Source organism: Janthinobacterium aquaticum, from assembly GCF_009208565.1.
Taxonomy (GTDB): Bacteria; Pseudomonadota; Gammaproteobacteria; order Burkholderiales; family Burkholderiaceae_D; genus Janthinobacterium.
In genome coordinates, this window is the sequence record NZ_WFLK01000020.1 from 1 (window position 1) to 57286 (window position 57286).

A 57286-nucleotide genomic window follows, 5' to 3' on the forward strand; every position below is an offset into this window, starting at 1 on the left:
CGTGGTGGCTGCGGCGGTTGCGGCAGCATCGGCGCCGATGTCCGCGCCTTCTGCGCCTGCTGCACCCGTTGCGCCGGAGCCTGCCGCCGCGCCGTCCGGCGCACCGCTCAGTTCGGCGCGCGCCGCCATTAACGCCGCGTTGCAAGCTGCGCGCGCCGCCTCGAAAGGCCGACCGGGCAGTGCCCCGTCGGCACCCGCTGCAGCACCGAAGCCCGAGCCGGTCGTTGCGGCTGCACCCGTTGCGCAGAGTGCACCGGCAGCACCGTCGAGGCCGCCGGTCGCTAGTGCCTCGCCCGCACCGTGGGACGATGCGCCAGCCGCGGCCGTCAGCGACACACCTGTGCCTGCCCAGCGCGCCCAGCCGGCAGCCCCCGTGCGCCAGGCTGCGCCGGTCGATGACGACTTGCCGCCCTGGGTGACCGAATTTTCCGACGACAGCGCCATCGCTGCCCACGCATCGGCGCCCGCTGCTGCATTGGCGTCGCCCAGCGCAGGTGCCAGTACCACTGCTGCCAGCGCGCCGTCCGAGCCGCCGGCCGTGGTGATGCCGCAGCGCGCCGCCAAACAGGCTGCGCCCGACGCGCCGTATGTGATCACGCCTGTGCCCGCCATTGGTTGGGACGGCAACTGGCCGGCGCTGGCTGCCAGCCTGCCGCTGCGCGGCGTGGCCCAGCAACTGGCGGTGCAGGCCGAACTGATTGAGTGCCTGCATGACGGCCACAGCACCACCTTCCGCGTGCGCGTGCCGATCGACACCTGGCGCTCGCCGGCCAATGTCGACAAGCTCGCCGCCGCCCTGTCCGAACGCTTCGATCGCAAGATCGCCGTCGATACCGAACTGGGCGCTGTCTGGTACACCGCCAGCGCCGAAGCGCAGGCGCATCGCGAAGCGTGCCAGCGCCAGGCTGAAGAAACCATTGAAACCGACGCCTTTGTGCTCGATATGAAGCGTGAATTCGACGCCTTCGTGGTGCCGGGGACGATTTCGCCTGCACCGGCCGGCACTGCGCCGACCCTGCATTAATTTATTTTTGAACCGCTGTTTGAATTGATACGGAGCTTTACCCATGATGAAAAACCAACTGGCTGGCCTGATGAAACAGGCGCAAGCAATGCAGGACAATATGAAAAAGGCCCAGGATCAACTGGCGCTGATCGAAGTTGAAGGCCAGTCCGGCGCCGGCCTGGTCAAGGTCGTCATGAGCTGCAAGAATGACGTCAAGCGCGTCTCGATCGACCCGTCGCTGCTGGCTGACGACAAGGACATGCTGGAAGACCTGGTGGCCGCCGCCTTCAACGACGCCGTGCGCAAGGCCGAAGCGACTGCCGCTGAAAAAATGGCAGGCCTGACCGGCGGCATGAATTTGCCAGCCGGCTTCAAGATGCCATTCTGATGATCTGCCGCATGCGCCTCTTTACCATGCCTAGCGTGGCTTGATCCATGTCCAAGTCGCTGGAATTTCTGACCGAGGCGTTGCGGCGCCTGCCTGGCGTGGGGCCCAAGTCGGCCCAGCGCATGGCATTTCATCTGCTGCAGCATGACCGCGAAGGCGCGGCCATGCTGTCGCGCGCGCTGTTCCAGGCCGTCGATGCCGTGCATCACTGCGCCCTGTGCAATACCTTTACCGAACACGAAATTTGCGAGAACTGCCTCGACGACGAGCGCGACAAGCGCCTGCTGTGCGTGGTGGAAACGCCTGCCGACCAGTTGATGATCGAGCAGACGCTGACCTACAAGGGCCTGTATTTCGTGCTGATGGGACGTTTGTCGCCATTGGACGGTATCGGCCCGAAAGATATCCACCTGGAAAAGTTGCTCAACCGCGCCAACGACGGCGTGGTCAGCGAAGTGGTGCTGGCCACCAACTTTACCAATGAAGGCGAAGCGACCGCCCACTACATCAGCGAAATGCTCAAGGCGCGCGGCCTGCGCGTGAGCCGCCTGGCGCGCGGCGTGCCGGTCGGTGGCGAACTTGAGTATGTTGACGCCGGCACCATCGCACGCGCCATGCTCGACCGCCGCGCCACCTGAACGGAGTGCCCATGGAAAACAAAACTGTAGCTGGCCCGCTGGCCGGTATCAAAGTGCTGGAACTGGGGACCCTGATTGCCGGGCCGTTCTGCGCGCGCATGCTGGGCGAATTCGGCGCCGAAGTGATCAAGATCGAGTCGCCCGATGGCGGCGACCCGATCCGCACCTGGCGCGTGCTCAAGGACGGCACCTCGCTGTGGTGGTCGGTGCAGGCGCGCAACAAGAAAAGCCTGACGCTGAACCTCAAAAGCCCGCAGGGCCGCGACATCGCGCGCCAGCTGGCGCTGGAAGCGGACATTATTATTGAGAACTACCGGCCCGGCGTGCTGGAAAAGTGGGAGCTCGGCTATGAACAGCTGAAACTGCTCAAGCCGTCCCTGATCATGGTGCGCCTGTCCGGCTTTGGCCAGACCGGCCCGATGAAGGACCTGCCCGGCTTTGGCGCCATCGGCGAATCGATGGGCGGCCTGCGCTATGTGTCCGGCTTTGCCGACCGCCCTCCCGTGCGCGTAGGTGTATCGATTGGCGACTCGGTCGCTGCCCTGCACGGCGTGATCGGCGCCATGATGGCGCTGCGCCACCGCGACGTGACGGGCGGGCGCGAACAGGGCCAGGGCCAGATGGTCGATGTGGCGCTGTACGAGTCGGTGTTCAACCTGATGGAATCCCTGGTGCCCGAATACGACCAGGCCGGCGTGGTGCGCGAGCGCACGGGCGGCTCGTTGCCCGGCATCGTGCCATCGAATACCTATACCACCGGCGACGGTGAAAATATCGTGATTGCCGGCAATGGCGACGCGATTTTCAAGCGCCTGATGCTGGCCATGGGCCGCATCGACCTGGCCGGCGACGCGCAACTGGCACGCAACGACGGCCGCGTGGCGCGCACCGCTGAAATCGACGAGGCCATCGGCGCCTGGTGCGCCGGCCACACCATCGACAGCGCACTGGCGGTATTGAAAGCGGCCGATGTACCGGCCGGCAAAATCTATTCGGTGCGCGACATGATGAGCGACCCGCAGTTCCTCGCGCGCAATATGTTCGAGCAGCACCAGTTCGCCGACGGCACCCCCGTCAAGCTGCCCGCCATCAGCCCCAAGCTGTCGGCCACGCCCGGCACCACGCAATGGCTGGGCCCGGAACTGGGCCAGCATAACGAAGAAGTGCTGGCCTCGCTGGGTTTTGACGCCGCCGCCGTGGCGCAGTTAAAGGCAGATGGCGTTGTGTAGGTCGGTAGGTCGGATTAGGCCGCAGGCCGTAATCCGACAACACCGCTGACGCCAACAATGTTGTCGGATTACGCGGGGCTTCGCCCCGCTAATCCGACCTACGCTCTTTGCACAGATTGATAAAGGCTTACCGTGAACCGCTTGACCATTACCGCTCTGCTCGGCACCTTGCTGCTCTCGGCCTGCGCCACCGCACCGGTTCCCCATGACGCGCCCATCAGCAGCTTGCGCCTGATCGGCGAACAGCGCATTGCATTGAAGCAGGAGTTTCAGGGCACCAGCGTCGGCGGCCTGTCCGGCATCGATTACGATGCGGCCAGCGACAGCTGGGTGCTGGAAAGCGATGACCGCTCGGAAATCAATCCGGCGCGCTTTTACCGCGCCAGGCTGGACTACGATGCACAGCAGTTTCGCAGCGTCAAACTGGAGTCGGTGCACTTTTTTACGCAGGCCAACGGCAAGCCGTACCCCAACCTGGCGCATGCCAGGCTGGAGCAGGGCGACCAGGTGCCCGATATTGAAACCATCCGCGTCGATCCGCGCGATGGCAGCCTGTGGTATGGCAGCGAAGGCAACCGCAAGGTCGGCCTTGACCCGTTCGTGGCCCATGCCGATCGCGACGGGCGCTATCTGGCCACCTTGCCCACGCCGGCCATGTTCAGGGTGTCCAAAGAAGAGCGCGGCTCGCGCAACAACATGACTTTTGAAGGCCTGTCGTTTGCGCCGGACGGCAACAGCTTGTGGCTGGGCATGGAAGCGTCGCTGTACCAGGATGCTCCGCTGGCCACGCCCGAGCAGGGCTCGGTGGTGCGCATCACGCGCCTGGGCCGCGACGGCAAGGTATGGGGCCAGTATGCGTATCCGATCGAGCCGATTGCTTCGAAGCCGGCGCCGGGGCGCAATGGCGACAATGGCGTGTCCGAAATCCTGGCGCTGGACGACCATCGCCTGCTGATCGTCGAGCGCGCCGGCGTGGAAAACGCCGAAGGCATCTATGTCAATCATGTGCGCATTTTTGAAATGGATACCACCGGCGCCACCGATATCGCCACGCTGCCGGCCCTGGCTGGCGCAGCTTATGTGCCGGCGCGCAAGCGATTGCTGCTGGACCTGGAAAAGAGTGGCCTGCAACGCGTCGATAACCTCGAAGGCATCAGCTGGGGGCCGCGCCTGGCCAACGGCCGGCGCAGCCTGGTGATGATCTCGGACGACAATTTCAACCCGCTGCAGGTCACGCAGCTCCTCGTCTTCGAAGTGCTGTAAGCCGCGCCAGCATCCGCCCTTCCTGGCGCGCCAGCATGGCCGTGATGGTGTCGTGCGGGGCAGGGTGGCCGAGAAAATAGCCCTGCGCCATGTCGCAGCCGTATTCTGCCAGCATCAGCAGCTGTTCGTCGGTCTCCACGCCTTCGGCCACCACCACCATCTTCAGACCGTGCGCCATGGCGATAATGGCGCGCGTGATGGCGGCGTTTTCCGTGTCCTGCGGCAGGCCGGCGATAAAGCTGCGGTCGATTTTCAAGGCCCGCACATCGAAGCGCTTCAGGTAGTTCATGGACGAATAGCCGGTGCCGAAGTCGTCGATCGACAGGTACACGCCGATGCCGCGTAACTGCTCGAGCGTGACCATGGTGGCGCGCGCGTCGTCCATCAGCGTGCCTTCGGTCAGTTCGAGCTCGAGCAAACGCGCGTCCAGGCCGGTATCGGCCAGCGCCGACAGCACGATCTGCATCAGGTTTTCATCCTTGAACTGCTTGGCCGACAGGTTGACGGCCATGCGGATCGCCTGCTGGCTGCCGTTTTGCCAGGCGCGTGCCTGGTTGCAGGCGGTGCGCAGCACCCATTCGCCGATCGGCACGATCAGCCCGGTTTCTTCTGCCAGCGGAATGAATTCGGTGGGCGGTATCATGCCGCGCTCGGGATGGCGCCAGCGCACCAGCGCTTCCACGCCGACGATCTGCGTGCTCGGCACGTCGATCTGCGGCTGGTACAGCAAATACAGTTCGTTGTTCTGCAGCGCCTTGCGCAGGCCCACTTCCATCCTGACATGGCTCATGATCTCCATCGTCAGCGATGAGCTGTACAGCTTGGCGTTGTTCTTGCCGCAGTTCTTGGCGTGGTACATCGCCGTGTCGGCGTATTTGAGCAGCGAATTGCAGTCTTCGCCGTCTTCCGGGTACAGCGAAATGCCGATGCTGGCGGTCACAAAAATTTCATGCGCATCGATCATGAAGGGGCGGCCCATGGCTTCCTTGACACGCTGCGCCACATTGAGCGCGTCTTCCACCCGTTCCAGGTCGGGAATCAGGATGGTGAATTCATCGCCGCCCAGGCGCGCCAGGTTGCTGGCGCTGTCCATCTGGCCCGCTTCCGCTTCGCCCTGCAGTACCAGGTCGCTGGGGCGCACGGTGTCGCGCAGGCGCTCCGAGACGATTTTGAGCAGATGGTCGCCCACATCGTGGCCCAGGGTATCGTTGATGCGCTTGAAGGCGTCGAGATCCATGAACAGCACCGCGAACTTCTTGTCGTACTCCTTCGAGCGCTGCAGTTCGCGCTCCAGCGTTTCCAGGAAAGCCTGGCGGTTGGGGATGCCGGTCAGGCTGTCGCAATAGGCCAGCCGGCGGATCTGCTCTTCAGAGCGCTTGCGCTCGCTGATATCGCGCACCAGGCCCAGCACTTCGTCGGGGCCGGTCGACACCAGCCGCGCCTCGAAGTGGCGCGAACTGTCGGCCTGCGTCAAGGTATAGTCGACCGAACGCACCTGCTGCGTGGCCAGCACCGCGTGCATCTGCTCAACCAGGCGCGCGCCGATTTCAGCCGGCAGCACTTCGCTGATATGGCTGCCGACGCAGCTGTCCATGCTGGCGTGATGGCCTTGTGCGTAATCGAGATAATAGCCGTCGCGGTTCATGCGGAAAAAAGTGTCGGGAATCGCTGCCAGCACGGCGCGGTTATGCGCGTCGGCAATGCGCAGGCGCGCTATCGCGTCGCTGGCGCGCAGCACATACAGCACGCGATGGCCGAGGATCGGCCAGTTGATCGGCTTGGAGACGAAATCGGTGGCGCCCACCTCGTAGGCGTGGGTGACCGCCTCGAGCTCGTCGCTGCCGGTGACCATGATGATGGGCACGCTGCCGCCCGTCTCCTGCTCACGGATGGTGCGGCAGGCCGTAAAGCCGTCGAGCCGCGGCATGTCGACGTCGAGCATCACCAGGTCCGGGCCGCTGTGCCGGTAGCGCGCCAGCGCCTGCACGCCGTCTTCGGCCTCGATCACGTCCAGCCCCACCTGCGTGAGCATCTGGCGCATCAGCAGGCGCATCACGGGATCGTCATCGGCCACCAGCACCAGGCCGCGTTTGGTTGAGTTGGCTGAGGGTGGCGCTGTCATGTCAGTGCTCCTTTACAAGGATGGCGCCCAGCGATGTGCGCACCGCCAGGAACTGCTGCTGCATGGCCTGCAGCATGGCTGCTGCGCCGTCGAGGCTGCTGGCGCGGCCCAGTTGCTCCATCTCCCGGCACAGCTGCGCCAGGCCGTCTGCGCCGACATTGGCGCTGCCCGACTTCAGGCTGTGCGCGACCTTGCGCATGGCTTCATGGTCGTGCTGCTCGATGGCGGCGTGCAATACGCCCAGCTGGCGCGGGGTGTCGCTGACAAAGGCGTGGATCACGCGCCCGAGCAGCGCCTCGGCATCGCTGTCATTGCCCGACAGGGCGCGGATATGATCGAGCGCGGCCAGGTTCAGCTCGCGCGCCGGGGCAGGTGGAGGAGGCGCCGGTTCGCGGTCCTGGTGGTGCATGCTGGCCGCGCGCGGCAGCGCAATCCAGCGCGCGATCGTGTGTGCCAGCTCCTGCTGCGTGAATGGTTTGCTCAGGTAGTCGTCCATGCCGGCCGCCAGGCAGGCTTCGCGGTCGCCCTGCAGGGCGTTGGCAGTAATGGCGATAATCGGCATCACGCGCGCGTGGCCGAACTGCTGTTCAGCACGGCGTATTTCGGCGGTGGCGGCAAAGCCGTCCATGACCGGCATCTGGCAGTCCATCAGCACCAGGTCGAAGTGTTCGCTTTGCACCGCCTGCAGCGCCTCCTGGCCATTGTGGGCGCACAGCACTTCCAGCCCCAGGCTGTCGAGCATGGCGCGCGCCACTTCCACGTTGACCGGATTGTCTTCGGCCAGCAGCACGCGGCGGCGCTGGCGCCGGCCGGCCTGGCGCACCGGGTGCGGCGCAGGGTGCGCCGGGGAATGAAAGAGCGCATGGCCGCGCAGCGCGTCGGCGCGCGGCGGCGTGACGATGCAGTCGAACAGGTCGCATTCGCGCGCCGGCTTGATCAGCTGGAAGGCCACGCCGGCCTCGCGCCGCTGTACCGGGTCGGCGGCGTCGACGTTGCTGGTGAGCAGCAGCAGTTTCAGGTCGGCCAGCAGCGGCTCGCGCCTGATGGTGGCGGCCAGCGCCAGGCCGCTGGTGCGCGGCAGCGCCATGTCGAGCAGCGCCACCGTATAGGGCTTGCCAGCCTGCACGGCGCCATGCAGGCGCGCCAGGCACTCGCCTGCCGAGACGGCGCTGTCGCTGGCGATATGCCAGCTGGCCAGCTGGCGCTCGAGTACGGCGCGGGTGGCCGGGTCATGGTCGACGATCAAGGCGCGTAACCCCCGGGTGGTTTTCAGGTTGAAGGACGGGTCATCGCTGTCGACGCGTCGCTTGTCGAAGCGTACTTCGAACCAGAAGATCGATCCTTGCGTTAGAGCATTGTCGACGCCGATGGTGCCGCCCATCAGTTCGACCAGCTGCCTGGAGATCGTCAGGCCCAGTCCGGTGCCGCCATGCTTGCGCGTGGTCGAGCCGTCGGCCTGCGAGAACGATTCAAAGATGCGCGCCTGCGCTTCCTGCGACACGCCGATGCCGGTGTCGTGTACCTCGAAGCGCAGGCCCACGCCAGGGCCGTCCTCGCAGCACACGGCAACTTTGACCGTGACGGCGCCGGTCTCGGTAAATTTGATGGCGTTGCCCAGCAGGTTGACGATAATCTGGCGCAGCCGGTTCGGGTCGCCGCAGATGGCGATCGGGATATCGTTGGCGATCAAAAATTCCAGCCGGATCTGCTTGACCTGCGCCTGCGGCGCAAACACATGCTCGATATCGTCGAGCAGTTCGCGGAAATTGAAGCGGATATATTCAACGCTGAGCTTGCCAGCCTCGATCTTGGAAAAGTCGAGGATATCGTTGATGATCACCAGCAGGTTTTGCCCCGAGCGCTGCACCATGCTGGTGTAGTGGCGCTGCTGCGCAGTCAAAGGGCTGGCCAGCAGCAGCTCGGTCATACCCAGCACGCCGTTCATGGGCGTGCGGATCTCGTGGCTCATGGTGGCAAGAAAGGCGCTCTTGGCCTGGCTGGCTGCCTCGGCCGCGTCCTTGGCCTTTTCCAGCTGCTCGGTGCGCACGCTGACCTGGCGCTCCAACTGGTCGCGATAGCTGTCCAGCGTGGCGTCGCGGTTGTCGATTTGCGCCAGCATGGCGTTGAAACTGTCGATCAGCACGCCCAGCTCATCGCTGCGCTGGTGGGCAATGCGGTGGTTGTAGCTCTGGCTGCGCGACACCGCCCTGGCAGTCGTGATCAGTTCGCCAATCGGCTCGGCAATCAGATTGTTCAGCCGCCGCGCCAGCAGCAGTGCTGCCAGCAACGCAAGCACGCTGGCCACCAGCAGGCCCGGCAGCCACTGCCAGTTGCCCGGCGCCAGCCGATGCCACAGCATGGTCGCGGCCAGCGCCGCAAACACCAGCAGCAGCGCGCAGCCTGCCGACAGCACCGACATCATGGTCAGCCTGGCGCTGATGCTGGAGCGATGAAAATTGAACATGAATGCGCGACGCTCCAGATGGCTGGTGAACTGGCGGCAGATGTTAAATTAATTCCAACAGGAAATGTAATCGTGAAAACTGACCCGGTTGTTGATATGGGTCTAAGGAAGAACAAGGGAAGGGGAACGGAGGCAGACGTGATCTGTCGGTAGGTCGGATTAGGCCCTTCGGGCCGTAATCCGACAACATTGTTGGCATATAAATTAGCTGAGCAGCTGCGTAATCCGACAACATTGTTGGCATCAGCGGTGTTGTCGGATTACGCGCTTGCGCGCTAATCCGACCTACGCAGGCGTGGCGTAATCCAACAATCAGGCAGAAGCGTCAGCCTAACAACACCCCCCACGCTTGCCAGCCCCGCCATACCTGGCCTCCTGGCGCTCGCGGAAGAATTCCTCATACGTCATCATCGGCTCGCCCGGGTGCGTCAGTTCCCGGTGCGCAACGTAGGTGTCGTACTCGGGCAGGCCGCACATCAGCCGCATGCTTTGCCCGAGGTAGCGTCCTGCCTTGAGGATTTCATCGATCATTATTGCACCGTGGGCAAGGCCTGGTACGGGGTTTCCTTGGTGCTCGGTTTGCTGTCGGCGCGCGCCTTGAGCACCGTGCGGATACCGAAGAACAGCACACTCACCACCACCACCACGAAGAAGCCAGCCAGGCCGGCGTCGAGGTAGTCGTTGAAGATAATCTGCTGCATCTGCGCCACCGACTTGGCCGGCGCCAGCAGCGTGCCTTCATCGAGCGCCGCCGAATATTTCCTGGCGTGCGCCAGGAAGCCGACGCGTGGATTGGCGTCGAAAATCTTCTGCCAGCCGGCAGTCAGCGTGCACAGCAGCAGCCACACGGTCGGCACGATGGTGACCCAGGCGTACTGGCCGCGCTTCATCTTGAACAGCACGCAGGTGCCGAGGATCAGCGCAATGGCCGCCAGCATCTGGTTGGCAATGCCGAACAGCGGCCACAGCGTATTGATGCCGCCCAGCGGATCGACCACGCCCTGGTACAGGAAGTAGCCCCAGGCCGCTACGCACAGGCCCGTGGCGAGCAGGTTGGCGATCACGTTTTCGGTCTGTTTCAGGCTCGGCACGAAGCTGCCCAGCAGGTCCTGCAGCATAAAGCGGCCGGCGCGCGTGCCGGCGTCAACGGCCGTCAGGATAAACAGCGCCTCGAACAGGATCGCAAAGTGGTACCAGAAGGCCATCATGGCCTTGCCGCCGATGGCGCCCGACAGGATCTGCGCCATGCCCACGGCCAGCGTCGGTGCACCGCCGGCGCGCGAAATAATGGTGTGCTCGCCGACGTCCTTGGCCGTTTGCGTCAGCATTTCCGGGGTGATGTAAAAGCCCCATTGCGAGATCGCCTGCGCAGCCGACTCGGCCGTGGTGCCGATCAGGGCTGCCGGGCTGTTCATGGCAAAGTAGATGCCCGGCTCGATGGTCGAGGCCGCCACCAGCGCCATAATGGCCACAAACGATTCCATCAGCATCGCGCCGTAGCCGATAAAGCGCGCGTGGCTTTCGTTTTCAATCATTTTCGGCGTGGTGCCCGACGAGATCAGCGCATGGAAGCCCGATACGGCGCCGCAGGCAATCGTGATGAACAGGAACGGGAACAGATTGCCCGACCAGACCGGGCCGCTGCCGTCGATAAACTTGGTCATGGCCGGCATTTTCAGGTACGGCGCCACCACGATAATGCCGATAGCCAGGCCCACGATGGTGCCGATCTTCAGGAAGGTCGACAGATAGTCGCGCGGCGCCAGCAGCAGCCACACGGGCAAGACGGAAGCGACAAAGCCGTAGCCGATCAGCATCCAGGTCAGCTCGGTGCCGGTAAACGTAAACATCGGGCCCAGCACGGCGGACTCCTGCACGTACTGGCCGCCGATAATGGCCAGCATCAGCAGCACGAAGCCGATAATCGAGACTTCGCCGATGCGCCCGACGCGGATATAGCGCGAATACACGCCCATGAACAGCGCGATGGGAATGGTGGCCATCACGGTAAAGCTGCCCCATGGCGAGCCGGTCAGCGCCTTGACCACGATCAGGGCCAGCACCGCCAGGATAATCACCATGATCATGAAGCAGCCCAGGAGCGCGATCATGCCGGGGATTTCACCGAGTTCAGCCTTGATCAGATCGCCCAGCGAGCGGCCGTCGCGGCGCATCGAAATAAACAGCACGATAAAGTCCTGCACTGCGCCGGCAAACACCACGCCAGCGAGAATCCACAGCATGCCGGGCAGATAGCCCATCTGCGCAGCCAGTACCGGGCCGACCAGCGGTCCGGCGCCGGCGATAGCGGCAAAGTGGTGGCCGAACAACACATATTTATTGGTCGGCACATGGTCGAGGCCATCGTTATGCTTGAACGCCGGCGTCATGCGGCGTGGGTCCAGGCTCAGCACCTTGTCGGCGATAAACAGGCTGTAAAAGCGGTAAGCGATCAGGTAGACGCAGACGGCGGCGATGACGATCCAGATGGCGCTGATCGATTCGCCACGCTGCAGGGCGATCACGCCCAGGGAGCCGGCGCCGGCCAGCGCAAGCGCTGCCCAGCCGAGCTGTTTGAAAATGCGGTTCATTGCTTCCTCCAGAGATTGACGGGCGCGATTGATGTCCGGCGGACAGGCACTGATCGGTGTCAGTTTGGCGCATGGCCGCTTATGCCACGTATTCATCAAGCTTATAATGATGGCAAGCAGCGTGGCAAGCGCAGCACTACGCAGTAAGTCTCAGTATTACTACGCAGGCGTGCAGCAGTCTTGCCACGTAAAATCATGGATTGTTTATATGGGCAGGCGGCGCAGGGCATGAAACTCCGACAGAAAGTGATCTTCCTGGCCATTACGCCGCTGATCCTGGCCATGTGCGCGATTGCCTTCGCCGTGCGCCATCAGGCCATCAGCCTGGGCGAGCAGCAGCGCGCCACCATCGCGCAGGCCTATCTGGCCAGCAAGGAAGCCGAACTCAAGCATTACGTCACGTTGGCCAGCCATTCGATTGCTTCCCTGTACCAGTCGGGGCGCAAGGACGCCGCCACGCTCGACGAAGCCAAGCGCATTCTTGGCGCGCTCAGCTATGGCGACGACGGCTACTTCTTTATCTACGATATGCAGGGCAATTCGCTGATGCATCCGCGCCAGCCCGAACTGGTCGGCCAGAACCTGTGGGAGCTGCGCGACCAGGACGGCACGGCCACCATCCAGCGCCTGATGCAGCGGGCCAAAGACGGTGGCGGCTTCGTGCGCTACCACTGGGTCAAGCCGTCGACCACCAAGTCGGCGCCCAAGCTCGGCTATGTGATCCTGATGCCCGAATGGGGCTGGATGCTGGGCACCGGCATCTATATGGACGATGTGGACCAGGCGCTGGCCAAGGTCGACACCCAGCAGTTTGGCAATATCCGCTCGACCATGTTGTGGATTGCCGCGATTGCCATTCTCGGTTCGCTGCTGGTGGCCGGCTCGGGCCTGGTGCTCAATATCAGCGAACTGCGGGTGGCCGACGCCAAGCTGAAAGTGCTGGCCCAGCGCGTGGTCGAGTCGCAGGAGGAGGAACGCGCGCGCCTGTCGCGCGATCTGCACGATGGCATCAGCCAGTGGCTGGTATCGATCAAGCTGCAGATCGAGGCCGGCATCGCGCGACTTGGCGGCACTGCGGAGCAGCAGCAAAAAGCGCCGGCCACCTTCGAGCGTGCTGCCGAGCAGCTCAACAACGTGCTGGGCGAAGTGCGGCGCATTTCGCACAACCTGCGCCCGGCCATTCTCGACGACCTGGGCCTGGCGGCCGCGCTCGACCACTTGGTGCGCGAATACAACGACAGCAGCAGCGCCCAGGCCAGCTTTGCGGCCCGTCCGGCCGGCGCCGGTGAGGGCTTGCCGGACATGGTCAACACCGTGCTGTTTCGCATCGCGCAGGAAGCGCTCACTAACAGCGAGCGCCATGCGCATGCCAGCGAGGTGGCGGTCAGCCTGCAGGAAGCGGGCGGGGCGCTGGAACTGCGCATCAGTGACAATGGCGGCGGTTTTGACGCCGACGGCATTGCCCTGCATCCGCAGCGCGGCATCGGCCTGCGCAATATGACCGAACGCATGGAAGCCATCGGCGGCAGCCTGCAGATCAATTCGACGCCGACCGGCACCGTGGTGCTGGCGCGGCTGGACCTTCAACCCTAGCCTGGAACGCCATGACGCAAACGATACGGATCTTGCTGGTAGACGATCATCCCCTGGTGCGCGATGGCCTGCGTGCGCGCCTTGAAGCGGTGGCGCACTTCGATGTAGTGGCCGAGGCCGGCGGCGCCGACGAAGCCCTGGCGCAGGCGCGCACCCACCAGATCGACCTGGTGCTGATGGACATCAATATGCGCGGCATCAATGGCATCGAAGCGACCGGCCTATTTCGGCAGGCCTTTCCGCAGATTGCGGTCTTGATTCTGTCGATGCACGACAAGATCGAATATGTGTCGCAGGCGATTGCTGCCGGCGCGCGCGGCTATGTGCTCAAGGATGCGCCGGGCAAGGATATCGTGTTTGCCATCGAGACGGTGATGTCGGGCGGCATTTACTACAGCGCGGCACTGGCGCGCCAACTGTCGAACCCGCAGGTACACGACTCGTTCCTGACCAGCCGCGAGCAGCAGGTGCTGCAGCATATTGCCAACGGCGAAGCCAACAAGCAGATTGCGCGCGCGCTGGACCTGAGCGTGCGCACGGTCGAGACGCACCGCCTGAACATCAAGCGCAAGCTGGGCATCGAAGGGCAGGCCGAGCTGATCAAGTACGCGGTCGAGCATGCCAGTACCGGCCAGAGCGGCTGACAAGTGCGCCATCTGCCGGCCGTCTCTGGCACCATCCTGCAAAGTTTTTGCGTAATTGAAGTTTTTAAACTGAAGTTTTTAAACATCTATTGCCAAAATTAAACTGTTCCACGCGATAGATTCGGATAGAATGATTTCTGGCTGTCAATCTGACACCATCGTCACGGGTGAGGGGCTGTTCATGGTAGCGCCCCTTGTTTGCCACTTTTACATATGCTTTAGCTACACCGAGATACCATGCCAGCGTCTGCATCAAGCCAGTTTCCTTTGGTGGGATTACAAGCAGTTGCCAATGCTCACAACGAGTGGGTAGCGGTCATATTGCATCTGCCGCAAGAATCTGGCGGCGTACTGGCCAGTGTGCTCGAAGCAGGCGAGGCCTATGCCGCGCTGGCGCCGCTGGACCTGATTATTCCCCTGCATGACCCCTTTTCGGTCGATGCCGCCACGCTGGCGGCCTGCGTACCGCAGCGTACCATCCTGCGTTTGCCGGCCAGCCTGGCCAACGACAAGCCGATCCAAAAAAAATGCGCGCAATGGGCCGAAGCCGGCTACCGCATTGTGCTCGATGGCGCGCATGGCAACGCCGTCACGGCCGCGCTGGCCGAAGCGCAGGCGCTGACTTTCGACGCCGGTGGAGCGCTGCCGGACTTGCATCAGTTGTTGCCGCTGCCTGGCCCGCATATGGCCTACAACGTCGACGATATGCTGCGCCTGGCGGCCGTACAGGAGCTGGGCGTGAGCTGGTTTGCCGGCGACTTTGCGCGCAGCCATGCCCGCGCCCAGAGCGAGGCCGACGACGGCAGCACCCGCCGCCGCCTGCTGGCGCTGCTGGGCCTGCTGGCGCGCGACGCCGACGTGCAGGAACTCGAAGTGCCGCTCAAGCAGGATCCGGTGCTGGCCTACCATCTGCTCAAACTGGTCAACTCGGCCGCGTTCGGTTTTACCGCGCCGATCACCAGCTTCAGCCAGGCGATTGCGCTGCTGGGCCGGCGCCAGCTGCAGCGCTGGCTGCAGCTGCTGCTGTATGCGCGCCAGCACGACGACGGCAAGCTCAACGCCCTGCTGCCGCTGGCGGCGGTGCGTGCCGCGCAGATGGAAGCGCTGTGCCAGCTGCGCGGCAGCGGACGCGACGCGCAGGACCAGGCTTTCATGACCGGCGTGTTTTCGCTGCTCGATGTGCTGCTCGGCATGCCGATGCCCGAAATCGTCGCCGCGCTCAACCTGGCGCCAGCCGTCAGCGCCGCGTTGCTCGAGCGCCGTGGCGAACTGGGCACCGCGCTGGCGCTGGTTGAAACCATGGTGCCATCGCAAGCGGGCCTCGACAGCGCCGGCATCGACGCTGAAACCTGGTGGCGCAGCCTGCTGCCGGCTTATCAATGGGCGGTACAGCTCAGCCGGAACGTCTAGCATGAATCATTTGTCATGAATTACTTGTCATGAATTACTTGTCGCCTTCCGTTCCCTTTGGCGATTCCCTGCGCGACAGCGCCGCGCTGTGCAACGCCATCGTGCGCCTGCGCGGCGCCGCGCTCGAAGCCGAGCTGGGCCGCATAGCTTGCCAGGTCATGGACAGCCCCGACTGCCAGTTCCTGCCGACCCAGGGCGGCGAAGGCGCCGGTGCGCCGCCAGCCGTGCGTGCGCAGACCCTGTTGCAGGAAATTAACTTTGACGGCCACTGTTTCGGCCACTACGCCGTGGCCGGGCGCAGCGGCTACAGCGAGAACGACCGCCACCAGTTGTCGAGCCTGGCCGCACTGACGGCCGGCGTGCTGCAAGTGCATTCGCTGGCGCAGCGCTCGACTCACGCCTACGCCCAGGTCGAAGCGCTGCTGGCGCAGCAGACGCAGATCCTCGACCAGCTGCACGAATCGGTGCTGACGATGGACCTGACCGGCTACATCACCAGCTGGAACAAGGGCGCCGAGCGGCTGTTCGGCTATACCTCGGTCGAGGCGATCGGACGCAATATTCTGTTCCTGTACGACGAGGAAGACGCCGGTTTCCACGACGCCTTCCTGGAGCAGGGCGGGCGCCTGATGGAAGTGCGGCGTCGCAAAAAATCGGGCGAGGTGTTCTGGGCCAGCCTGTCGCTGTCGACCCTGCGTGACATGGACGAGCGCCCGGTCGGCCTGATCGCCTACCTGACCGATATTACCGAGCGCAAGCTGGCCGAAGAACGATTGCATCACCTGGCCTACTACGACGCGCTGACCAACCTGCCCAACCGCACTTTGCTGACCAAGCTGGTCGACCAGGCCCTCTCCGTGGCCCAGCGCAGCAAGCTGCTCGGCTGCCTGTTGTTCGTCGACCTGAACCGTTTTAAGCTGATCAACGACACCCTGGGCCGCCAGGTGGGCGACGAATTGCTGCGCCAGGTATCGCTGCGTTTTCGCCAGGTGCTGCGCGAACAGGATCTGGTGGCGCGTCTGAGCGGTGACGAATTTGCCGTCGGCCTGTTCGACCTCAACCAGCCGTTTGAAGCGAGTACCGTGGCGCAAAAGCTGCTCGCTTCGCTGACCACGCCGTTCCTGATCGACGGCCACGACCTGCGCGTGGGCGCCAGCATCGGCATCAGCGTCTACCCGCAGGACGGCCAGGACGCCGAAACGCTGCTGCGCCTGGCCGACATCGCCATGGAGCGCGCCAAGCAGGACGCCGGCGAGCCGGAAAGCGTGGCCTTCTACAGCCAGGACATGAACCTGGGCATGCAGTCGCGCATGCGCCTGGAAACCGGGCTGCGCCATGCGCTGTCCGGCCAGCAACTGCTGCTGCACTACCAGCCCAAGTACGAGTTGATCAGCGGGCGCATGATCGGCGCCGAAGCGCTGGTGCGCTGGCGCCACCCCGACCTGGGCATGATCCCGCCCGCCGAATTCATCCCGCTGGCCGAATCGACCGGCCTGGTCGTGCAGATCGGCGAATGGGTGCTGAACGCCGCCTGCGCCCAGGCGCAAGCCTGGAAGAAAGCCGGCCTGCCGCCAATCCGCCTGGCCGTCAACGTCTCGGCCCGCGAATTCACCCCAGCCCTGCCAGCACGCGTGGCCGCCACCCTGGCGCGCTACGACCTGGAACCGGCCTGGCTGGAGCTGGAAATCACCGAAAGCACGCTGATGCACAACATCGAGCGCGTGATCGGCATCATGGACCGCATCACCGAACTGGGCGTGGCGCTATCGCTGGACGACTTCGGTACCGGCTACTCCAGCCTGTCCTACCTCAAGCGCTTCCCGATCGACACCCTGAAAATCGACCGATCCTTCACCACCGGCATCCCGATCGACGCCAACGACTGCGCCATCGCCAGCACCATCATCAGCATCGCCCAGCAACTGCAGCACAAGGTCATCGCCGAAGGCGTGGAAACAGCCGAACAGCTGGCCTTCCTGAAAAGCTCCGGCTGCGACGAAGTCCAGGGCTACCTGCTCTCGCGCCCGCTCCCATCCGAAGACTTCGAACGCATCCTGCGCAAGAACTGGGACCTGCCCGAGTAGCTTTAATCTCCCACAAGCACACCAAGCCCATTGGTAAGCCCGCCAGCTTTATGTATAATGCTGCCACATGGAAGCGTGGCCGAGTGGTTGAAGGCACTAGTCTTGAAAACTAGCGACGGGTTAAACTGTTCGTGAGTTCGAATCTCACCGCTTCCGCCAAATTTTAGGATATAAGCCTTTTAAATCAAAGGCTTACAACTTAATACTTATGCAAAGCTAGATGATTGGACAATCTTGTGTTGTAGATTGTCCTTTTGTGTTGCGGAAACCGTTTCCGCAACTCTGCTTGAATTTGCTCTACATGCACTGTTCAGTCCGACGAACTTCTGAACTTCTGAACTTCTGAACTTCTGAACTTCTGAACTTCTGAACTTCTGAACTTCTGAACTTCTGAACTTCTGAACTTCTGAACTTCCGAACTTCCGATGTGTGTTTCTTTGTACCGACTTTGTTCTGTTACAAATGATTAAACAAAATGCATTTGTATTCATCCTGTATTTGCTATACTAAATTCATACTACAAAGTTGTAGCACAGTAACTTAGGAAAATACTATGTCCTCCGTATCGATGAATGTGAGCATTCATGACACGTTAGCGTCTATTGAGAAGATGCGCCGGCATCAACGGTTTGAAGCTTTTTTTTCGTTCGTTGTTCGCCTTCCTTTTTCATGGATGACAAACGCATACACCCGACAAATTAAATTTCTCTCGTCAAGACTAGCTAAGCAATGTTTGGAAATGAACACGCTTGCGCGTCAGATCGCGTCGTCGCGGACATGTGATCATGAGACAGATTCCTTCATTGATGAGGATTTCGCCATCCGCGAGGATCTTGAGTCTATGCGGATTTTTTTGCTGGATCTTCGGAAAAATGCTCAGACGGGACCTTTTGCAGATGGAAAAGTTAGCAGTTTCTTAAGTAAGAATGCTCGTTTCAAACTTGAACATGCACATTCAATTTTCGTGAAAGTGATAACGGAAAGTTACGAGGCTGCTAGCAATTTGGAGTGGACGATTGCTGAGCACGATGCCGATATGTCTAAAATTTTAGATGGATTTGAAGCATCGTCGCGCCAGGAAGTTGAAGCAATGTTTGATCGCATTATTGTCGAATGAGTGGTTTGCTTGTCGTAACAGCTATCAATATTGCAAACGAGCAGTTCCAGCGACTGTTCCGTAAGCTTCCTCCAAACATACAAAAAGAAGCGAAATCAGCCATTTCGCTTCTTATTTTTGTAGATATCTTGAATCCTCCAGCACGACTTCATCTTCACTCGTTGACGAGTAAGGAAGTGAAATCTCGACTAGACGAAACAAAAAAAGTGAAGGTTTATACAATACATTTGAGTTCTGATGATAACTATAAAGCTAGCTTCACTTTTGAGGGCGGGACTGCATTTTTCCGAGTATGCGGAAAACATGATGATATTGACAAAAATCCGTGAGGGTTAACGTGTCGGGCGGACGGCTTGGCCAATGCGCCGATATACTTTTTCCGTGATGACTTTTTCGCTATGTCCCAGCAGGGAGCTTGCAGCGCTCAAGTCAACAATGTCGCTTGCCGACCGCGCCCGTATATCGCGGAACTGAAACGCCTTGATACGGCCCGTCAACTCCTCGTCGCCAGCCTTTAACGCCAGTTCTGCCGCAGCCTTTCGGGCATTATCGAAGCGCAGGCGCAAATGCCACTTCTTGACCTGGCAACCATTCGGCAGCGCGACGATGAAGGTAGTGCGTGGCCGGTGCGGCCGCGCGTGGATGCGCTCGATAATCTTCGCCAGTTCGGATTTGATGCCGTCGTGCTCGAGCACGATGCGCAGGAGCTTGTTGCTCTTGCCCTGGCGCACCTGTAGCGCACCATCCTTCAAATCGTTGTCGCGCATCTTGAGCACGTCCGCAGGTCGCTGACCGGTCAGGTAGTTCAGGTCCATGGCGTCCTGCAGCTCTTCACAGCCTGCGTTCCGCACTGCATCCCACACAGCCTTGTCGGCATAGAAGTCGCGCGGTACCTCTTTGTTCTTGCGCACGCCCCTGCATGGGTTCTCTCGTTTGGTGTAGCCCCATTCCCTTGCCATATTAAACACATGAGACAGCAACGCGATTTCGCGGTTGGCGCGCACCTTGGCGCTGCGCGCGTCGCGGTAGCGGGCAATGTCCTGCGGTGTGATGGCGTCGATAGGCGCGCTGTCGAAGACCGGGCGCAACTGGCTCAACGAGCTGGAGTTCTCGCGCTGCGTGCTTGGTGCCTTGCCCGGCAGGATGTCGCGGACGTACTGCGCAAAAACGTATTCCATGAGCGTGGCGTCGGTCGGGACTGGCTTGCACTCGTATTCTGCCCACAGGCGCTTGGCCTCGACCAGATCTGTGCCCAGCGGGTATTCCTTCCGGTTCCCGGCATCGTCCCGGCCGTTGTAGTAGTAGCCGGTCCATGTTTCGCCCGATTTCAGCTTGCGCACGCGCCGCAGCATGCGCGGCGGCAGTTTGTAGCCAGTGCTCTTGGGTCGCATAGTTTTCTTTCTTTTAACGTACTTTGGACAGGTCCGGTGCCCACGCCGGCGTGCTCACCAGGCTGGCAGGATTGATGCCACTCAAGCGCAGCCTGGCGTACAAACGCCCGATGATTGGTGCGCCGGCGCGGTTCTTGATGAAGGTCCAGCCGTTTTGCTGTAGCCACTTGATCTGGTCGTTTTTGCGGCCGCAGCCGGATATGGTTTCCACCTCTTCCGGGCTCAAGGTTTCGGACTGGATCACATTTTCAAAAAGATTATTCATTGGATGCCGCTTTCGTCGAGGCAATGTCGGCTTTCCGGTATTTGCTCATGGCCAAGGCGAATGCTTCGGCCTCCGTGTACTGCGGAACTTCGGCGCCATGCTTGCGGTGATCGCGCAGTCGGCAAAATTCTTTATATGGATCCATTGCCGTACTTGCTGGTTGTCGCATGCAGGTGACGCACCGGCCATACTGCCCCAGCTGGCGCGCGGTGCTGGCTTTTCCGCAGGCGCAGCGCTTGCGCACCAGCGAGTACAGGGTCGGCTCGGTGATACGTGGCAAGACGATCTGCAGGGCCGTCACGTTCAGGTTGGCCAGCTCGATCAGCGACACGCCGCGCAGCGCGCCGGCCTTGCCCCCGCTGCGCGCGCGCGCGGCCTACGCTGGCGGCATGTTAGAAACCGACGAAAAACTGGCGAAAATTACCGAACTGGCCGTGCCCGAATCCGAGCCGCGCCGCGTGGCGCGTGGGCTGTACTGGAAGGGCTGGCGGATCTCGTCGATTGCCCGGCATCTCGGCATCAAGCGCAGCACGATCAACAGCTGGAAGGAGCGCGACGAATGGGACAAGGCGCAGGCCATCGAGCACGTTGAAGCATCGGCCGAGCTGCGCCTGGTCAAGCTGATCGAGAAGGAAGCCAAGAGCGGCAGCGACTTCAAAGAAATTGACTTGTTGGCGCGCACCATCGTGCAGATGGCGCGCGTGCGCCGCTATGAGCAACCGGGCGGCAATGAAGTCGACCTGAATCCCAAGCTGGCCAACCGCAATGCTGGCCCGAAGAAAAAGCCGGTGCGCAACGATTTCAGCGACGAACAGCGCATCCAGCTGCTCGACGCGTTCCAGGATTCGCTGTTCGACTATCAAAAGGTCTGGTATCGCAACGGCGACCAGCGCACGCGCGCCATCCTCAAAAGCCGCCAGATCGGCGCCACCTGGTACTTCGCCCGCGAGGCGCTCGCAGATGCCATGCAGACGGGGCGAAACCAGATTTTCCTGTCGGCGTCCAAAAGCCAGGCCCACGTTTTCAAGCAATACATCGTGCAGTTTGCACGCGAGGCGGCCGGTATCGAGCTGTCGGGTGACCCTATCGTGCTGCCGAACGGCGCGCACCTGTACTTCCTGGGCACGAACGCCCGCACCGCGCAGGGCTACCACGGCAACTTCTACTTTGATGAATTTTTCTGGACGCACAATTTCCAGGAACTCAACAAGGTGGCCAGCGGCATGGCCATCCACAAGAAGTGGCGCAAGACCTACTTTTCCACGCCTTCCTCGACCACGCACCAGGCGTATCCATTCTGGACCGGCGAGCTGTTCAACAAGCGCCGGGCAAAGGCCGACCAGGTCAAGATCGATGTGAGCCACAGCCGCCTGTCGTCGGGTTACACGGGCGAGGACAAAATCTGGCGCCAGATCGTCACCATCCTGGACGCCGAGCGTGGCGGCTGCAACCTGTTCGATATCGACGAGCTGCGCAACTTTGAATACAGCCCCGATCAGTTTGAAAACCTGCTGATGTGCAACTTCATCGACGACTCCGCGTCGGTGTTCCCGTTGGCCGAGCTGCAGCGCTGCATGATCGATTCATGGGTGGAGTGGGACGACTACAAGCCGCTGACGGTGCCGCATCGGCCGTTCGGCAACCGGCCTGTGTGGATCGGCTACGACCGGGCATTGAACGGCGACAGCGCCGGCTGCGTGGTGCTGGCGCCGCCGATGACGGCCGGCGGCAAGTTCCGCGTGCTGGAGCGCCACCAGTGGCGCGGCCAGAGTTTTGAAGACCACGCCGAAGCGATCCGGCTGATGACGCAGCGCTACAACGTGGAATACATCGGCATCGACACCACCGGCATGGGCATCGGCGTACTGCCGATTGTGCGCGGCTTCTTCCCGGCCGTCACGGCGCTGAACTACTCGCCCGAGGTCAAGACCCGCATGGTGCTGAAAGCCAAAAACATCATCAGCAAGGGCCGGCTGGAGTTTGACGCCGGCTGGATCGATATCGCGCAGTCGTTCATGGCGATCAGCAAGACCCTGACGGCCAGCGGGCGGCACGTCACCTATGTGGCCGGGCGCAGCGACGAAACCGGCCACGCCGATCTGGCCTGGGCCTGCATGCACGCGCTCGACCACGAACCATTTGAAGGCACTACCGACAACAACCAATCCATTATGGAGATTTACAATTGAGCAAGAATCGACATCGGCGCGCCAGCCAGCGCGCCGTAACCGCAGCAGCCACTGAGCTGGCAGCACCGGCGCCAGCTACCGCCGGCATTGAGGCGTTTTCGTTTGGCGACCCCACGCCGGTGCTCGAGCACGGCGATATCCTCGACTGCTTTGAATGCTGGAAGAACGGCCAATGGTACGAGCCGCCGATTAACCTGGCCGGCCTGGCCAAGTCGTTCAATGCCGGCGTGCACCATTCGTCCGCTATCCACTTCAAGGCCAACGTGCTGGCGTCCACGCTGGTGCCCAGCAAGTACCTGTCGCGCGACGCCTTCAAGCGCATGGCGCTCGACTTCCTCACCTTCGGCAATGCCTACCTGGAAGACCGGCCCAGCCGCAGCGGCCGGCCCTTGACCTTCGCGCACGCGCTGGCCAAGTACATGCGGCGCGGCATCGACATGGATACGTATTTCTTCGTGACCAACCACGGCACCGAGCACCAGTTTGAAACCGGCCGCATTTTCCACCTGATGGAACCCGATGTGAACCAGGAGCTGTACGGCGTGCCGCAGTACCTGAGCGCGCTGCAGTCGGCCTGGCTCAATGAGGCGGCCACGCTGTTCCGGCGCAAGTATTACAAGAACGGCAGTCACGCCGGCTTCGTGTTCTACATGACCGACGCGGCGGCCAATACGGCGGACGTTGACAATCTGCGCCAGGCCATGCGCGACAGTAAAGGCCCTGGCAACTTTCGCAACCTGTTCATGTATGCGCCGAACGGCAAGAAGGACGGCATCCAGATTCTGCCGGTGTCGGACGTCGCCGCCAAGGATGAATTTTTCAACATCAAGAGCGTGACGCGCGACGACCAGTTGGCCGCGCACCGCGTACCGCCGCAGCTGATGGGCATCTTGCCCAGCAATGCCGGCGGCTTCGGCGCCGTCGAGCCGGCCGCGCGCGTGTTCGCCCGTAACGAGCTGGTGCCGCTGCAGTCGCAGTTCATGGCGATCAACGAATGGGCCGGCGTGGAAGTGGTCAAGTTCGCCCCGTATGAGCTAGCCAAGGGCGGGGAGGGCGCAGCATGACCGATCTGATCGACAAGACCGACAAAATCATTGCTGCCGAGGTGGCGCGCGGCCTGGCCGCAGTGCGTGGCCGGCCGGGCCTGGTGCCGCACGGCGCCTGCCACTATTGCGACGAGCCGCTGGCGCCGGCGCTGCGCTTCTGCAATATCGACTGCCGCGACGACTACGAAAAGGAGCTGGCCGCGAAGACCCGCGCGGGCCGCCCAGGATGACCACCACGGCGCGATAGCGCACGGGGCCGACCGGATACCACCCAGCCGCGCCGACCCTGCCCAGCCACCCCACAGGCCGCCCACGAGGCGGCTTTTTTACGTCCCTGCCTGCCGGGGAGCATGAAAAGCGACAAAAAAGCCAATTTCGGCCCGGCGCGCGCAGTTGTCCCCCCTCCACACCTGCCCGCTACTTAGGGCTGTTTTGACTCAAATTTGCGTCATGGCCGAAGGCGCATGAGGACTGGCGCGGCAGGGCGAAGATGGGGCATGCGATTTGACGCATTTTGACGCACTTTGAGCAGTTTTTCTGAGGAGTAGTTTGGTAGCGATGTAGTGAAAAAGGTATTTTACTATTGTATTTAAATACTTAATTCATCCCTTTGTACCTTATATTGCCCTTTCTTTCGAGATGCCTTAAATAGTTTGATACTAATGGCGGATGCCTTAATTCCTGCTATAACCTTCTCTTCATCCTCTATGCTGATGTTCATGCCAAGTGTTATATCGATGATGGTATTTTTTTCAAATTTATATGTTCCTGGTCCATTGGAAGATTCCATGAGTTTGGCAACTTTTGGATTTATTTTTCTTCTGTTTAGGTCTTCTTTTTTTATTTTATTCCATGTTGGTTTTAAAACACGCCATTCATCTTCGTATTCCCAGCATTTTGATTTTCTAAGAAATGTTTTTTCAAGCATGACATCCGGAGAGTCATCTGGCCTGATAATTATTGGAAAGTCACTGCTATAGATGACTTTCTGAGCCGCTAGGAAGATATCTTTTTCGCTATCAAATCCTATGCAGATTCCTTTGTGTTGATTGGCGTAATGCGACCAAAGTAGGATATTTTCCCATGATGATGCAAGGGATAATATTCCTGTGTTATCTAAATATGTTTCATCTCCTGAATTTGAGTCAACTTGTTGTTTGTTTTTAATTATTTTTTTTACCATTGATTCAATTTCTTCAGGTGGTAAAATATTCAACCCTTCTAGCCCCTCTCTAATATATTTCTCTACATTTTCTGCCTCATAGTTAAGGTGGGTTGATGAAAGTGAATCAAACGGGTCGTTGAAATTAATTCTGCTGGTAAATTTAATGGAACTTCCATTTAGAAGCAAAGGTAGCCAGTCTTCAACAGGTGTATATTTGTAGAAAACTGGTGGCACTAGATTTTTCATATTCTTGATAGGAACTTTTTGAAGTGGGTGATATTGCTTAGATTTTCGCTTAAAATATTTTCTGGATTTCATGTCATTGTTGCATGCTTTTTGACTATACTCTAAACCGAGATGATCAGATGAAGGCTCACGTCGATGTTCGCTAGCCTCAACTTGAACTGCCGACAGAGACGTGATCAGGAGCATGGAGCAAATCCTATCCTGAGTCATTGGTTGGAGCAAATCGTTTCCGCATCGCCTGTGTAAATTGGCTTTAGCTGAGGTGGATAAGGCCTTAGAAAAATGCTGATTGCGGAATTGAATTTTTTCTAAGTTATTGATATGAAAAAGTAATTTTGAAGACTTGAAAACTAGCGACGGGTTAAACTGTTCGTGAGTTCGAATCTCACCGCTTCCGCCAAGAAATAAAGAAACCGCCTCAGGGCGGTTTTTTATTGCCTGGCGGAAGCGAGCAGGGCGCCTGCGCGCCCTGCGTGTGAGATTCGAAGGCCTTGCGCCTGCAGGCGCATGCCGCCCCGAATCCTCCATCTGCTGCCGCTGCGCGGCAGCCCCGCGCGCCGCGGGCGCGCGTTTGTGGTACTAACTAGGTTTCTGGCTGAGCTTGCTTTTACGGCGCCAAATGCATCAGTCCGTGTCGCATTGACGGACCTGAGCCCGTTCATGACCCGTTCACTGTGTTAGAATTGCAACATCAAGCGAGCAAGTTAAAGCGTTTTCCAGCGGGATCGAAATATGAAAAGCAGGCTCTCAGAGTTCGTAAAGAATGTGGGTGATACCGTTGCCACCGCTACTGATGCGGTAGCGGTCGTAGCAAGCACCTCGTTCACCGCGGTGAAGGAGTCCGCCGAGAGGGCAGGTCATACCGCACTTGAGTTGGGCAAGTCGACCGGTGAAGCAATGGGGGATGCCGCCCAGGCCACATCGCACTTCGCAGCGAAAGCGGGCGATTCTATTTCAGAGAGCGCCGGAAAGTCGTTGGTTGCCGTTAAGCATGGCGCGGGCGCTTTAGGTGATTCGGCCGCAGCTGGCGCCAAGACTGCGGGCGCTGCGCTCGGCGTGGCTGCCGACTCTGCCGGAAATGCCCTCAGCGCACTCGGCGTGCTGGTTGGCGACTTGAACGGCGACGGTAAGGTTGATTTCGAGGATGCAAAAATCGCCGCAGCCAAGGTTCGGGAGGTTGCCGGCGCCGTGGCCAGCGAGGTTGGTCAACTGGGCAAAAGCGCTTTGCAGTCAAAGCTCGTTCAGGATGCAGCAGCTGGAGCCGTGGTTGGCGGTGTTCTGGCATCGATGATCCCAATTCCAATTATTAGTACCATCACCGGCGCTACTGCCGGTGCAGCGCTGGGTGCCTACAAAAGCATCGGGAAGAAGTGAAGACGGAACGTCAGAGTCAAAGTACGACGCACGGATGGCCTAGCCGGACTGGCTAGCCAAAAAGCGCATCAGCTTATCCAGACTCGCGGCTTTAACGAGCCAGCGCCAACCGCGTCATCGGCGCTCCCTGCACCGCATCTCCCTCGGCCAGTTTGAATACACTCACCGTCTGCGACAGCTGCTGCGCCTGGTCCTGCATGCTGATTGCCGCAGCGGCGGCTTCTTCCACCAGCGCGGCGTTTTGCTGGGTCACGCCATCGAGCTGACGAATCGCGTCGCTGATCTGGACGATGCTGTCGGTCTGTTCCTGGCTGGCGGCGTTAATGTCGCTGATCATGTTGCTCACGCGGCGCACGCTGTCGACCACTTCCTGCATCGTGGCGCCGGCATGGTTGACCAACTGGGCGCCGGCGTCAACGGTTTGCACCGAGTTCTCGATCAGGACCTTGATCTCCCTGGCGGCAGCGGCCGAGCGCTGCGCCAGATTGCGCACTTCGGTGGCGACCACGGCAAATCCGCGCCCCTGTTCGCCGGCGCGGGCCGCTTCCACGGCCGCGTTCAGGGCGAGAATATTGGTCTGGAAAGCGATGCCGTCGATGACGCCGATGATATCGACGATTTTTTTGGACGAGCTGTTGATCGCGCCCATGGTATCGATCACCTGTGAGACAACCTGGCCACCGCGCAGCGCCACATCGGAGGCTGAGGCGGCAAGCTGCTGCGCCTCGCGTGCATTGCCCGCATTGTGTTTCACCGCGTGCGCCAGCGCTTCGATGGACGAACTGGTTTGCTCGAGCGCCGACGCCTGCGCTTCCGTGCGGGCCGACAAATCCTGGTTGCCCGAAGCGATCTGCGTCGAAGCGCTGGCAATGGTGCCGGTGCTGATGCGGATCTGGCCAACGATATTGATCAGCCCCTGCTGCATGGTTTTCATCGCCGCCAGCAGGCTGCCCTGGTCACGCGGCGCTATGCGGATGCTGACGCCCAGGTCGCCGGCTGCGATACTGGCGGCGATATCGGCTGCATCGCGCGGCTCACCGCCCATCTGCCTCAGCAGCTTGCGCGCCAGGGCAAACGAGACAGCCGTGGCCAGCCCGACCGATCCCAGCAAAATAGCCAGCATGATGGCGGACGACGAGGCAATCTGCGCCCTGGCGTTCGACTCATCTTCGACATTGCGTTTGGTGGCACCTGCCACCAGCTGGTTGATCGCGGCGCGGTGCTGCACGTAGTGCTGCTTCATCACCGCCATGGCCGCCTCAGCGGCAGCGCTGTCTTTTTTTTCCAGAGCCGGTATCAGCTGCGTGAACGCGACCTGGTAAAAGGCCTGCGCCGGCTTGTCGGTGCCGTTCATCAGCAGATCCTTGAGATCACTTTCCAGCGTTTCTTTCGACCAGAAATCGTGCCGCGTGTCGTAGTCCTTTTTCAGCGATTTGAGATTGTCGATCAGCGCCACGCGTTCGGCAGGCGTGGCGCTCATGGCCTGCAGCGCCACCAGATACGATTCGATAATGTATTCAGGTGGCGGCAGAATGTCGGCAATCAGATCCTTTCCCTGGATCACCCGTTGATAAATCGGGCCGTTGACCTTCACCTGGTTCAGCACGTGAAAAGACCAGCTTCCATACAAGGCAAAACCGGCCACGACGATACCTACCAGCAGCGCGAAGCGATGAATCAGTTTCATGTCAAAAAGCTTCATAAAATTTCCCTGCGTCAATAATTTATTGAGTATAAAGAGGGAACACAATAAAACCGTTGAATGAGGAAACTAATTGCTGGTTTTTTAAGGAAAAGTCCAAAATAACAACGATTAACAGTTGTTTTGATAACTGTTTTTTATAAGCTTGGCAAGCTGCATTGCTTTTTTTTTGCAAGGAGCTAATTGAGCACGCGTTTTACAGGGACCGAAAAATTTTCCATCCATTCCATCACCTCACGCGCTGCCATGGGTCTCGCAATCCAATACCCCTGCACCTCATCACACCCCCAATCCCTGAGCAGCTCATACACCTCCTGTGTCTCCACGCCCTCAGCCACAATCCGATGCCCGAACTGGTGACCGAGCTTGATAATGGCGGCAATAATGGTGGCGTCGCTGCTGCCGCTGACCAGGGGGCGGATAAACGACTGGTCGATTTTCAGCGTGGTCGCCGGTATCTGTTTCAGGTAGGCCAGGTTGCTGTAGCCGGAGCCGAAATCGTCGATGGCGATCTGCAGGCCCAGGCTACGGATGCGCTGCAACTGCTGGTACACGGCCTGCGGGTCGCCGGCCATGGCGCTTTCGGTAAATTCCACTTCCAGCAGGGCAGGGGCGACGCGGTAGCGGGTCAGGGCGGAGCTCAAGGCGTCGGCAAACAGGCTGTTGTCGAGGTCGACTGCGGAGATATTGAACGACAGCGTAAAACGATGGCCCGCTGCCTGCCACTGTTCGGCCTGCGCCAGCGCGGCGTGCATGACCCAGGCGGTAATGGCGCGTATCAGCGCGGTCTTTTCGGCCAGCGCGATGAACTGCGCCGGGTTGACCTGGCCCAGGCGTGGATGGGTCCAGCGCAGCAGGGCCTCGAAGCCGGCGCAGCTGCCGTCGGCTGTATGCACCTTGGGCTGGTAGTGCAGTTGCAGCTGATGCTGGTCGTTCAGCGCCGCCGGAATGGAGGCGAGGATCTCGAATGCGCGCCGCTGCGTGGCGCTCAGGTCGGGGTGGTGGATGGTGGTGGCCAGGCGCTGCGTGCGCGCATGGCTGAGGGCGGCGCGCAGCGAACGTGTGGTGTCGTCGATACTTGTCTGGGTGGCCAGCTTGACGGCGCCTGTTACTACCTGCGGCGCATGCGGTATGCCCTGATAGTCGATCACGCACGACAGCTCGCCCTGGAGCGCTATCAACTGAGTCGACAGGCTGGCGTCGTCGGCCGCTTCGAGCACACAGGCAAACACGGTCTGGTCGACGCGGTAGACGGGCGCCGGCGCCATCGCGGCAATGACGCCGCGCGCCTTTTCCTGGATAAAGCCGTCGGCATGGCTGCTGCCGAAGGCCGCCTGCATATGCTCGAAATAGGTGGCGCCACAGATGTCGATGGCCACTGCCGACAGGTGGCGTTCGCCGTGGTCGCGCTCGGCCAGATGGATGCCCAGGTCTTCCAGGTAGCGCGTGCGGTTGGGTAGTTGCGTGAGCGTATCGACATAGCCGATATCGCGCAGGGTATCGATGCGCAGCATGGCCAGGCTGGCAAAGCGGCGTAGCTGGGCGATCTGGGCGTCGCCAAAGTCAAGCCTGGGCTCGCGGTCCATTACGCAGAAGGTACCCAGGCACAGGCCGCTGGCGGTGATCAGCGGAGCGCCGGCGTAAAAGCGCACATACGGCTCGCTGGTTACCAGCGCATTGCCGACAAAGCGCGCGTCGCGCCAGGTGTCAAGCACCACCAGCGGCTCGGTGCGCTCGAGCGCGTAGGCGCAAAAGGCTTGCGAGCGCGGGGTTTCCTGCATGGGCATGCCGACCCTGGCCTTGAACCACTGGCGTCCTTCATCGACCAGCGAGACCAGCGTGATCGGCATGCCGAACACGGTCGCGGCCAGCGCGGTCAGCTCGTTGAGGGTGGCGTCGCTCGGGGTGTCGAGCAGGCATAGCGCGTGCAGCGCCGCCAGCCGTTCCGACTCGTTGATGGGCAAGGGTGGGGAAAGCATCATGGGAAAGTGCGGCAAGGTCGTCAGGGATAAGGGGCAGTCATTGCGGATGCGAATGCTGTGCGCCACGCTTGAGTATGCCAGAAAGCAACATTGGTCTGCACCTTTGCTGCAAGTGCCTGTACTTAACCTTTTGTATTAACCTCCTGCATCAAGCTTCTTCAAGCCGGTAAGCCAGCTGCGCCGGAATCACAAAGCGCAGCACCACGCCGGCCTGCGTGCCGGCCACCATGGTCAGCTTGCCGCCGATGCGCTCGATGCGTTCGCGCATGTCGACGACGCCCCAGTGACCATGCGTGTCTTGCTCGGCGACGGCGTGATCGATGCCATCATCAAGGTCATGGCGGCGCCGCTATGCGGCAGCGGCATCGTATTCTGATAATGTTGACTTGGGCAAAAAAAGCCCATGTTATGGGTTTGACCCTTGCCAGGTGCAGGTCCAGAATGGGACAGGATCTATTCCAGGAGCACCATCATGGCCAAGCCTTTCCCCATCAATCCGAAAAACCCCGAGCGCATCTGCTGGGGCTGCGATAAATATTGTCCGCCAGACGCGATGGCCTGCGGCAATGGCTCCGAGCGCACCCAGCATCCGGTCGAGCTGTTTGGCGAGGGCTGGAACGAGTGGGGGCTGGCGGCTCAGCCAGAAATCAAGCCGTCAGGCAAGCCGGACTAACATCAGAACCGGTATTCCAGCACCTCATCCCCGTACTTGTCGATGGCGCCGGTAGCACGCCAGCCCAGGTGGCGGTAAAAGCCGTACGAGCGCGATTCGGGGTCGTTCGAGCAGCCGAGAAACAGTGTTTGATGGCCTTTGGCGTGCAGCTGTTTGACGACAAGTTCCAGCAGTTTCCTGCCGATCCCCTGGCCCTCGTAGGCGGGCAGCAGCGCCAGCACAATCACTTCGCCGGTTTCCAGGTCGCCGAAACAGTAGCCCACCAGCTCGCCTTCGTGGTCGCAAGTCACGCCCGACAGGTTGCCGTTTTCCATCATGTCTGCCCAGGATGCAGCGGTAATACCCAGCTCGGCCAGGCGTTCGGCGGAGATGGCGTTCTGGCGCGTCTGGCCCCGCAGGGCGACAAAGGCGGCGGCGTCTTCGGGGTGAGCAGGCAGGTAGTGCAGTGGTGAAATCATGAAGTCTCTCTTTATATATCTTTGTTCGCAACAGAACACGGGGCAAGCGAACACAGCTCTTACAATCGGCTTTCCGTGTATAGCTATTGAACAGGAGTCTGGATGAACGACGCAAGCATCTCCCTCAATGAAGCGGGCATCGATGCCTATAACGACGATAATTTTGCCTTAGCCTACCAGCATTTCAGCGCCTCTGCCGCGACCGGTGATGCCGCCGGCACGCATTTCCTGGCCAGCCTGTATTACCAGGGTCACGGCGTGGCGCAGGATGTGGCGCGCGCCATCGAACTGTTCCGTGCCGCCGGCAAGGCCGGTTATCCGCCCTCGCTGGCCAATCTGGCGCTGATGTACGCCAATGGCGATGGCGTGGCGCAGGATATGCAGCTGTCGCTGCACTATGGCCGCCAGGCGGCCGAGGCCGGCGATGAGCAGTCGCAATTCAACCTGGCGCAGGCCTACCGGCGCGGTGTCGATATTGCGCAGGACTTCGAACAGGCGGCGTTCTGGTACCGCCAGGGCGCCGAGGCCGGTTCGCTGGCCGCACAGAATGAATACGGGCTGCTGTACGCGCAGGGGCAGGGCGTGGAGCTCGATTATGTGACCGCCTATGCGTGGATCGCCATGCCGGCCGAGGCCGGTGATGGACAGGCCATCAAGAACCGCGACCAGTTGCTGCAGATATTGACCCCGGCGCAGCAGGAAGAGGCGCGTGCGCTGGCGGCCGAGTTTGCCGGTTTGTATGGGCAGGATTTGCATTGATGGCATGTGGCCAGGGCAGATGACCCGCGGGCCGGATGAGTCGCGCCGGTCAGGCGCGGTGTCATCAGGCAACCTCGGAAGATATTGCCAACAGGATATTGAAAACGTCTAATAACACGGCTTTACCTCGACCTGCCTATGATAAAATCGCGTCATCCTATTCCAGCCGTCAGGCCATGGCGGCCATGTCACCAAGCTGGATTTTTACCCCAGAAGCAAGCTTTTGGGGGAGGGGGGCTGAGTGCAGCCTTGGTATTTTCATTGTTGGCGCGACCAGGCGAATGCAGCGGGTATGCCTGACTTGGCAGCATTTGGCAATGGCCGGTGATGCTGCTCCACTTGCTGCGCGCTTTGCTGGTGCTGCGCCAGGATCGTCGAACTGCATCAATACATGAAATCCTTACTCTTCTGCACCAGCTATATCAAGAATGCCCAAGCCTGGGACAACCGCTACCGCCGCTGGCTTGACTACTACCAGAAAATGCCGATCGACGCCGTCAAGCGCATCATGCTCGATGACGGTTCGCCGTACTTGCCGCCCGGCGAGGTCATCAGGACCGTGCCCTTCGATGCACCTTTGTCGCAATTTAGCGAAGACACGCTGTTGGTGCATTTTGAAAACAACCTGGGCCGCCAGAGCATTTCCGCCTATCCGGGCTGGTGGTGCAGTTTCCTGCATGCGATCACGCTGGACAAGGAGCTGGGCGCCAAGAAGATCATTCACATCGAATCGGATGCCTATATCCTGAACCCGCGGCAGGTTGATTTCATTAATCAGGTCGACTCGGGCTGGCACGTGATGTGGCGCGAACTCTATCAGTTTCCGGAAACAGCCATCCAGGTAATCTGCCAGGATCAGTTCGAGATTTTCGAGCAGTTCAAGGCCAGCCGGCTTGACCTCAATTTCGGCGATCTTGCTGAGCGCCTGCTGCCGTTTACCGGTATCGAGCGCCAGTTCAAGGATGACCGCTACAGTGAAATGCGCCGTCATCGCGGTATTTTCCGTTCCAAGAAATTGACCGTTTCAAGATTTTCCAGCAGACTTTCTTCTGCACGCCCGTCCCGGGCGATGCCGACTTCATCACTCAGACACTGAATCACCAGCCAGTGGTGTATCGCGGCAAGTTGCGCCAGCTAAGCAATGTTCCCGATTTAAAATATTTCCTCATGAAAATAAATTTCAAACTAATACATGGCATCATTGTTATGTTTTTTGGCCTTTTAGCAAGTATGGCGAGTGCGGAAGTACGTTATATTGAAAATGTAGTCACTGTAAGTGGAAGAATTGATGCGGAGACCTACTCAAAGTTATCCGATTTTATTTTAAATGAGCCGGTTTCGACCATATTATTTAAGGATTCAGGCGGTGGATCATTTTCTGTGGGTCTTAAAATCGGAAAATTGATTTCCGAAAGGAAAGTTAAAACTATCGCCGAAGGAATATGTGCCTCTGCTTGCGCAATTGCATTTTTAGGTGGGGATATCAGAGAGTTTTCTTCAGTTCAGCATGATTCGGCCTTAATGTTTCATCCCGGGTTTGAGCGAACGAGCCAAATACCGGCCGAGGAGACAAAAGCAGTATTTTTTGCATGGATAGAGGAAAGGACCAAGCATTCATTTGCAGTTGATTTTGTTGCTGCAATGAATAAAATAACACAGCGCAAAGGAGGGGTTTATTTTCTTTCCCCGTTCCATGGCATAGCTTTAAGGGAGAGTACATCAGTATTTTTTTGCGAGGGGAGCGAAAAAAATATCAGCAATTGTGTAGGGCAGCGAGATACAAGTGCCGAGAAGATGTATATCGTTTCAGGAATTGAATCGAACTGAATTTCTTGGTGATGGCTCAATAAAATGATGGCAGGACGTTTTTCAAGTCAGGTGCACTATTTTTGAGAAAGTTGATTAATTTAACTCCTGTAAATTAGTTTCCTTGAAAATCAAAAAATTACATACGAACGCCGAGCGAAAAGGCGACTAAAACTGTGCTCCCTGGGCCGCCCTGGCCGACAATGTACCGGGACTTGACCTGAGCAATGTTCCCGGCCATTTTGTCGGATACTTCACTTCTGGCTGGCGCGCAGCGTCAGCCCACCTTCGGCATCGAGTTCATAGGTATCGAAGTCGCGCGCCAGGTACAGTGTGCCATGATAGAACTGGCGCGCCTCAGCGGCCAGCTCGGCCATGCCTTCGGCGTGGTGGTAGCGGGCGCTGAAATGGGTGAGAATCAGATTGGGTAGCGCGGCTTGAGCGGCAAACTGCGCCACGCGCTGCACTGAGCTGTGGGTGGGGCCGGGACCGACTTTTTGCAGCATCGCTTCGGTATAGGTGGCCTCGTGCACCAGCAGCTGCGCGCCGGCGCAGGCGTCGGCCAGCAGCGCTGGCGTATCGTTGTCGCCGCCGATTACCACTACCGCACGCTCCGTCTGCACCTGGCGGAAGTCACTGGCGGCAAGCACGCGGCCATCCATGAGTGTCACGTCCTTACCCGCATGCAACTGGCCCCAGGCCGGGCCGGACGGCACGCCGTGCGCCAGCAGGGCGTGCTTGTCGAGCTGCCATTTGCTGTTTTCCACTTCAAAGCGGTAGGCCACGCTTGGCGCGCGGTGCGACAGCGCATGGCGGGTAATGCGCAGGCTATGCAGCCCCGGTCGCTCGTGCACCAGGTCGGTGCTGTCGACATCGATATGGATCAGCGGATAGGTGAGAAACAGTTCCGTATGCAGCAAGGTTGCATCCAGCCACGCCTTGATGGCGGCTGGCGCGATCAAAATCAGCGGCTTGGTGCGGCCTGTCATCGAGGCGCTGGCCAGCAGGCCCGGCAGGCCGTAACTATGGTCGCCATGCACGTGCGTGATGCAGATGCCCTCCAGATCATGCACGCTGTAGGGCACGCGCTGCAAGCGGTGCTGGGTCGCTTCGCCGCAGTCGACCATCCACCACTGGCGGCCCGGGCCAGTGTGCACGATCAGCGAAGTCACATTGCGGTAGCGGGTGGGCACGCCCGATGAGGTGCCCAGAAAAGTCAGGTTCAGCATGCCCGCATTATGCGCTCTGGCGTGCGCGCGCACCAGCGCGGGGCAAAGGTTGGTGCAAACGTTTCACATGCCGGGACGCCACACGCGTTAAAATCATGTTTTCTTATTTTTTCCGCCACCGCATGCAGCAAAATCGTCAACTGTTCCGCCGCCTTATCAGTCAGTTTCTCCGCCATGGCGGTATCATGGTGGGCACTTTGCTGGCCGTGGGCGTGGCGTCGGCCACCGATGTGTTGCTGATACGCCAGCTGCAAAGCGTGGTGGACGCCATGCGCGCCGGCGCCAGCGACCAGATGGTGCCGACCGCCGGCTTCATGGGCATGCTGCAGGGCTGGGTCGACCGCTTTTTGCCGGCGCAGGCCGGGCAGGTCGACCTGTGGGTGATTCCGGCCACCATCCTGGCGCTGGCCGTGCTGCGCATGGTGTCGAGCTTTTCCGGTGATTACGGCGCGGTCTGGCTGTCGACGCGCGTGCAGGCCGATTTGCGCGAACAGATGTTTGCCACCATTATGCGCCTGCCCAGCCGCTTTTTCGACACCACCACTACCAGCCTGACGCAGTCGCGCGTGGCCTTTGACGCCAGCCAGGTGTCGCAGGCGGGCCTGAACGTGCTCAATGTGTTCGTGCGCGATTCGGTGGCCACCATCGGTTACCTGGTGCTGCTGTTCAGCATCGACGTCAAGCTGGCGCTGTTCTGCATGGCCACCATGCCGATTATCGCCATTATCGTCACGCTGGCCGGACGGCGCATGCGCCACCTGAGCAAGAGTTCGCAGCAGGCCGTTGGCGAACTGACTTCGGTACTCGATGAAAGCATCGCCGGCCAGCGCGTGGTGAAAATTTTCGGCGGCCAGGACTATGAACATGCGCGCTTTGTCGACGTGGTCAAGCGCAACCGTCAGCTGGCCGTCAAGCATGCGGCCACCTCGGCCATGAACTCGGGCATTATCATGATGCTGGTTGGCGTGACGCTGTCATCGGTGATTTACTTTGCCTTGCTGCGTGCGCAAAGCGGCGCCATTACCCCGGGCGCGTTTGTGGCCTTTATGGGCGCGCTGATGGCGATGCAGTCGCCGATCAAGAACCTGACCAAGATCAACGAGCCGCTGCAGCGCGGCCTGGCGGCGGCCGAGTCGGTATTCAGTCTGATCGATACGCCGGTCGAGCCCGATCCGGGCGCGGCTGTTCCGGCCAAGGTGGCCGGCAACCTGACCTTGCAGAACGTGCAGTTCCGCTACAACACGGAAGACCCTGATGCGCCGGTCGCGCTGAACAATATCTCGCTCAGTATTGCTGCTGGTGAAACCGTGGCGCTGGTGGGCGGCTCGGGCGGCGGCAAGACCACGTTGCTGGGCCTGCTGCCACGCTTTTATGATGTGACTGGCGGCCAGATTTTGCTCGACGGCGTCGATGTACGCGACTACCAGCTGCTGGCGCTGCGCCGCCAGTTTGCGCTGGTCAGCCAGGACGTGATTCTGTTTAACGATACGGTGGCGGCCAATATCGCCTATGGCGACCCGCAACCGGACCAGGCGCGCATCGAGGCGGCCGCACGCGCCGCCTACGCGCATGATTTCATTATGCAGATGCCGCAAGGCTACGCCACCCCGGCCGGCCAGAACGGTTCGCGCTTTTCCGGCGGCCAGCGCCAGCGCCTGGCCATTGCGCGCGCGCTGTATAAAGATGCACCGATTTTGCTGCTTGATGAAGCGACCAGCGCGCTCGATACCGAGTCCGAGCGCCAGGTGCAGGCCGCGCTGGAAGTACTGATGCGTAACCGCACCACCATCGTTATTGCGCACCGCCTGTCGACCATTGAAAGCGCCGACCGCATCGTGGTGATGCATGGCGGCCAGCTGGTTGAAGCGGGCAGCCATGCCGCCCTGCTGCAGCAGGGCGGCGCCTATGCGCGGCTGCATGAAAGCCAGACCACGCGCCAGCCCCTATGAAGCAAGCAGTTGTACGCCCGCTGCTGGCGCTGTTGCTGGCCATGCCGCTGCATGGCTCGGCGCAAATGAAAGAGCTGCCTATGTATCTGAACGAAGACTATGTTGCCAGCGACGCTGGCAACGCCAGCTATGCGCTGCGCACCCCGCCGGTGCGCGACGACAAGCTGGGCGCCTGGCATGTGCTGCTGGAGTTTGCCGACCAGCCTGGCCGGGTGGCGATGGAAAGCTGGACTACCGACCTCGATCTGTCGCAGGCGAAGTTCGTGCATCTGCGCCGCTGGTATTTTGAAAATGGCCAGCTGGCGCGCGAAGTGCAGCTCGATCGTGATGGTCAACAGCGCCCTGGCAACGCCAGCGTCTCGTATTACCCGAACGGGCAACTCAAGCAGCGCGTGACGCCGGAAGGCCAGGGCAACAGCGTGCACGAGAGTTGGCACGAGAACGGCCAACTGATGAACCGGCTGCGTTACCACGGCGAGCAGATGGCCGATGGCGAAGTGATCGCGTACGGCCCTACTGGCAAGGTCAGCAGCCGCTCGCATCTGCGCGGCGGCAAGCTCCATGGTCTGTGGGAAGTGTTTCACCAGGACGGTTCGCTGTACCAGCGCGCCCACTATGTCGATGACCGGATGGACGGCGAGTTTGTGTCTTACGCGCCTGATGGCAGCTTGCGCGCCCGGACGATCTGGCGCAAAGGCGAACCCGACGGCTGGTCGTTCGAGAGCCATGACAATGGCGTAGTGGCGCAAAAGGTGCTGTTCCAGAACGGCGCCATGCTGAGCGTGCAGAAATGGGGCCGCAATGGCCAGCCTGGCGTGGCCTGGCAGCGTGACGCGCAGGGCCGCGAGCAGGGCGATGTGATCGAATGGTATGAAAACGGCCAGCGCGCCAGCGTGATTGCCTATCTCGATGGCCAGCGCCATGGCTTGACGCAAACCTGGTACAAGGATGGCCAGCTGCAGCAGGTGGTGCCTTACCAGCATGGCATCAAGCATGGCGTCGAGCGCGCCTGGGGGCCGGACGGCAGGCAGACCATGGAACAGCAGTGGCGCAACGGCGAGCCGGTGGGCAACGCTACGGGCGCGTGACGTTTTACAGGAGACGATGGTGGCACAGGATGTGATGACCGATGAACAGGATCTGGCCAGGGCGCAAAGCCTGGCCCTGCAAAACATGCGCGTGGTAATGCGTGCTGCGCAGCGCCATTCGACGCAGATTGAAAAGCAGTGCGGCGTGTCTGGCGCGCAATTGTGGGTGATGCAGGAGCTGTTCGAGCAGCCTGGCCTGCGCCTGGGGGCGCTGGCTGGCAAGATGTCGATCCACCAGACCACGGCCAGCAACCTGGTCGATGCGCTGGTGAAGAAATCCTATGTGAACAAGGCACGCGACCAGCCCGACCAGCGCGTGGTGACGCTGACCCTGACCGAAGCAGGCCAGGCGGTGCTGGCGCTGGCGCCGCAGCCGGCGCGCGGCCTGCTGCCCAGCGCGCTGTCGCGCCTGGACGGCGACAGCATCGCCCAGCTCAATGCCGGCCTGGCTGCCTTGCTGGCCGTGGTGGCGCCAGGCGACACGCAGGCGGGACTGCAGCCGTTCGGCTTTACGATGTAGTTGCCAAGGTAGCGGTAGCTGGCAGGCGCTTTAACTGCAGCTGCGCCAGCGCCGAATACAGCGGCTCGCTCAAGACCCGCGAGACGGTACTGGCAACTACCGCGCAGGCCATCAGGCTCAAAACCATGCCGTGGCCGTCGACCATTTCCATCACAATAATAAACGCCGTCAGCGGCGCCTGGGTGGCGGCGGCCAGGAAGCCGACCATGCCCAGTGCGATCAGCGCCGGCGCATGCGGGTAGTGCAGCAGCAGCGCTATGTCGTGGCCGATGCCGGCGCCGATCGCCAGCGACGGCGCAAAGATGCCGGCCGGTGCACCCGACCAGACCGTCAGCCAGGTGGCCACGTATTTGAAGCCGACAAAGGCGGCTGGCACATCGGCCGAGCCTTCAAGCATGGCGCGCGTGGCCACCGTGCCGCTGCCGAAGGTGGCGCCGTGGCTGGCAATACCGATGGCGGCTACCAGCAAACCGCAGACGGCGGCAAACAGCACCGGCCGGCCATGGCGCCACGCCGACAGTTTTCCCAGCGGATTGCCGCGCGCCGAGGCCAGCAGCAAGCGTGCAAACAGGCCGCCAGCCACGCCGGCCACCAGCGTCACCAGCAGGCCGGGCAGGGCCAGTGGCAGGCCGATGGGGCCGGGGTGGATCACGCCGAAGTGGGTAGCGTTGCCGTGGATCGACACGGCCATCATGCCGGCCAGCACGATGCCGGCCACGATCAGGCCGCTGTTGCGCTGTTCGGGCGAACGCGACAGTTCTTCGATGGCAAACATCACGCCAGCCAGCGGCGTATTGAAGGCCGCTGCAATCCCGGCGGCGCCACCGGCCACCAGCAACGAGTGGGCGCTGACCGTGCTGCGGCGCGGCAGCCAGCGGCGCGCAAACAGCATCACGCCGGCGGCAATCTGCACCGACGGGCCTTCGCGTCCCAGCGACAGTCCACCCAGCATGCCGCCAGCCGTCAGGCCTATCTTGGCAATGCTGAGTTTGAGGGAAACAAACAGCGAGCGCTGCGCTGGCGCCACTGCCGGGTCCAGCGTGGCCATCACTTGCGGAATACCGGAGCCGGCTGCACCGACGGCGTAGCGGCGCGTCAGCCAGACAATCAGGGCGGCGCAGGCCGGCGTCCACAGCAGCGGCAGCCACCAGGCTTTGCCGTTGAGGTGCAGGAACAGGTCGAGCGCAGTCTCGGCCAGCCAGGTGAACCCAACCACCACCAGTCCGGCCACGGCGGCCATGCCGACCACCACTGCACGCGTCCACCACAGATGTGGGTCGGCAAACTCCTGCCGGAAGGCGGAGGCGATATGGTGCTCGTGATGGTGGTTCATTGCGGCAAATCCTGGAGAGGGCGCATGGCGTCGGGAAGATAGCCATTATATTGGATAAGTGCACAACATATTTGCGCAAATGTATCCAATGGTTACATGGCTAACTTATAAACAACAGTCGCTTATGCTGCTTTGTGCCCCAGGGCAATCACCGCAGCGCCCGCCAGCGCCAGGCCGACGCCGGCCATGTCGGTCCAGGCCAGCGTCACGCCGTCGACCAGCCACAGCCAGCCCAGCGCGGTAGCGATATAGATGGCGCCATAGGTGGCGTAGACGCGCCCGCTGGCGGCCGGATGCAAGGTCAGCAGCCAGACAAATACCAGCAGGCTGAGCGCGGCGGGCAGCAGCAGCCAGGCGCTGCCCTTGTTGCTCAGCCAAAGCATCGGCAGGTAGCAGCCCAGCAACTCAGCCACGGCCGTGACGGCAAACAGGCCGAAAGCGCGGGCCAGCTGTGCCCATTCAATGGTGGTTTGCATGCAGGAGTCCGTTGATATCGTGCCGGCATTGTAGCGCGGGGCTGCGCATACGTGGTCGCTGCTGGTAGCATGGTCGCAGACAACAAGGAGACCGCCATGCACGCCGATACGCCGCCACGCGATTTGCTGACAGCCATGTTTGACGCTGCCATCGAAGCAGCCCAACCTAGCCATTGCATTCCACCCCATTTGCCGCCGGCGCCGCGCGGGCGCCTGATCGTCATTGGCGCTGGCAAGGCTTCGGCTGCCATGGCGCAGGCGCTTGAGCAGCACTGGCCGGGGCCGCTGTCAGGGCTGGTGGTCACGCGCTATGGCTATGCGGTGCCGTGCCAGCGCATCGAGATTGTCGAAGCTGCCCATCCCGTGCCGGATCAGGCGGGCATGGACGCCGCGCAGCGCATGCTGGCGCTGCTTGAAGGCTTGCGTGCCGATGACACCGTACTGTGCCTGATTTCGGGCGGCGGCTCGGCGTTGCTGGCGCTGCCCTTGCCGGGCGTCACGCTGGCCGACAAGCAGGCACTGAACCGCGCGTTGCTGGCATCGGGCGCCACCATCGGCGAAATGAATTGCGTGCGCCGCCATTTGTCGGCGGTCAAAGGGGGAAGGCTGGCGGCGGCCTGCCATCCGGCGCAGGTGGTGACGCTGGCCATCTCGGATGTGCCGGGCGACAAGCTTGGCGATATTGCGTCCGGTCCCACCGTGGCCGACGCCACCACCTGCGACGATGCGTTGGCCATCGTGCGCCGCTATGGCATCACCCTGCCGGCCAGTCTGCGCGAGGTGCTTGAAAGCGGGCGCGGCGAATCGGTCAAGCCGGGCGACCCACGCCTGGCGCGTGCGCAAACGACGCTGATTGCCACGCCGCAAATGGCGCTGGAGGCGGCCGCAGCCGTGGCGCGCGCAGCCGGCGTGACGCCGTATATCCTCGGTGACAGTATCGAGGGCGAAGCGCGCGAGGTGGGCAAGGTAATGGCCGGCATGGCCTTGCAGGCAGCGCGGCGCGGCCAGCCGTTTGCCGCGCCGTGCGTGTTGCTGTCGGGCGGTGAAACCACCGTCACCGTGCGCGGCAGCGGGCGCGGCGGGCGCAATGTGGAGTTTTTGCTGTCGCTGGGCATCGCGCTCGATGGCGAAGCGGGCGTGCATGCGCTGGCCGGCGACACCGACGGCGTGGACGGCCAGGAAGACATCGCCGGCGCCACGCTGTCGCCCGACACCCTGCAGCGCGCCTGGTCGCTGGGCCTGCGCCCGCGCGACAGCCTCGACAACAACGACGGCCACGGTTTTTTCCAGGCGCTCGGCGACAGCGTGGTGACGGGGCCGACGTTGACCAATGTCAATGATTTCAGGGCGGTGCTGGTGCTTTGAAAGACCCGGTGGCGTAGGTCGGATTAGGCCCTCCGGGCCGTAATCCGACAACACCGCTGACGCCAACAATGTTGTCGGATTACGGCCCCACGGGCCTGCGCGGCGCGGCCTAATCCGACCTACGCCTTAAAATCCTTGCAGCACAATCTTGCCCTTGGCGCTATTGCTTTCCAGTAGCGCGTGGGCGCGCTTGAGGTTGGTGGCGTCGATCTTGCCGAAGCGCTCGGCCACCGTGGTTTTGATGATGCCGGCGTCGACCAGGCGGGCCAGTTCATCGAGCAGTTCGTGCTGCTTGATCATGTCCGGCGTCTGGAACAGCGAGCGGGTAAACATCAGTTCCCAGTGCAGCGAGACGCTCTTGCCCTTGAGTTTGCGCACATCGATCTGCTCGGGATCGTCGATCAGCGCGAACTTGCCTTGCGGCGCGATCAGTTCGACGATCTGGTCGAAATGGCGGTCGGTCTGGTTCAGGCTGATTACATAGTCGACCGGCGGCAGGCCCAGGCGCTTGATCTCGCCGGCCAGCGGGGCGCTATGGTCGATTACATGGTGCGCACCGAGTTCGCGCACCCAGTCGGCCGTTTCGGGGCGCGACGCGGTGCCGATAATGGTGAGACCGGTCAGCTGGCGCGCCAGCTGCACCAGGATCGAGCCGACGCCGCCGGCTGCGCCGATTACCAGCAGCGACTTGGCCGGCGCATCGTGGTTACGGCTGACCTGCAGGCGCTCGAACAACAGCTCCCAGGCGGTAATGGCGGTCAGCGGCAAGGCGGCCGCCGGTGCAAAGTCGAGGCTGGCCGGCATATGGCCGACAATGCGCTCGTCGACCAGCTGGAACTCGCTGTTGCTGCCGGGGCGGTTGATGGCGCCGGCGTACCAGACCTTGTCGCCCACCTTGAACAGGGTCACATCGGGCCCGACGGCGGCCACTACGCCGGCTGCGTCCCAGCCCAGTACTTCGGGCAGGCCTTCTTTCGGCGCGCGGTTCTTGCGCACCTTGGTGTCGACCGGGTTGACGGAGATGGCCTTGACTTCAACGAGCAGGTCGCGCCCGCTGGCCACCGGCTTGGGCAGTTCGATATCGAGCAGGGCGTTGTCGTCGGTAATGGGCAGGCTGTGATGGTAGGCAATGGCTTTCATGAAGGCTCCTTGGTTAGGCTGGGTGATAACGTATGATGCAGCTTGTGCAGCCCGATAAACAGCGGGCGCCTGGCGAAACACTTTCAAAGGAATCTTGAAAATTGCTGCGACTCGATGATCTGCAGGTCTTTGTGCGCACGGCCGATCGCGGCAGCTTGTCGGCGGCGGCGCGCGAGCTGGGCATTTCACCGGCGCTGGCCAGTGCCGCCGTCAAGCGGCTCGAAGCAACATTGGGCTTGCGCCTGCTGGCGCGCACCACGCGCTCGCTGAACCTGACGGCCGAAGGTGCGCAATATCTGGAACATGCGCGCGAGGCGCTGCGGTTGCTGCGCACCGGTCATGAAGCGTTGCTGGCTGGCAGGGACAGTTTCGGTGGAACCTTGAAAATTGCCATGCCATCGGATCTGGGCCGCAATCTGATGCTGGGCTGGCTCGACACCTTCCAGCAGCGCTACCCGAAGTTGCAATACCAGTTGAGCGTCAGCGACCGCCTGGCCGATATGGTGCGCCAGCAGGTCGATATTGCCATCCGCTATGGGCAGCAGGATGATTCCTCGCTGATCGCCATGCCGCTGGCGCCGGCCAATGACCGCGTGCTGGTGGCGTCGCCCGGCTACCTGGCGCAGCACGGCCCGCTGCGCTCGCTGGAAGATTTGCAGCAGCATAACTGCCTGTGCTTTGCGCTGGAAGACGGGCTGCATGACCGCTGGACGTTTTATCGTTTGCCGCAGCGCGAACAGGTCACGCTGCAGGTCAGCGGCAACCGCTGCGCCGACGATGCCGACCTGGTGCGGCGCTGGGCCGTGGCCGGCCTGGGCATCGCTTATAAATCCCGGCTCGACCTGTGGCCGGACCTGGCCGCCGGCCGCTTGCAGCCGCTGTTGCCGGAGGTGGCGGGCGAGGCTGCGCCGCTGCATCTGGTGTGCATGCACCGCGCCCAGGTCACGCCGCTGGTGCTGCAGCTGCGCGACTTTCTGCGCGAACAGTGTGCCGCCTTGTCCGTCTGAGTCGGCTGAGGTGGCGATACATTTGCTTGCAAATGGCAATGTTGTGCGCAGCAGCATGGGGGTAAGCTCGGCACTTCGGATGAACTTGCCTGAGGATCGCCATGCCACAGCTGCTTCCTTCCCTGCTGACCGCCGCCTTGCTGGCCTGCGCCATGCTGAGCGGCTGCGCCGCGGTTGCCGTCAAGCCTGAACACAGTGAGCCGGCCAGCCGGCAAAGCATCGCCATGCTCGAGCGTGTGACCTGGGGCATCAGTGGTGCCAGCGTGCGCCAGATGCAATCGCAGGGCTGGCAGCGTTATCTGCACGATCAGTTGCATCCTGGCAAGGCCGTGTTGCCGACGGAAGTCCAGGCGCAGATCGACGCCATGACCATCAGCCAGACGCCGATGGCGCAACTGGTAACGGCCATGGAACAGCGCCGCAAGGACGCCGCTGCGGTGATGGACGATGGCGCCAAGCAGCAGGCGCAAAAAGACTATCAGCAGGAACTGAACCGCCTGGCGCGCGAAGCGGCCACCCGTTCGCTATTGCTCGACGTCTATTCGCCAAACCAGCTGCAGCAGCAGATGAGCTGGTTCTGGCTCAACCATTTCAGCGTGCACCAGGGCAAGCATAACCTGCGCGCCATGGTGGGCGACTATGAGGCCAATGCCATTGCACCGCATGCGCTGGGCAAGTTCCGCGACCTGCTGGCCGCCACCGTCCATCATCCGGCCATGCTGCGCTATCTGGACAATGAGGCCAATGCCGCCAAACGCATCAATGAAAACTATGCGCGTGAGTTGATGGAGCTGCATACGCTGGGCGTGGGCGGCGGCTACAGCCAGCAGGACGTGCAGGAGCTGGCGCGCATCCTGACCGGCGTGGGTGTGAATCTGGGTAGCGAGACGCCGAAGGTCAAGCCGGCCCTGCAGGACCAGTACGTGCGGCGCGGCTTGTTCGAGTTCAATCCGAACCGCCATGATTATGGCGACAAGCAGTTTCTTGGCCAGCCCATCAAGGGGCGCGGCCTGGCTGAGCTCGATGAAGCGCTTGACCGCCTGAGCCGCAGTCCGGCCACCGCGCGCTTTATCAGCGGCAAGCTGGCGCAGTATTTTGTGGGCGACAATCCACCGCCCGATCTGGTGGCGCAAATGGCGCAGACGTTCGAGCGCAGCGACGGCATGATTGCCGACGTGCTGCAGACCATGTTTGCCAGCGAACAGTTCAAGCAGACGCTGGGCCGCAAGTTCAAGGACCCTATGCATTATGTGGTGTCGGCCGTGCGCCTGGCCTATGACGACAAACCGATCCTGAACGCCGGCCCGATGCTGGGCTGGCTTTCGCGCATGGGCCAGCCGCTGTATGGCCGCCAGACGCCGGACGGCTACGCGCTGGCCGATACGGCCTGGGCCAGCCCCGGCCAGATGAACACGCGCTTTGAAATCGCCCGCACCATCGGCTCGGGCAGCGCCGGCCTGTTCAAGACCGAAGATGGGCAAGCGAAGGAAAAGCCGGCTTTTCCGCAGCTGGCCAGCGCCCTGTATTTCCAGGCGCTGCAGCCGACCCTGAGCGCCGCCACCCGCCAGGCGCTCGATCAGGCGGCCTCGCCGCAGGAATGGAACACCTTTTTGCTGTCGTCGCCGGAAATGATGCACCGCTAACTGCGAAGGAATACCATGAAACGCCGAGACCTGCTGAAAGCGCTGGCCGCCGCGCCGCTATTGAGCCATGTCGGTACGCTGCTTGCTGCACCTGCAACCGACGCCAGGCTGCTGTTCGTGTTCCTGCGCGGTGGCTATGACGCCAACAACCTGCTGGTGCCGACCGGCAGCGATTTTTACTATGCGTCGCGGCCCAATATCGCCATCCCGAAGCCGGGCCAGGAAAACGGCGCGCTGGCGCTCGATGCCGACTGGGCGCTGCATCCGGCCCTGCGCGACAGTATCTATCCGATGTACCAGCGCGGCGAGGCGGCTTTTGTGCCGTTTGCCGGCACCAATGACCTCACGCGCAGCCATTTCGAGACGCAAGATACGATCGAGCTGGGCCAGGCGCTGGAAGGGCGGCGCGATTTCCGCTCGGGCTTCCTGAACCGGCTGGTGCACAGTCTGAATGGTGACCGCACGCAGCTGGCGATGGCCTTTACCGACCAGCTGCCCTTGATTTTCCAGGGCAGCGCGCAGGTGCCCAACATGGCGCTGCGCTCGGTGGGCAAGGCCGGTATCGACGCGCGCCAGAGCCGCATTATCAGCGCCATGTATGCCGGCACGCCGCTGCAGCAGCCGGTGAAAGAGGGCTTTGTGGTGCGCGATGATGTGGCCAAAGGCCTGATCGGCGAGATGGCCAGCGCCAACCGCAACGCCATCAGCAGCAAGGGCTTCGAGCTCGAGGCGCAGCGCATCGCCCGCCTGATGCAGGACAAATACAATATCGGCTTTGTCGATGTGGGCGGCTGGGACACGCATGTGGGGCAGGGCGCAGCGCAGGGTTACCTGGCCGGGCGCTTCGAGGAGCTGGGGCGCGGCCTGGCCGCGTTTGCGCAGGAAATGGGCGACGAATGGCGCAATACGCTGGTGGTGGTGGTCAGCGAATTTGGCCGCACCTTCCGTGAAAACGGCAACCGCGGCACCGACCACGGCCACGCCAGCGTGTACTGGGTACTTGGCGGCGGGTTGCGCGGCAAGCAGGTGCTTGGTGAACAACTGGCGCTGACGCAGGCCAATCTGTTCCAGAACCGCGACATGCCGGTGCTCAATGAATACCGCGCCGTGCTGGGCGGCCTGCTGCAGCGCACCTTCAGCCTGAGCCCGGCACAGCTGCAGCAGGTGTTTGCCGGCGTCAAGCCGGTCGACTTGCGGCTGGTTTGAGGGTTTTGCAACGCTGCTAACATGATGCGGCGCACGGTAGGTCGGATTAGCCTGGCACAGCCAGGCGTAATCCGACAACACCATAAGCGTCAACAATGTTGTCGGATTACGGCCCGAAGGGCCTAATCCGACCTACGCTGGTTTAGGTATTTTGCAATGCCTTTAACGTTATCTCGAGCGCGTGGTAGGCTGTGGGTTTGGTGCGAGCGGCGTCGTAGGTCGGATTAGCCGGGCCGCGCAGGCGTAGCGTAATCCGACGAATCAGCTGCGAAGATGTTGTCGGATTACGCCGTTCCGGCTAATCCGACCTACGTGTTTTCAGCAGTTTCCCTTGATTTGCCGGCATCAGGGTTCGACCCCTAAACGAATTAAATGGAGCGGTATGAGCGATACCCAGCGCGATATGGTTGGCGCCGGCTTTTCCCTGGCCCTGATCGGGCTGGCGGCGTTTGTGATGCAGCGGTTTTTTTTGCCGCTGGTGTGGGCGAGTATCCTGTGCGTGGCGACCTGGCCGCTGTTTTTGCGCATGCGCGCGGCGCTGGGCCAGCGTACGCTGCTGGCGTCGGCCTTGCTGACCGGCCTGTTTGCCTGCCTGTTTATCATTCCCGTGCTGCTGGCCGTTACCCAGGCGGCGCGCGAGGTGCCGGTGCTGGCCAACTTTCTGATGCGGGCCAATACCGAGGGCCTGCCGGTGCCGGCCTGGATATCGACCATACCGCTGGCCGGCAACAGCATTGATGACTGGTGGCAAGCCACGCTGAGCCAGCCGCACGGCCTCGCCCATTTGCTGGCCGGCAGCGCTGCCGGCGGCTTTCATTCTGCGCGCGACATGCTTAAAATCCTCGGCGCCGACATGGCGCACCGGCTGGTCGACTTCGGCCTGGCCTTTTTGTGCCTGTTTTTCTTCTACAAGGATGGCGAAGCGCTGACGCGCCAGATCGGGCGCATCGGCAGCAACTACCTGCGCCCCGAGCGCTGGGGCCGTTATGCACAGAAAGTGCCGACCTCGATCCGCGCCACCGTCAACGGCCTGGTGCTGGTCGGCCTGGGCGAAGGCGTGCTGATCGGCATCGCCTACGCGATTGCCGGCCTGCCGTCACCGGTGCTGTGGGCGTTTGCCACGGGCATACTGGCCATTATTCCGTTTGGCGCGCCGCTGGCCTACGTCTGCGCGGCCGCCGTGCTGGTGGTGCAGGGCAGCCTGGCGGGCGCCGTTGGTGTGGCGGTGTGGGGTACTTTGGTGCTGGCGGTGGCCGATCACCTGATACGCCCCGGCATCATCGGCAACGCGACCCGTCTGCCGTTTCTGGCCGTACTGTTCGGTATTCTGGGCGGCGTGGAAACGCTGGGCCTGGTGGGCCTGTTTATCGGCCCGGTGGTGATGGTGCTGTTTGTGACCTTGTGGCATGAGGCCTATGGCTGCTCCCCCGTGCCGGCAGAAGCCGCCAGCCTTGACGCAACACCTGCCAGCCAGGCCACGGCGCCACGGGCACAGTAATGAGGGGTTGGCCAGGCATTGCCTGGCCAGTACTGTGTTCCGCAAGCAGCCGTGGCCGGCCAGGAACTATCGCCAGTTCCTAGTGCGCCTTGGACAGGATCAGCAGCCAGCGGCGCAGCAGCAGCACTTCAACATAGCCGGGCTCGACACCCGTGCCGCACTCGATCAAGGGATTGACTGCGTAGTAACGCTTGCGAAAGTCACGGCAGACGAGGATTTCGCGCTTGCCCATGCGCAGCAGGAAGGAGCTAGGTGCATACTCCAGACCGAAACGTGGGCCAAAACCGCTATTCAATGTTGCCATGACAATTCCTTTGAGGGAGATGTGTTGAACGAGTCATCAGAATAGCACAACTACTGTATGAAAACACAGTTACTGTACGAATAAACAGTATTTTTCCGCTGATGTGGTTTTTTCATCAGTGGTTCTCAAACCAGGGAGTTTTCAGTTTGCAGCAAAAAAATGACATGGGAATGACCCACGGCCTGCTGGGCAAGCTGCGCCGTTTTATCGAAGCGCGCCTGTCGCCCGAGGGCGAACTGGGCCTGCATATGACGGTGGGCGTGGCGTTGATGCTGGTCGCCATCGTGGTCTTCCACGAGCTTGCCGAGGCCGTCATGGGAGCCGAACAGATCACGGTGATCGACCTGCAGGTGGCCAACTGGTTCAATCAAAACGCCGTGCCGTGGATCACCAGCTGCCTGCTGGTGATCACGCATATACATGGGGTGATCGGCGCCATTACGCTGGCCTGCCTGTTCGCCTGGTATCTGCATCGCCGGAGGGCGCATTACTGGCTGTTAACACTGGTGATCACCATGCCGGGCGTCATGATTCTGAACGTCCTGCTAAAGTATGTTTTCGGACGCGCGCGCCCCAGTTTCGAGACGCCGCTGCTGCAGGCGCTCAGCACCTACAGCTTTCCCAGCGGCCATACGGCCACCGCCACGGCGCTGTATGGCATCCTGGGCGCCTACCTGGTGTGCCAGACGCAGCCAGGCCAGTGGAGCCGGCGCGTCGCCATCGTGGCGGGCGCTTTCCTGATGGCGGTGCTGGTTGGTTTCAGCCGCATCTACCTGGGCGCGCATTATCTGAGCGATGTGCTGGCGGCGATGGCGGAAAGCTGTGGCTGGCTGGCGATCTGCATTGCGGGCGTATCGACCCTGCGCCGGCGCAGGGCGGTGCGGCAAGACCAATAAAAAAAGGGGAGTATCCTGGGCGCCAACAAGATCGCAGTGATTATCAATGCCGGTGCCGGCTGCGGTTATGCATCGGACTGGGCGCAGCAGCTTGAAGTGAGCTTTGCCGGCGTCGGCCTCGATGCCGATATCACGCTCGCTGCCAGCGGCGAGGAAATGATTGCCACGGCGCAGGCTGCCGTCAAGCGCGGCGCGCCGATCGTGGTCGCTGGCGGCGGCGACGGTACCATCAATGCGGTCGCCTCGGTGGTGGTGGGCAGCGGCGTGCATTTCGGCGTGCTGCCGCTGGGCACGCTCAACCACTTTGCCAAGGACCTCGCTATTCCGCTCGAGCTCGAAGCGGCGATTGCCAACGTGGCCACCGGCACGCCGGTCAAGGTCGATGTGGGCGAAGTGAACGGGCGCATCTTTCTCAATAACTCCAGTTTGGGCCTGTACCCCGATATCGTGCGCGACCGCGAAAAGCAGCAACGTCGCCTGGGACGCGGCAAATGGCTGGCGTTCAGCTGGGCGCTGGTGGCGGCGCTGCGCCGCTACCCGTTTCTCAATGTGCAGCTCAAGCTCAACGACAAAGTGCATGCGCGGCGTACGCCGTTCGTGTTTATCGGCAATAACGAATACCTGATGGAGGGCTTGAATATCGGCGAGCGCGAGCGCCTCGATGGCGGCAAGCTGAGCTTGTACGTGGCTCAGCGTCCGGGCCGGTGGGGCCTGTTGCGCCTGGCGCTGCATGCGCTGTTTGGCAAGCTCAGCCAGGCTAGGGATTTCGATGTGCTGACCACTGATGACATGGAAATCGCCACCCGCCACCGCCGCCTGCGCGTGGCCACCGATGGCGAAGTCACCGTCATGAATACACCGCTGCATTATCGCCTGCGCGCTGCCGCGCTGGACGTGATTGTTCCCTTACCCATTACAACCCCAACGGAGGCCTGAATGCGCACCATCGTCCATCTTTCAGACCTGCATTTTGGCAAGGTCGACCAGCAATTGCTGGCGCCCTTGCGCAAGCTGGTCGACCAGCTCGAACCCCACGTGGTGGTGGTCTCGGGCGACCTGACGCAGCGCGCGCGCAGCGCCGAATTCAAGGACGCGCGCGGTTTTCTCGATCATCTGCCGGGGCCGCAAATTATCGTGCCTGGCAACCATGACGTGCCGCTGTATAACATCTTCAGCCGCTTCCTGACGCCGCTGGTCAAGTACCAGCGCTATGTGACCGACGATCTGTCGCCCGAATACATCGATGATGAAGTCGCTGTGCTGGGCATTAATACGGCGCGCTCGCTGACGTTCAAGGACGGGCGCATCAGCCATGAGCAGATTGCCGCGCTGCGCGCGCGCCTGGCAGCCTTGCCCGAAGGGCTCACGCGGATTATCGTCACGCATCATCCGTTCGACTTGCCCGAGAATTTCGACAAGGACGACCTGGTCGACCGCGCGCCGCAGGCACTGCAGATGTTTTCCGAATGCGGCGTGGACCTGCTGCTGGCCGGCCACCTGCATGCTAGCGTGGCCGGCAACACCTCGCGGCGCTACAAGATCGACGGCTATGCCGCGCTGATGGTGCAGGCGGGCACGGCCACCTCCACGCGCGGACGCGGCGAATCGAACTCCTTCAATGTGCTCAAAGTGGAGAACAGCGCGATCCGCGTCGAGCGCTACAGCTGGAATGAGGAGCGTGCCGACTTCGAGAAAGTCAGCACCGAAGCGTTCGAGCGGCGCGGCGGGGTCTGGGCCAGCACGCGGCCGCTCTAGCTGGCAGCGCCTAGCGCACCGTCACGAACACCGGGTTGGAGTAAAACCACAGGCTGCGGTAGTTGCGGTCATTGATGTCGTTGAAGCGCTGGGCGTTATCGACGGTCGAGGTGCGCTGGTCGGCCAGCGGCTCGCCGTTCTGCGTCAGGCCGGCCACGTCCGTACCCAGATTGGTGCCGCGCAGGCGGAAATACTGGTTCTTGCTGGCCGTGGTCTCGAACGTCACACGGTAATAGCCTTCGGCATCGACCTTCCAGTCGGCGCTGGTAAAGCGCTTCACCACACGCGTGCTGCTGTTGGTGTCGACGGCATAGGCGCTGCTGCCCGGCGTGGCGCGCGCGCCCACGTCGCCGACGATCAGGTCGACATGGTCGACTACCGGCTTGACGCTGGCGCCCAAGCCGCTGTCGACCGGCTTCTCATAGTTGTTTTTGGCAGGGCTCTTGAAACGGATGGTGACAGTGATCTTCTCGCCGCTGGCGACCGCCAGTTCGTCGCCCATGCCCTTGCGCGTGCTGTTGGCAACCAGGTTGAAGTCGAGCGCATTGATCAGGTCGCCATACACGGAAAACATCTTGCCCGAACGCAGGCCCTGCAGCAGATCCTTGGCCGTCGGCGTGCCTTGCGCGCTGTTGAATACATAGTTTTTCGCGTATTCGCCAGGGAAGTAGCCGCTGCTGTTGGCGCCGACTATCTTGAAGTGGGTGTCCGAATCGGTCAGGTTCCAGATGCGCCGGCCTTCACCCAGCAGCGCGTCCCAGGTGCCGCCGAGCTTGGCGACGATCTGGTCCACGCCGCCATAGGTGCGCAGGGCCGCGTTGTCCGGCGTATAGGCAGCCGTGTAGCCGCCGCGGTCCGGCTCCATCTGGTTGCCGACCATGCCTTCAATGGCGAACATGATGTTGGGCGCCAGGTCGTGGAAGCTGCGCAGGTCGGCAATGGTGTAGCTGCCCTTGTTGCGCGACGGATGGTTGATCACCGCGTAGCTGGTCTCGGGGTAGTTGGTTTTCAGCCAGGCAATCGCCTTGAGCGCATCGTCGGCGCTGGCGTTGTAGCGCGCTGCGCCATATTTGGCTTTCCAGGCGGCCACGTCGGCCGCATCGAACATCGATGCGTCGCGGTTGGTAAAAAGGTACTCGAATTCCTTCATGCCGCGCGTGCTGGTAGCGAGCTTGTCGGTGCCCTCGAACAGGCCCACGCCGATATGGTCGTGGGTCGGCATATCCCATTCGAAGCCCGAGAAAATCAGCTTGTTGGCATAGGTGCCGCCCGCCTGCAGCGCTTGCACGCGCGCGATTTCATAGCGCTCGGCGCCGAGCGACATCGGGATGGAGGCCGGCAGCGTCACGCCTTTTTCATCGCGGGTCGATACGCGCAGATGGTTGGAGATGGCCATCCAGTCCAGGCCGTAGGTGGTAAAGGCCTTGCTGAGAATTTTGTCGAGCGTCTGGCTGGCATCGGCGTCGGCCGACTGGGTGGTATGGGTGTGCAGGTCGCCGGCGATCCAGCGGCCGCCCTCTGGTGGAGGCGTGGTGTCGCTGCCGCCGCAGGCGGCAACGCCGGCCAGCACGAGGGCAATGGCAGCTGGAATCATCAGAAGGCGTGGGGTCAGTTTCTTGTTCAACATCATGGTGGCATCAAGGCGTGGCTGGAAAGGCCTGCACGATAACAATTATCTGTTACGCCCTGATGACAACCAGTCTTTACAACCAGTAGTGCATGAACTGCGCCGCCCATTCCTTCATGCGGTCGGCCCACGGCCGCGACTCCCATTTGGCCTTGGTGATTTCTTCGGAATCGCGCAGGTCTTCCTGGAACGCATTTTCCATTTCACGGCCAAAGGCGTCGCCCAGCACCACCACGTTCAGTTCGCTGTTATGCATAAAGCTGCGCATGTCGATATTGGTCGAACCCACGGTCGACCAGGCGCCGTCGATCACGGCGGTCTTGGCATGCAGCACCGCCAGCTTCAGGTGAAAAATGCGCACGCCGCCGGCCAGCAGTTCGTCGTACAGCGCATGGCCGGCATGGAACACCAGGCCGCTGTCGGACACGCCGGGCAGCACCACCTTCACATCGACGCCGCGTTTGGCGGCCGCGACCAGGGCATCGACCGTCTGCTTGTCCGGCACGAAATAGGCCGAGGTGATATGGATCGATTTTTTTGCTTCCTGGATCGCCAGGATATAGGCCTTGTAGATTTCAAAGTCGCCGCCCGGTTCGCTGGCCACTACCCGCACCAGCTTGTCGCCCACATCGGTGAGCGGCGGGAAGTAGTTGGCATCGGGCAGGTCGGCCCGGTCCTGCTGCGCCCAGGTACGGATAAACAGCCATTGAAAGGCAGCGGCGGCTGGGCCTTCGACTTTCACGTGCGTATCGCGCCAGCCCACATCGCTCTTGTCGGACGGCTTGGCTTTGGAGCGGAACAGCGAGCTTTTCGAGTAAGTGTTGCTGATATTGATGCCGCCCGTAAAGGCCATCTTGCCGTCGACAATCAGCACCTTGCGATGGTCGCGGTTATTGATTTTCCATTCATCGCCCTTGAGCTTGGCCGGGTTGACCGGATTGAACGCCACCAGGTGGATGCCGGCCGCGCGCATGCGGTCAAAGAAGGCCTGCGGCACGCCGATGGTGCCCACGCTGTCGTAGATGATATTGACCGTGACGCCGGACTGCTGCTTTTCAATCAGCGCATCGGCAAACTTCAGCCCCATCGGGTCCTGGTCGAAGATATAGGTTTCCAGGTTGATGGTGCTTTTCGCCTCGCTGATGGCCTTGAGCATTTCTTTCATGGTCTGCGGGCCGTCGAACAGCAGCGTGACCTTGTTACCCTTGATCAGCGGCACGCCGGTGGCTGCTTCTTCCAGCGCGGCCTGGGTTTTCAGGTCCATGCCGGACTTGGCCCAGCGCTTGTTGAGCAGCGCGGCGCGGCTGTTGACGCTCAATAGCGCCCCTTTGCCGGTAACCACTTTGGGAACTGCCGCCGGTTCAAGCTCGTTGTTGAGATTCTTGACATCCGGCAGCGCGGCGCATGCAGCCAGCGTCCAGCACAGCAGAATGGCAGTGAGGTAAGGTTGCATGCGCCGCGCGTTCATTTTGTACCTTTGGGCAGTGGGGCGCCGGATTCATCTTCCAGCGCCATGGGTGGCGGGTTTTTGGACCCGAAGAAAAACAGGATCGGCGAGCGGATAAAACGCTTGCCCAGTATCTTCAACAGTTGCAGGCCGTGCTTGAAACGCACCTGGCGCGAACGCAAGGCCACCCACAGTGCCAGGCCGAAGCTGACCAAGAGGTTGGCCGTACCGATGGCAAAGATGCCGGCCAGCGATTTGACAGCCAACTGCCAGCTCATGTGATGGTCGAGGCCGACCAGCGCGGTGGCAAAGTTCGCTGCCGAGAACGTGATATGGCGGATATCGATCGGCAGGCCGATCAGGAAACCCAGCGTGCCGATGGTGCCCAGCAAAATGCCGAAATAGAAGTTACCCATCAGGCCGCCCAGATTGTTTTCCATATACAGGCCCAGGCGCACCAGCCGCTCCTGCCCGATCACGCGGCCCAGGCCGCGCAGCTGCGCGATGCGCTGCGCCCAGCGCGTGTAGAGCGCCTGGTTGTCGTAATAGCCTGAAATCAAGCCTGCCACGAACAGGCACACGCCGGCAATCATGGCGTAGAAAATCGCTGGCGTGCCGATCGGATCGATATCGTGCAGCAGGTGCATGGCTTTTTCGGGCGTGACCAGGTGGTGGCCGGTAATGGCCTTGTAGCCCAGTGCAATCAGCCAGGCGGTGGGAATGGCGGTGGCAATATTGCCCAGCACTGCCATGTTTTGCGTGCGAAATACCTTGTTGATCAGCTCGGCCATGCTGTCCAAGTCGATATTGCGCCCGTCCTTGCTGTGCAGGCCGGCCGCAATGCGCGAAGCCGTCATGGCCGGCTGCTTGGTGGCCACCGTAAAGTGCAGCAGATGGATAAACATGAAGCCGATCGAGTAATTCATGCTGAACATGAACGCCTCGACCAGCGGCGCCGAACGCAGATACGACATCAGGATCTTGAACATGGCCATAAAGCCGATGATCACGCCGGCGCCGGCCGAGGACAGGAACATGGCGCCCATCTCGCGCCGGTTTTCCGCAATGTAGTGCTCGCCGGTGCGGCTGGCGTTTTCCGTGACATTGCGCGCCAGCAGGTTGATATTGTCCGAAAACAGGTCGCTGACCCTGTACTTGTGGTTGTGTGCGCGTATCAGTTCGAGCGCCAGCGCCACCCCGCCTGCGCGGCGCAGTGTCGAGGCCTGCGTGGCGGCAGCCTGGGTTGCCGGGTCGCTGGCCAGCACGGCCAGGCTGGCCGGATCGGCGGCCGGCAGTTCGCCGCTGATATCGACCAGGAACAGCAGCTTGCGCAGGCGCTCGATGCTTTGCGCCAGCGCCACCAGCAGATACGTCAGCGCAATACTGGTGCCCTGGTACAGCGCTTTCTTGCGAATCTTGGCAATCACCGCGTCGCACTGGTCGAGCATCACCAAGAGGTGGCGCGCATCTTCGATATGTTCGGTTTCGCCCTGCAACAGGCCGGCGTAGGCGTCGAGGTAGGCGTTCACTTCCATGTTCTGCACCATGAATGGCGACTGGAACACTTCGATTTCGCTGTGAAAGCGCGTCAGTTCCGGTTCCAGCCCCATCGCGCAGACGCGGTAGGACAGGGTACGGATGGCGTCGAGCACGCCGGGCAGCATGATATTGCCGTCGCCCACGGCCAGCTCGATCGGGTCGCGGGCGATCACGTCAAACAGATCCAGCCACTCGGCGGCGGGCACATTGCTGATCCACAGATAATCGGTTTCCAGGTACAGCACCTGGTCGAGCGCATCGTTCAGGTATTCATCGCCCAGTGCGGGCGGCAGCAGGCGATAGGCAATGCGGCGTTTGAGTTCGGTAAAAAAGCCGCTGTTCGACAGCACGCCGATATCGGTGTACAGGCTGGCGTGGCGGCGCGCAGCCAGTACGCGCAGCAGGTATTCATGCAGGGCGCGGGTCTGGCCGGGATTGCCCTGCAGCAGTTGGCGCAGCGTGCGCACGTTGGCCACCGCAGTGGCCGTGTCCTGCGGACGTTTGGGACGCAGTGAATTGAACAGTTCGACCAGCAGGTCGATATTGCTGGTGTACGGATCAATGCGTTCGAGGATAGCAAGCATGCAAGAAAAACGGGCGGGCCGCTGTCTGTAAAACCCGTAGTGTAACCGGTGCAACAGATCATGCAACGTTAGGCAGCGAACCCATTGCGATGAGAATGTTGTGCTCGCTACCGTTTGTTGTTTTGCAATCAGCTTTAACTAAAGGCAACTTGGCGACTGTTGTTTGCCGGTCTGAAACCCTCAAAAAAAATGTCGAGCATTTGCTTTGTGTTGTACATTGCACAGAACGCACCGCATTAAAAGCGATAAGGTAACACCAGCTCTGGCGCCAGGCGCCTTGGCTACTGGCGGCAGTGACATGCCGATTTTTGTTACCGGGATACTGATCATGAAAACCTCGTTGATTGCGCTGGTAGTAACGGGCATGGCGCCTTTCACGGTGTGCATGGCCGAGCAGAATGTGCCGGAAGGTGGTGGCAGCAGCGGCACCACCGTGTATGGCGTGCTCGACGCCGGTATCGTCGGCGAGCGCGGCTGCGCCGCCAACTGCGCCGCTACCCGTGTCTCAGGCGGCGTGGCCTCGGGTTCGCGCCTGGGGCTGCAGGGGCGCGAGGCGCTGGGCAATCAGGTCGCTGCCGTGTATGGACTGGAAGCGGGCATTGAAAACGATACCGGCCGTTCCGAAGACGGACGCCTGTTCGGCCGCCAGGCCTATGTGGGCCTCGACAGTCGGCTCGGCGCGCTGACGCTGGGGCGCCAGTACAATCTGCAATACCAGGCCCTGACCGATGTGGCCGACCCGTTCCAGGGCGGCATGGCCGGCAGCGCCAGCAATCTTGCCGGCTACAGCGTCAAGCGCTACGACAACACCATCAAATATGCATCGCCTGCGCTGCGTGGCGTGTCGGCTGCCGCCATCTACAGCTTCGGCGAATCACCTTACAGCCGCGCGCAGAACCGCGCCTATGGCGCCACGCTTGGCTATTCGTCCGGCATGCTCAATGTCAGCGTCTCGCACCAGCGCAAGAATAATCTGATCCTGGCCAGCGGCACGCTGCCGGCGATCGACATGTCAGCGCGCAATACACTGATTGCCGCCAATCTCGATATGGGCGTGGCTACCGCGTTTGCCGCC

General features: G+C 61.3%; 48 protein-coding genes, 1 tRNA gene and 2 pseudogenes (1 of these 51 cut by a window edge). 32 read left to right on the forward strand and 19 right to left on the reverse strand.

Translation table 11 applies throughout. The features are described from left to right. The 5 genes and pseudogenes from GCM43_RS24250 to GCM43_RS24270 all read left to right on the forward strand — a co-directional run. Positions 1 to 1024 (forward strand): annotated as a pseudogene (locus GCM43_RS24250) (DNA polymerase III subunit gamma/tau); the annotation flags it as partial. A 43-nt stretch (positions 1025 to 1067) separates the two neighbouring features. Further along, the gene (locus GCM43_RS24255) at positions 1068 to 1394 is read left to right on the forward strand and encodes a YbaB/EbfC family nucleoid-associated protein (protein ID WP_152248448.1); all 327 of its coding nucleotides are present in this window, start codon (positions 1068 to 1070) and stop codon (positions 1392 to 1394) included. A 47-nt stretch (positions 1395 to 1441) separates the two neighbouring features. Next, on the forward strand, positions 1442 to 2032 hold the full coding sequence (gene recR / locus GCM43_RS24260; protein WP_152248449.1) for a recombination mediator RecR: 591 nt from the start codon (positions 1442 to 1444) through the stop codon (positions 2030 to 2032). A gap of 11 nt (positions 2033 to 2043) precedes the next feature. After that, positions 2044 to 3261 (forward strand): CaiB/BaiF CoA transferase family protein, encoded by a 1218-nt coding sequence (locus GCM43_RS24265; RefSeq protein WP_152248450.1) that lies wholly within the window; start codon positions 2044 to 2046, stop codon positions 3259 to 3261. A gap of 132 nt (positions 3262 to 3393) precedes the next feature. Next, complete coding sequence (locus GCM43_RS24270; RefSeq protein WP_226929650.1) at positions 3394 to 4524, forward strand: esterase-like activity of phytase family protein; 1131 nt, start codon at positions 3394 to 3396, stop codon at positions 4522 to 4524. Here GCM43_RS24270 and GCM43_RS24275 read toward each other — a convergent pair. From GCM43_RS24275 to GCM43_RS24290, 4 genes are all read right to left on the reverse strand, one after another. Then, positions 4493 to 6646, reverse strand: coding sequence for a putative bifunctional diguanylate cyclase/phosphodiesterase (locus tag GCM43_RS24275; RefSeq protein ID WP_152248451.1), 2154 nt, complete (start codon positions 6644 to 6646; stop codon positions 4493 to 4495). The two genes, GCM43_RS24270 and GCM43_RS24275, sit on opposite strands and share 32 nt — an antisense overlap. A 1-nt stretch (position 6647) precedes the next feature. Continuing rightward, the gene (locus tag GCM43_RS24280) at positions 6648 to 9110 is read right to left on the reverse strand and encodes a response regulator (RefSeq protein WP_152248452.1); all 2463 of its coding nucleotides are present in this window, start codon (positions 9108 to 9110) and stop codon (positions 6648 to 6650) included. Positions 9111 to 9440: 330 nt separating this feature from the next. Further along, positions 9441 to 9641, reverse strand: coding sequence for a YbdD/YjiX family protein (locus GCM43_RS24285; protein ID WP_152248453.1), 201 nt, complete (start codon positions 9639 to 9641; stop codon positions 9441 to 9443). Then, the gene (locus tag GCM43_RS24290) at positions 9641 to 11701 is read right to left on the reverse strand and encodes a carbon starvation CstA family protein (RefSeq protein WP_152248454.1); all 2061 of its coding nucleotides are present in this window, start codon (positions 11699 to 11701) and stop codon (positions 9641 to 9643) included. Before GCM43_RS24290 ends, GCM43_RS24285 begins: the two co-directional genes overlap by 1 nt. A 228-nt stretch (positions 11702 to 11929) precedes the next feature. Between GCM43_RS24290 and GCM43_RS24295 the strand changes: the two genes are divergently transcribed. The 7 genes from GCM43_RS24295 to GCM43_RS24325 all read left to right on the forward strand — a co-directional run bounded on the left by GCM43_RS24295 (position 11930) and on the right by GCM43_RS24325 (position 18878). After that, positions 11930 to 13294, forward strand: coding sequence for a cache domain-containing protein (locus GCM43_RS24295; RefSeq protein WP_152248455.1), 1365 nt, complete (start codon positions 11930 to 11932; stop codon positions 13292 to 13294). 11 nt (positions 13295 to 13305) lie between these two features. Continuing rightward, complete coding sequence (locus GCM43_RS24300; RefSeq protein WP_152248456.1) at positions 13306 to 13938, forward strand: response regulator transcription factor; 633 nt, start codon at positions 13306 to 13308, stop codon at positions 13936 to 13938. Positions 13939 to 14259: 321 nt separating this feature from the next. After that, positions 14260 to 15348, forward strand: a complete 1089-nt coding sequence (locus GCM43_RS24305; protein WP_319636971.1) for an HDOD domain-containing protein — start codon at positions 14260 to 14262, stop codon at positions 15346 to 15348. 29 nt (positions 15349 to 15377) lie between these two features. Further along, positions 15378 to 17432: a putative bifunctional diguanylate cyclase/phosphodiesterase gene (locus GCM43_RS24310; RefSeq protein ID WP_152248458.1), complete on the forward strand. Its 2055-nt coding sequence runs from the start codon at positions 15378 to 15380 to the stop codon at positions 17430 to 17432. Positions 17433 to 17501: 69 nt separating this feature from the next. Beyond that, positions 17502 to 17591, forward strand: a tRNA-Ser gene (locus GCM43_RS24315). 394 nt (positions 17592 to 17985) lie between these two features. After that, on the forward strand, positions 17986 to 18549 hold the full coding sequence (locus GCM43_RS24320) for a hypothetical protein (protein ID WP_152248459.1): 564 nt from the start codon (positions 17986 to 17988) through the stop codon (positions 18547 to 18549). After that, entirely contained in the window at positions 18546 to 18878 is a 333-nt protein-coding gene (locus GCM43_RS24325; RefSeq protein WP_152248460.1) for a hypothetical protein, read from the forward strand. The genes GCM43_RS24320 and GCM43_RS24325 overlap by 4 nt, the downstream gene beginning before the upstream one ends. 3 nt (positions 18879 to 18881) lie before the next feature. Here the strand turns inward: GCM43_RS24325 and GCM43_RS24330 are convergent, their stop codons facing one another. From GCM43_RS24330 to GCM43_RS24340, 3 genes and pseudogenes are all read right to left on the reverse strand, one after another. Then, a complete protein-coding gene (locus GCM43_RS24330) occupies positions 18882 to 19940 on the reverse strand; it encodes a tyrosine-type recombinase/integrase (protein ID WP_152248461.1) in 1059 nt (352 codons plus the stop codon). A 13-nt stretch (positions 19941 to 19953) separates the two neighbouring features. Further along, positions 19954 to 20205 (reverse strand): DUF4224 domain-containing protein, encoded by a 252-nt coding sequence (locus tag GCM43_RS24335; protein ID WP_152248462.1) that lies wholly within the window; start codon positions 20203 to 20205, stop codon positions 19954 to 19956. A gap of 253 nt (positions 20206 to 20458) precedes the next feature. After that, positions 20459 to 20557, reverse strand: a pseudogene (locus tag GCM43_RS24340) (phage tail assembly protein); the annotation flags it as partial. 37 nt (positions 20558 to 20594) lie between these two features. Between GCM43_RS24340 and GCM43_RS24345 the strand changes: the two are divergent. The 3 genes from GCM43_RS24345 to GCM43_RS24355 are packed head-to-tail and all read left to right on the forward strand — an operon-like array spanning position 20595 to position 23670. Continuing rightward, positions 20595 to 22394, forward strand: a complete 1800-nt coding sequence (locus GCM43_RS24345) for a terminase ATPase subunit family protein (RefSeq protein ID WP_152248463.1) — start codon at positions 20595 to 20597, stop codon at positions 22392 to 22394. Further along, positions 22391 to 23458 (forward strand): phage portal protein, encoded by a 1068-nt coding sequence (locus tag GCM43_RS24350; RefSeq protein ID WP_152248464.1) that lies wholly within the window; start codon positions 22391 to 22393, stop codon positions 23456 to 23458. Before GCM43_RS24345 ends, GCM43_RS24350 begins: the two co-directional genes overlap by 4 nt. Further along, the gene (locus GCM43_RS24355; RefSeq protein WP_152248465.1) at positions 23455 to 23670 is read left to right on the forward strand and encodes a hypothetical protein; all 216 of its coding nucleotides are present in this window, start codon (positions 23455 to 23457) and stop codon (positions 23668 to 23670) included. The genes GCM43_RS24350 and GCM43_RS24355 overlap by 4 nt, the downstream gene beginning before the upstream one ends. Before the next feature lie 359 nt (positions 23671 to 24029). On the opposite strand, the gene GCM43_RS24360 is transcribed toward GCM43_RS24355, so the two are convergent. Then, positions 24030 to 25379 (reverse strand): DUF2971 domain-containing protein, encoded by a 1350-nt coding sequence (locus GCM43_RS24360; protein ID WP_152248466.1) that lies wholly within the window; start codon positions 25377 to 25379, stop codon positions 24030 to 24032. A 204-nt stretch (positions 25380 to 25583) separates the two neighbouring features. Here GCM43_RS24360 and GCM43_RS24365 point away from each other — a divergent pair, with 204 nt between their 5' ends. After that, positions 25584 to 26225 carry a hypothetical protein gene (locus tag GCM43_RS24365; protein ID WP_152248467.1) on the forward strand — a complete coding sequence of 214 codons (642 nt, stop codon included), beginning with the start codon at positions 25584 to 25586 and terminating at the stop codon, positions 26223 to 26225. A 91-nt stretch (positions 26226 to 26316) separates the two neighbouring features. Here the strand turns inward: GCM43_RS24365 and GCM43_RS26540 are convergent, their stop codons facing one another. Both GCM43_RS26540 and GCM43_RS24375 read right to left on the reverse strand, forming a co-directional pair. Next, a complete protein-coding gene (locus tag GCM43_RS26540; protein WP_319636972.1) occupies positions 26317 to 27912 on the reverse strand; it encodes a methyl-accepting chemotaxis protein in 1596 nt (531 codons plus the stop codon). A 194-nt stretch (positions 27913 to 28106) separates the two neighbouring features. Next, positions 28107 to 29909, reverse strand: a complete 1803-nt coding sequence (locus GCM43_RS24375; RefSeq protein WP_226929651.1) for a putative bifunctional diguanylate cyclase/phosphodiesterase — start codon at positions 29907 to 29909, stop codon at positions 28107 to 28109. A 472-nt stretch (positions 29910 to 30381) separates the two neighbouring features. On the opposite strand from GCM43_RS24375, the gene GCM43_RS24380 reads away from it, so the two are divergent. Further along, positions 30382 to 30582, forward strand: a complete 201-nt coding sequence (locus tag GCM43_RS24380; protein ID WP_152248469.1) for a DUF3079 domain-containing protein — start codon at positions 30382 to 30384, stop codon at positions 30580 to 30582. A 2-nt stretch (positions 30583 to 30584) separates the two neighbouring features. Here the strand turns inward: GCM43_RS24380 and GCM43_RS24385 are convergent, their stop codons facing one another. After that, on the reverse strand, positions 30585 to 31040 hold the full coding sequence (locus tag GCM43_RS24385) for a GNAT family N-acetyltransferase (protein WP_152248470.1): 456 nt from the start codon (positions 31038 to 31040) through the stop codon (positions 30585 to 30587). Between the two features lie 102 nt (positions 31041 to 31142). Here GCM43_RS24385 and GCM43_RS24390 point away from each other — a divergent pair, with 102 nt between their 5' ends. From GCM43_RS24390 to GCM43_RS24400, 3 genes are all read left to right on the forward strand, one after another. Continuing rightward, positions 31143 to 31799: a tetratricopeptide repeat protein gene (locus GCM43_RS24390; RefSeq protein ID WP_152248471.1), complete on the forward strand. Its 657-nt coding sequence runs from the start codon at positions 31143 to 31145 to the stop codon at positions 31797 to 31799. A 391-nt stretch (positions 31800 to 32190) separates the two neighbouring features. Beyond that, complete coding sequence (locus GCM43_RS24395) at positions 32191 to 32895, forward strand: hypothetical protein (protein ID WP_152248472.1); 705 nt, start codon at positions 32191 to 32193, stop codon at positions 32893 to 32895. A 14-nt stretch (positions 32896 to 32909) separates the two neighbouring features. Further along, a complete protein-coding gene (locus GCM43_RS24400) occupies positions 32910 to 33626 on the forward strand; it encodes a hypothetical protein (protein ID WP_152248473.1) in 717 nt (238 codons plus the stop codon). Positions 33627 to 33859: 233 nt separating this feature from the next. On the opposite strand, the gene GCM43_RS24405 is transcribed toward GCM43_RS24400, so the two are convergent. Beyond that, entirely contained in the window at positions 33860 to 34834 is a 975-nt protein-coding gene (locus tag GCM43_RS24405; protein WP_152248474.1) for a ribonuclease Z, read from the reverse strand. A 122-nt stretch (positions 34835 to 34956) separates the two neighbouring features. Here GCM43_RS24405 and msbA point away from each other — a divergent pair, with 122 nt between their 5' ends. The 3 genes from msbA to GCM43_RS24420 are packed head-to-tail and all read left to right on the forward strand — an operon-like array spanning position 34957 to position 38391. Further along, positions 34957 to 36783: a lipid A export permease/ATP-binding protein MsbA gene (gene msbA / locus GCM43_RS24410; RefSeq protein WP_152248491.1), complete on the forward strand. Its 1827-nt coding sequence runs from the start codon at positions 34957 to 34959 to the stop codon at positions 36781 to 36783. Then, a complete protein-coding gene (locus GCM43_RS24415; protein ID WP_152248475.1) occupies positions 36780 to 37871 on the forward strand; it encodes a toxin-antitoxin system YwqK family antitoxin in 1092 nt (363 codons plus the stop codon). Before msbA ends, GCM43_RS24415 begins: the two co-directional genes overlap by 4 nt. 16 nt (positions 37872 to 37887) lie before the next feature. Further along, positions 37888 to 38391: a MarR family winged helix-turn-helix transcriptional regulator gene (locus tag GCM43_RS24420; protein ID WP_226929652.1), complete on the forward strand. Its 504-nt coding sequence runs from the start codon at positions 37888 to 37890 to the stop codon at positions 38389 to 38391. Here the strand turns inward: GCM43_RS24420 and GCM43_RS24425 are convergent. Together GCM43_RS24425 and GCM43_RS24430 are read right to left on the reverse strand one after the other, a co-directional pair. Beyond that, the gene (locus GCM43_RS24425) at positions 38381 to 39724 is read right to left on the reverse strand and encodes a chloride channel protein (protein ID WP_152248476.1); all 1344 of its coding nucleotides are present in this window, start codon (positions 39722 to 39724) and stop codon (positions 38381 to 38383) included. The two genes, GCM43_RS24420 and GCM43_RS24425, sit on opposite strands and share 11 nt — an antisense overlap. 122 nt (positions 39725 to 39846) lie before the next feature. Continuing rightward, positions 39847 to 40200, reverse strand: a complete 354-nt coding sequence (locus tag GCM43_RS24430; RefSeq protein WP_152248477.1) for a YnfA family protein — start codon at positions 40198 to 40200, stop codon at positions 39847 to 39849. 96 nt (positions 40201 to 40296) lie between these two features. Between GCM43_RS24430 and GCM43_RS24435 the strand changes: the two genes are divergently transcribed. After that, a complete protein-coding gene (locus GCM43_RS24435; protein WP_152248478.1) occupies positions 40297 to 41565 on the forward strand; it encodes a glycerate kinase type-2 family protein in 1269 nt (422 codons plus the stop codon). Between the two features lie 126 nt (positions 41566 to 41691). Here GCM43_RS24435 and GCM43_RS24440 read toward each other — a convergent pair whose 3' ends face one another. After that, complete coding sequence (locus tag GCM43_RS24440) at positions 41692 to 42705, reverse strand: zinc-binding alcohol dehydrogenase family protein (RefSeq protein WP_152248479.1); 1014 nt, start codon at positions 42703 to 42705, stop codon at positions 41692 to 41694. 101 nt (positions 42706 to 42806) lie between these two features. On the opposite strand from GCM43_RS24440, the gene GCM43_RS24445 reads away from it, so the two are divergent. From GCM43_RS24445 to GCM43_RS24460, 4 genes are all read left to right on the forward strand, one after another. After that, positions 42807 to 43712 carry a LysR family transcriptional regulator gene (locus tag GCM43_RS24445; protein ID WP_152248480.1) on the forward strand — a complete coding sequence of 302 codons (906 nt, stop codon included), beginning with the start codon at positions 42807 to 42809 and terminating at the stop codon, positions 43710 to 43712. A gap of 101 nt (positions 43713 to 43813) precedes the next feature. After that, entirely contained in the window at positions 43814 to 45355 is a 1542-nt protein-coding gene (locus GCM43_RS24450) for a DUF1800 domain-containing protein (protein WP_152248481.1), read from the forward strand. A gap of 15 nt (positions 45356 to 45370) precedes the next feature. Continuing rightward, the gene (locus GCM43_RS24455) at positions 45371 to 46561 is read left to right on the forward strand and encodes a DUF1501 domain-containing protein (RefSeq protein WP_152248482.1); all 1191 of its coding nucleotides are present in this window, start codon (positions 45371 to 45373) and stop codon (positions 46559 to 46561) included. 382 nt (positions 46562 to 46943) lie between these two features. Then, entirely contained in the window at positions 46944 to 48059 is a 1116-nt protein-coding gene (locus tag GCM43_RS24460) for an AI-2E family transporter (protein ID WP_152248483.1), read from the forward strand. A gap of 79 nt (positions 48060 to 48138) precedes the next feature. On the opposite strand, the gene GCM43_RS24465 is transcribed toward GCM43_RS24460, so the two are convergent. Continuing rightward, positions 48139 to 48363, reverse strand: a complete 225-nt coding sequence (locus GCM43_RS24465) for a hypothetical protein (protein ID WP_152248484.1) — start codon at positions 48361 to 48363, stop codon at positions 48139 to 48141. A gap of 164 nt (positions 48364 to 48527) precedes the next feature. Between GCM43_RS24465 and GCM43_RS24470 the strand changes: the two genes are divergently transcribed. Genes GCM43_RS24470 through GCM43_RS24480 form a run of 3 tightly spaced genes read left to right on the forward strand, consistent with a single transcriptional unit; the run spans position 48528 to position 51014 of the window. Next, a complete protein-coding gene (locus GCM43_RS24470) occupies positions 48528 to 49259 on the forward strand; it encodes a phosphatase PAP2 family protein (RefSeq protein ID WP_319636973.1) in 732 nt (243 codons plus the stop codon). A gap of 30 nt (positions 49260 to 49289) precedes the next feature. Further along, positions 49290 to 50195 (forward strand): diacylglycerol/lipid kinase family protein, encoded by a 906-nt coding sequence (locus GCM43_RS24475; RefSeq protein ID WP_264372678.1) that lies wholly within the window; start codon positions 49290 to 49292, stop codon positions 50193 to 50195. Further along, positions 50196 to 51014 carry a metallophosphoesterase family protein gene (locus tag GCM43_RS24480; RefSeq protein ID WP_152248486.1) on the forward strand — a complete coding sequence of 273 codons (819 nt, stop codon included), beginning with the start codon at positions 50196 to 50198 and terminating at the stop codon, positions 51012 to 51014. It abuts the gene before it with no gap. Between the two features lie 10 nt (positions 51015 to 51024). Here the strand turns inward: GCM43_RS24480 and GCM43_RS24485 are convergent, their stop codons facing one another. The 3 genes from GCM43_RS24485 to GCM43_RS24495 all read right to left on the reverse strand — a co-directional run bounded on the left by GCM43_RS24485 (position 51025) and on the right by GCM43_RS24495 (position 56211). Then, entirely contained in the window at positions 51025 to 52644 is a 1620-nt protein-coding gene (locus GCM43_RS24485; protein ID WP_319636974.1) for a CehA/McbA family metallohydrolase domain-containing protein, read from the reverse strand. Between the two features lie 73 nt (positions 52645 to 52717). Beyond that, positions 52718 to 54109, reverse strand: coding sequence for a cardiolipin synthase (cls, locus tag GCM43_RS24490; protein WP_152248487.1), 1392 nt, complete (start codon positions 54107 to 54109; stop codon positions 52718 to 52720). After that, on the reverse strand, positions 54106 to 56211 hold the full coding sequence (locus GCM43_RS24495; RefSeq protein ID WP_152248488.1) for a site-specific recombinase: 2106 nt from the start codon (positions 56209 to 56211) through the stop codon (positions 54106 to 54108). Before GCM43_RS24495 ends, cls begins: the two co-directional genes overlap by 4 nt. 328 nt (positions 56212 to 56539) lie before the next feature. Between GCM43_RS24495 and GCM43_RS24500 the strand changes: the two genes are divergently transcribed. Next, positions 56540 to 57286: the 5' portion of a porin gene (locus tag GCM43_RS24500; RefSeq protein ID WP_193315736.1), read on the forward strand. Its footprint extends 357 nt past the window's final position; only the first 747 of its 1104 coding nucleotides appear in the window; its start codon is at positions 56540 to 56542; its stop codon lies beyond the right edge, outside the window.

What these genes read in the sequence shown, in the direction of transcription:
- GCM43_RS24385 (WP_152248470.1), bottom strand. Translation starts at nt 31,040, where the DNA reads ATGATTTCACCACTGCACTACCTGCCTGCTCACCCCGAAGACGCCGCC.
- GCM43_RS24415 (WP_152248475.1), top strand. Translation starts at nt 36,780, where the DNA reads ATGAAGCAAGCAGTTGTACGCCCGCTGCTGGCGCTGTTGCTGGCCATG.
- GCM43_RS24495 (WP_152248488.1), bottom strand. Translation starts at nt 56,211, where the DNA reads ATGCTTGCTATCCTCGAACGCATTGATCCGTACACCAGCAATATCGAC.
- GCM43_RS24435 (WP_152248478.1), top strand. Translation starts at nt 40,297, where the DNA reads ATGCACGCCGATACGCCGCCACGCGATTTGCTGACAGCCATGTTTGAC.
- GCM43_RS24255 (WP_152248448.1), top strand. Translation starts at nt 1,068, where the DNA reads ATGATGAAAAACCAACTGGCTGGCCTGATGAAACAGGCGCAAGCAATG.
- GCM43_RS24355 (WP_152248465.1), top strand. Translation starts at nt 23,455, where the DNA reads ATGACCGATCTGATCGACAAGACCGACAAAATCATTGCTGCCGAGGTG.
- GCM43_RS24375 (WP_226929651.1), bottom strand. Translation starts at nt 29,909, where the DNA reads ATGATGCTTTCCCCACCCTTGCCCATCAACGAGTCGGAACGGCTGGCG.
- GCM43_RS24390 (WP_152248471.1), top strand. Translation starts at nt 31,143, where the DNA reads ATGAACGACGCAAGCATCTCCCTCAATGAAGCGGGCATCGATGCCTAT.
- GCM43_RS24265 (WP_152248450.1), top strand. Translation starts at nt 2,044, where the DNA reads ATGGAAAACAAAACTGTAGCTGGCCCGCTGGCCGGTATCAAAGTGCTG.
- GCM43_RS24365 (WP_152248467.1), top strand. Translation starts at nt 25,584, where the DNA reads ATGAAAAGCAGGCTCTCAGAGTTCGTAAAGAATGTGGGTGATACCGTT.
- GCM43_RS24285 (WP_152248453.1), bottom strand. Translation starts at nt 9,641, where the DNA reads ATGATCGATGAAATCCTCAAGGCAGGACGCTACCTCGGGCAAAGCATG.
- GCM43_RS24440 (WP_152248479.1), bottom strand. Translation starts at nt 42,705, where the DNA reads ATGAAAGCCATTGCCTACCATCACAGCCTGCCCATTACCGACGACAAC.
- GCM43_RS24330 (WP_152248461.1), bottom strand. Translation starts at nt 19,940, where the DNA reads ATGCGACCCAAGAGCACTGGCTACAAACTGCCGCCGCGCATGCTGCGG.
- GCM43_RS24470 (WP_319636973.1), top strand. Translation starts at nt 48,528, where the DNA reads ATGGGAATGACCCACGGCCTGCTGGGCAAGCTGCGCCGTTTTATCGAA.
- cls (WP_152248487.1), bottom strand. Translation starts at nt 54,109, where the DNA reads ATGAACGCGCGGCGCATGCAACCTTACCTCACTGCCATTCTGCTGTGC.
- GCM43_RS24380 (WP_152248469.1), top strand. Translation starts at nt 30,382, where the DNA reads ATGGCCAAGCCTTTCCCCATCAATCCGAAAAACCCCGAGCGCATCTGC.
- recR (WP_152248449.1), top strand. Translation starts at nt 1,442, where the DNA reads ATGTCCAAGTCGCTGGAATTTCTGACCGAGGCGTTGCGGCGCCTGCCT.
- GCM43_RS24460 (WP_152248483.1), top strand. Translation starts at nt 46,944, where the DNA reads ATGAGCGATACCCAGCGCGATATGGTTGGCGCCGGCTTTTCCCTGGCC.
- msbA (WP_152248491.1), top strand. Translation starts at nt 34,957, where the DNA reads ATGCAGCAAAATCGTCAACTGTTCCGCCGCCTTATCAGTCAGTTTCTC.
- GCM43_RS26540 (WP_319636972.1), bottom strand. Translation starts at nt 27,912, where the DNA reads ATGAAACTGATTCATCGCTTCGCGCTGCTGGTAGGTATCGTCGTGGCC.
- GCM43_RS24290 (WP_152248454.1), bottom strand. Translation starts at nt 11,701, where the DNA reads ATGAACCGCATTTTCAAACAGCTCGGCTGGGCAGCGCTTGCGCTGGCC.
- GCM43_RS24450 (WP_152248481.1), top strand. Translation starts at nt 43,814, where the DNA reads ATGCCACAGCTGCTTCCTTCCCTGCTGACCGCCGCCTTGCTGGCCTGC.
- GCM43_RS24425 (WP_152248476.1), bottom strand. Translation starts at nt 39,724, where the DNA reads ATGAACCACCATCACGAGCACCATATCGCCTCCGCCTTCCGGCAGGAG.
- GCM43_RS24430 (WP_152248477.1), bottom strand. Translation starts at nt 40,200, where the DNA reads ATGCAAACCACCATTGAATGGGCACAGCTGGCCCGCGCTTTCGGCCTG.
- GCM43_RS24335 (WP_152248462.1), bottom strand. Translation starts at nt 20,205, where the DNA reads ATGAATAATCTTTTTGAAAATGTGATCCAGTCCGAAACCTTGAGCCCG.
- GCM43_RS24295 (WP_152248455.1), top strand. Translation starts at nt 11,930, where the DNA reads ATGAAACTCCGACAGAAAGTGATCTTCCTGGCCATTACGCCGCTGATC.
- GCM43_RS24465 (WP_152248484.1), bottom strand. Translation starts at nt 48,363, where the DNA reads ATGGCAACATTGAATAGCGGTTTTGGCCCACGTTTCGGTCTGGAGTAT.
- GCM43_RS24395 (WP_152248472.1), top strand. Translation starts at nt 32,191, where the DNA reads ATGAAATCCTTACTCTTCTGCACCAGCTATATCAAGAATGCCCAAGCC.
- GCM43_RS24360 (WP_152248466.1), bottom strand. Translation starts at nt 25,379, where the DNA reads ATGGAGGATTCGGGGCGGCATGCGCCTGCAGGCGCAAGGCCTTCGAAT.
- GCM43_RS24455 (WP_152248482.1), top strand. Translation starts at nt 45,371, where the DNA reads ATGAAACGCCGAGACCTGCTGAAAGCGCTGGCCGCCGCGCCGCTATTG.
- GCM43_RS24485 (WP_319636974.1), bottom strand. Translation starts at nt 52,644, where the DNA reads ATGATGTTGAACAAGAAACTGACCCCACGCCTTCTGATGATTCCAGCT.
- GCM43_RS24310 (WP_152248458.1), top strand. Translation starts at nt 15,378, where the DNA reads ATGAATTACTTGTCGCCTTCCGTTCCCTTTGGCGATTCCCTGCGCGAC.
- GCM43_RS24325 (WP_152248460.1), top strand. Translation starts at nt 18,546, where the DNA reads ATGAGTGGTTTGCTTGTCGTAACAGCTATCAATATTGCAAACGAGCAG.
- GCM43_RS24275 (WP_152248451.1), bottom strand. Translation starts at nt 6,646, where the DNA reads ATGACAGCGCCACCCTCAGCCAACTCAACCAAACGCGGCCTGGTGCTG.
- GCM43_RS24300 (WP_152248456.1), top strand. Translation starts at nt 13,306, where the DNA reads ATGACGCAAACGATACGGATCTTGCTGGTAGACGATCATCCCCTGGTG.
- GCM43_RS24480 (WP_152248486.1), top strand. Translation starts at nt 50,196, where the DNA reads ATGCGCACCATCGTCCATCTTTCAGACCTGCATTTTGGCAAGGTCGAC.
- GCM43_RS24405 (WP_152248474.1), bottom strand. Translation starts at nt 34,834, where the DNA reads ATGCTGAACCTGACTTTTCTGGGCACCTCATCGGGCGTGCCCACCCGC.
- GCM43_RS24345 (WP_152248463.1), top strand. Translation starts at nt 20,595, where the DNA reads ATGTTAGAAACCGACGAAAAACTGGCGAAAATTACCGAACTGGCCGTG.
- GCM43_RS24320 (WP_152248459.1), top strand. Translation starts at nt 17,986, where the DNA reads ATGTCCTCCGTATCGATGAATGTGAGCATTCATGACACGTTAGCGTCT.
- GCM43_RS24280 (WP_152248452.1), bottom strand. Translation starts at nt 9,110, where the DNA reads ATGTTCAATTTTCATCGCTCCAGCATCAGCGCCAGGCTGACCATGATG.
- GCM43_RS24420 (WP_226929652.1), top strand. Translation starts at nt 37,888, where the DNA reads ATGGTGGCACAGGATGTGATGACCGATGAACAGGATCTGGCCAGGGCG.